This window comes from Gemella haemolysans ATCC 10379 (assembly GCF_000173915.1).
GTDB lineage: Bacteria > Bacillota > Bacilli > Staphylococcales > Gemellaceae > Gemella > Gemella haemolysans.
The window spans coordinates 1-57,671 of the sequence record NZ_ACDZ02000013.1 but is presented as its reverse complement, the minus strand read 5'-3'; the positions used below and the strand labels follow the sequence as shown (position 1 = coordinate 57,671).

The 57,671-nt window shown below is 30.6% G+C and carries 50 protein-coding genes, 6 tRNA genes and 1 pseudogene (1 of these 57 running past the window's edge); 47 read left to right on the top strand and 10 right to left on the bottom strand.

Translation table 11 applies throughout. The annotated features are described in order from the left end of the window. Together GEMHA0001_RS05525 and GEMHA0001_RS05520 are read left to right on the top strand one after the other, a co-directional pair. On the top strand, positions 1-9,000 hold the 3' portion of the coding sequence (locus GEMHA0001_RS05525; protein ID WP_003144797.1) for a MucBP domain-containing protein. Its footprint begins 615 nt before the window's first position; 9,000 of the gene's 9,615 nt are visible here — the last part of the coding sequence; its start codon lies beyond the left edge, outside the window; the stop codon is at positions 8,998-9,000. Positions 9,001-9,345: 345 nt separating this feature from the next. Then, on the top strand, positions 9,346-9,669 hold the full coding sequence (locus GEMHA0001_RS05520; RefSeq protein WP_003144756.1) for a hypothetical protein: 324 nt from the start codon (positions 9,346-9,348) through the stop codon (positions 9,667-9,669). A gap of 78 nt (positions 9,670-9,747) precedes the next feature. Here GEMHA0001_RS05520 and arsS read toward each other — a convergent pair whose 3' ends face one another. The 3 genes from arsS to GEMHA0001_RS05505 form a co-directional block, all read right to left on the bottom strand. Next, complete coding sequence (gene arsS / locus GEMHA0001_RS05515; protein ID WP_003144811.1) at positions 9,748-10,692, bottom strand: arsenosugar biosynthesis radical SAM (seleno)protein ArsS; 945 nt, start codon at positions 10,690-10,692, stop codon at positions 9,748-9,750. Between the two features lie 7 nt (positions 10,693-10,699). Further along, the gene (locus GEMHA0001_RS05510; protein WP_003144831.1) at positions 10,700-11,038 is read right to left on the bottom strand and encodes an arsenosugar biosynthesis-associated peroxidase-like protein; all 339 of its coding nucleotides are present in this window, start codon (positions 11,036-11,038) and stop codon (positions 10,700-10,702) included. 142 nt (positions 11,039-11,180) lie between these two features. Further along, entirely contained in the window at positions 11,181-11,864 is a 684-nt protein-coding gene (locus GEMHA0001_RS05505; protein WP_003144816.1) for a TIGR04283 family arsenosugar biosynthesis glycosyltransferase, read from the bottom strand. Positions 11,865-12,105: 241 nt separating this feature from the next. Between GEMHA0001_RS05505 and GEMHA0001_RS05500 the strand changes: the two genes are divergently transcribed. Genes GEMHA0001_RS05500 through GEMHA0001_RS05490 form a run of 3 tightly spaced genes read left to right on the top strand, consistent with a single transcriptional unit; the run spans position 12,106 to position 14,034 of the window. Then, positions 12,106-12,486 (top strand): GntR family transcriptional regulator, encoded by a 381-nt coding sequence (locus GEMHA0001_RS05500; RefSeq protein WP_003144774.1) that lies wholly within the window; start codon positions 12,106-12,108, stop codon positions 12,484-12,486. Beyond that, positions 12,483-13,196: an ATP-binding cassette domain-containing protein gene (locus GEMHA0001_RS05495; protein ID WP_003144842.1), complete on the top strand. Its 714-nt coding sequence runs from the start codon at positions 12,483-12,485 to the stop codon at positions 13,194-13,196. Before GEMHA0001_RS05500 ends, GEMHA0001_RS05495 begins: the two co-directional genes overlap by 4 nt. Continuing rightward, positions 13,189-14,034 (top strand): hypothetical protein, encoded by an 846-nt coding sequence (locus GEMHA0001_RS05490; RefSeq protein ID WP_003144829.1) that lies wholly within the window; start codon positions 13,189-13,191, stop codon positions 14,032-14,034. The genes GEMHA0001_RS05495 and GEMHA0001_RS05490 overlap by 8 nt, the downstream gene beginning before the upstream one ends. A gap of 163 nt (positions 14,035-14,197) precedes the next feature. On the opposite strand, the gene rplA is transcribed toward GEMHA0001_RS05490, so the two are convergent. Together rplA and rplK are read right to left on the bottom strand one after the other, a co-directional pair. Next, positions 14,198-14,890 carry a 50S ribosomal protein L1 gene (gene rplA / locus GEMHA0001_RS05485; protein WP_003144761.1) on the bottom strand — a complete coding sequence of 231 codons (693 nt, stop codon included), beginning with the start codon at positions 14,888-14,890 and terminating at the stop codon, positions 14,198-14,200. Between the two features lie 13 nt (positions 14,891-14,903). Next, positions 14,904-15,329 carry a 50S ribosomal protein L11 gene (rplK, locus tag GEMHA0001_RS05480; protein WP_003144801.1) on the bottom strand — a complete coding sequence of 142 codons (426 nt, stop codon included), beginning with the start codon at positions 15,327-15,329 and terminating at the stop codon, positions 14,904-14,906. Positions 15,330-15,798: 469 nt separating this feature from the next. Between rplK and rny the strand changes: the two genes are divergently transcribed. The 3 genes from rny to GEMHA0001_RS05465 all read left to right on the top strand — a co-directional run bounded on the left by rny (position 15,799) and on the right by GEMHA0001_RS05465 (position 19,497). Continuing rightward, positions 15,799-17,352, top strand: a complete 1,554-nt coding sequence (rny, locus tag GEMHA0001_RS05475; protein ID WP_003144815.1) for a ribonuclease Y — start codon at positions 15,799-15,801, stop codon at positions 17,350-17,352. 339 nt (positions 17,353-17,691) lie between these two features. Further along, on the top strand, positions 17,692-17,946 hold the full coding sequence (locus tag GEMHA0001_RS09220; protein ID WP_003144791.1) for a hypothetical protein: 255 nt from the start codon (positions 17,692-17,694) through the stop codon (positions 17,944-17,946). 765 nt (positions 17,947-18,711) lie between these two features. After that, complete coding sequence (locus tag GEMHA0001_RS05465; RefSeq protein WP_003144765.1) at positions 18,712-19,497, top strand: formate/nitrite transporter family protein; 786 nt, start codon at positions 18,712-18,714, stop codon at positions 19,495-19,497. Between the two features lie 191 nt (positions 19,498-19,688). Here GEMHA0001_RS05465 and GEMHA0001_RS05460 read toward each other — a convergent pair whose 3' ends face one another. Beyond that, complete coding sequence (locus GEMHA0001_RS05460; protein WP_003144795.1) at positions 19,689-20,774, bottom strand: branched-chain amino acid aminotransferase; 1,086 nt, start codon at positions 20,772-20,774, stop codon at positions 19,689-19,691. Between the two features lie 296 nt (positions 20,775-21,070). On the opposite strand from GEMHA0001_RS05460, the gene GEMHA0001_RS05455 reads away from it, so the two are divergent. The 7 genes from GEMHA0001_RS05455 to GEMHA0001_RS09215 all read left to right on the top strand — a co-directional run bounded on the left by GEMHA0001_RS05455 (position 21,071) and on the right by GEMHA0001_RS09215 (position 25,902). Next, positions 21,071-22,249: an aminotransferase class I/II-fold pyridoxal phosphate-dependent enzyme gene (locus tag GEMHA0001_RS05455; RefSeq protein ID WP_003144751.1), complete on the top strand. Its 1,179-nt coding sequence runs from the start codon at positions 21,071-21,073 to the stop codon at positions 22,247-22,249. 26 nt (positions 22,250-22,275) lie between these two features. Next, positions 22,276-22,902: a dTMP kinase gene (tmk, locus tag GEMHA0001_RS05450; protein ID WP_003144843.1), complete on the top strand. Its 627-nt coding sequence runs from the start codon at positions 22,276-22,278 to the stop codon at positions 22,900-22,902. Next, positions 22,892-23,728, top strand: coding sequence for a DNA polymerase III subunit delta' (locus GEMHA0001_RS05445; protein WP_003144854.1), 837 nt, complete (start codon positions 22,892-22,894; stop codon positions 23,726-23,728). The genes tmk and GEMHA0001_RS05445 overlap by 11 nt, the downstream gene beginning before the upstream one ends. Position 23,729: 1 nt before the next feature. Beyond that, complete coding sequence (locus tag GEMHA0001_RS05440; protein WP_003144780.1) at positions 23,730-24,464, top strand: tRNA1(Val) (adenine(37)-N6)-methyltransferase; 735 nt, start codon at positions 23,730-23,732, stop codon at positions 24,462-24,464. Further along, on the top strand, positions 24,448-24,759 hold the full coding sequence (locus tag GEMHA0001_RS05435) for a GIY-YIG nuclease family protein (protein WP_003144822.1): 312 nt from the start codon (positions 24,448-24,450) through the stop codon (positions 24,757-24,759). The genes GEMHA0001_RS05440 and GEMHA0001_RS05435 overlap by 17 nt, the downstream gene beginning before the upstream one ends. Further along, positions 24,756-25,592, top strand: a complete 837-nt coding sequence (gene rsmI, locus GEMHA0001_RS05430; RefSeq protein WP_224207487.1) for a 16S rRNA (cytidine(1402)-2'-O)-methyltransferase — start codon at positions 24,756-24,758, stop codon at positions 25,590-25,592. The genes GEMHA0001_RS05435 and rsmI overlap by 4 nt, the downstream gene beginning before the upstream one ends. A 103-nt stretch (positions 25,593-25,695) precedes the next feature. Further along, positions 25,696-25,902, top strand: a complete 207-nt coding sequence (locus GEMHA0001_RS09215; protein ID WP_003144802.1) for a hypothetical protein — start codon at positions 25,696-25,698, stop codon at positions 25,900-25,902. A gap of 95 nt (positions 25,903-25,997) precedes the next feature. Here the strand turns inward: GEMHA0001_RS09215 and GEMHA0001_RS05420 are convergent, their stop codons facing one another. Further along, the gene (locus tag GEMHA0001_RS05420) at positions 25,998-27,491 is read right to left on the bottom strand and encodes a TrkH family potassium uptake protein (RefSeq protein WP_003144760.1); all 1,494 of its coding nucleotides are present in this window, start codon (positions 27,489-27,491) and stop codon (positions 25,998-26,000) included. A 3-nt stretch (positions 27,492-27,494) separates the two neighbouring features. After that, positions 27,495-28,868 carry a Trk system potassium transporter TrkA gene (gene trkA / locus GEMHA0001_RS05415; RefSeq protein WP_003144776.1) on the bottom strand — a complete coding sequence of 458 codons (1,374 nt, stop codon included), beginning with the start codon at positions 28,866-28,868 and terminating at the stop codon, positions 27,495-27,497. A 426-nt stretch (positions 28,869-29,294) separates the two neighbouring features. Here trkA and dnaG point away from each other — a divergent pair, with 426 nt between their 5' ends. Continuing rightward, a complete protein-coding gene (gene dnaG / locus GEMHA0001_RS05410; RefSeq protein ID WP_003144757.1) occupies positions 29,295-31,085 on the top strand; it encodes a DNA primase in 1,791 nt (596 codons plus the stop codon). Between the two features lie 11 nt (positions 31,086-31,096). Next, positions 31,097-32,182 (top strand): RNA polymerase sigma factor RpoD, encoded by a 1,086-nt coding sequence (rpoD, locus tag GEMHA0001_RS05405; RefSeq protein WP_003144809.1) that lies wholly within the window; start codon positions 31,097-31,099, stop codon positions 32,180-32,182. Between the two features lie 67 nt (positions 32,183-32,249). Here rpoD and GEMHA0001_RS05400 read toward each other — a convergent pair whose 3' ends face one another. After that, positions 32,250-32,510: a TM2 domain-containing protein gene (locus GEMHA0001_RS05400; protein ID WP_050767689.1), complete on the bottom strand. Its 261-nt coding sequence runs from the start codon at positions 32,508-32,510 to the stop codon at positions 32,250-32,252. Between the two features lie 162 nt (positions 32,511-32,672). Continuing rightward, a complete protein-coding gene (locus GEMHA0001_RS05395) occupies positions 32,673-33,059 on the bottom strand; it encodes a rhodanese-like domain-containing protein (RefSeq protein WP_003144835.1) in 387 nt (128 codons plus the stop codon). 121 nt (positions 33,060-33,180) lie between these two features. Here GEMHA0001_RS05395 and GEMHA0001_RS05390 point away from each other — a divergent pair, with 121 nt between their 5' ends. The 30 genes and pseudogenes from GEMHA0001_RS05390 to rpsI form a co-directional block, all read left to right on the top strand. Next, a complete protein-coding gene (locus tag GEMHA0001_RS05390) occupies positions 33,181-33,936 on the top strand; it encodes a TrmH family RNA methyltransferase (RefSeq protein WP_003144799.1) in 756 nt (251 codons plus the stop codon). A 68-nt stretch (positions 33,937-34,004) separates the two neighbouring features. Then, on the top strand, positions 34,005-34,958 hold the full coding sequence (corA, locus tag GEMHA0001_RS05385; RefSeq protein ID WP_003144845.1) for a magnesium/cobalt transporter CorA: 954 nt from the start codon (positions 34,005-34,007) through the stop codon (positions 34,956-34,958). A gap of 22 nt (positions 34,959-34,980) precedes the next feature. Next, complete coding sequence (locus GEMHA0001_RS05380) at positions 34,981-35,187, top strand: DUF1146 family protein (protein WP_040464418.1); 207 nt, start codon at positions 34,981-34,983, stop codon at positions 35,185-35,187. A gap of 20 nt (positions 35,188-35,207) precedes the next feature. Next, positions 35,208-36,356: an AI-2E family transporter gene (locus tag GEMHA0001_RS05375; protein ID WP_003144772.1), complete on the top strand. Its 1,149-nt coding sequence runs from the start codon at positions 35,208-35,210 to the stop codon at positions 36,354-36,356. Positions 36,357-36,565: 209 nt separating this feature from the next. Next, positions 36,566-36,988 (top strand): cell division protein SepF, encoded by a 423-nt coding sequence (locus tag GEMHA0001_RS05370; RefSeq protein ID WP_003144784.1) that lies wholly within the window; start codon positions 36,566-36,568, stop codon positions 36,986-36,988. A 2-nt stretch (positions 36,989-36,990) separates the two neighbouring features. After that, positions 36,991-37,272: a YggT family protein gene (locus tag GEMHA0001_RS05365; protein ID WP_003144763.1), complete on the top strand. Its 282-nt coding sequence runs from the start codon at positions 36,991-36,993 to the stop codon at positions 37,270-37,272. Between the two features lie 4 nt (positions 37,273-37,276). Continuing rightward, positions 37,277-38,047 (top strand): YlmH family RNA-binding protein, encoded by a 771-nt coding sequence (locus GEMHA0001_RS05360; protein WP_003144752.1) that lies wholly within the window; start codon positions 37,277-37,279, stop codon positions 38,045-38,047. Positions 38,048-38,297: 250 nt separating this feature from the next. Then, positions 38,298-39,182, top strand: a complete 885-nt coding sequence (locus GEMHA0001_RS05355; protein WP_003144796.1) for a phosphate/phosphite/phosphonate ABC transporter substrate-binding protein — start codon at positions 38,298-38,300, stop codon at positions 39,180-39,182. Positions 39,183-39,569: 387 nt separating this feature from the next. Beyond that, positions 39,570-40,454 (top strand): phosphate/phosphite/phosphonate ABC transporter substrate-binding protein, encoded by an 885-nt coding sequence (locus GEMHA0001_RS05350; protein ID WP_003144840.1) that lies wholly within the window; start codon positions 39,570-39,572, stop codon positions 40,452-40,454. 180 nt (positions 40,455-40,634) lie between these two features. Beyond that, positions 40,635-40,708: transfer RNA gene (locus tag GEMHA0001_RS05345), tRNA-Asn, on the top strand. A gap of 2 nt (positions 40,709-40,710) precedes the next feature. Then, a tRNA-Ser gene (locus GEMHA0001_RS05340) sits at positions 40,711-40,798 on the top strand. A 9-nt stretch (positions 40,799-40,807) separates the two neighbouring features. Further along, positions 40,808-40,882 (top strand) — tRNA-Glu (locus GEMHA0001_RS05335). A 30-nt stretch (positions 40,883-40,912) separates the two neighbouring features. Further along, a tRNA-Asp gene (locus GEMHA0001_RS05330) sits at positions 40,913-40,988 on the top strand. A 5-nt stretch (positions 40,989-40,993) separates the two neighbouring features. Then, a tRNA-Phe gene (locus tag GEMHA0001_RS05325) sits at positions 40,994-41,066 on the top strand. Between the two features lie 27 nt (positions 41,067-41,093). Further along, positions 41,094-41,169: transfer RNA gene (locus GEMHA0001_RS05320), tRNA-His, on the top strand. 160 nt (positions 41,170-41,329) lie between these two features. Further along, positions 41,330-41,677: a DUF6568 family protein gene (locus GEMHA0001_RS05315; protein WP_003144753.1), complete on the top strand. Its 348-nt coding sequence runs from the start codon at positions 41,330-41,332 to the stop codon at positions 41,675-41,677. Between the two features lie 217 nt (positions 41,678-41,894). Continuing rightward, positions 41,895-42,632 carry a phosphonate ABC transporter ATP-binding protein gene (phnC, locus tag GEMHA0001_RS05310; RefSeq protein ID WP_003144782.1) on the top strand — a complete coding sequence of 246 codons (738 nt, stop codon included), beginning with the start codon at positions 41,895-41,897 and terminating at the stop codon, positions 42,630-42,632. After that, positions 42,607-44,166 carry a PhnE/PtxC family ABC transporter permease gene (locus GEMHA0001_RS05305; RefSeq protein WP_040464416.1) on the top strand — a complete coding sequence of 520 codons (1,560 nt, stop codon included), beginning with the start codon at positions 42,607-42,609 and terminating at the stop codon, positions 44,164-44,166. The genes phnC and GEMHA0001_RS05305 overlap by 26 nt, the downstream gene beginning before the upstream one ends. 31 nt (positions 44,167-44,197) lie before the next feature. Then, positions 44,198-44,707, top strand: coding sequence for a ribosome maturation factor RimM (gene rimM, locus GEMHA0001_RS05300; RefSeq protein WP_003144818.1), 510 nt, complete (start codon positions 44,198-44,200; stop codon positions 44,705-44,707). After that, a pseudogene (gene trmD / locus GEMHA0001_RS05295) lies at positions 44,707-45,437 on the top strand (tRNA (guanosine(37)-N1)-methyltransferase TrmD). Before rimM ends, trmD begins: the two are co-directional and overlap by 1 nt. A gap of 81 nt (positions 45,438-45,518) precedes the next feature. Continuing rightward, a complete protein-coding gene (rpsA, locus tag GEMHA0001_RS05290; RefSeq protein WP_003144771.1) occupies positions 45,519-46,727 on the top strand; it encodes a 30S ribosomal protein S1 in 1,209 nt (402 codons plus the stop codon). A 156-nt stretch (positions 46,728-46,883) separates the two neighbouring features. Beyond that, the gene (der, locus tag GEMHA0001_RS05285; RefSeq protein WP_003144767.1) at positions 46,884-48,191 is read left to right on the top strand and encodes a ribosome biogenesis GTPase Der; all 1,308 of its coding nucleotides are present in this window, start codon (positions 46,884-46,886) and stop codon (positions 48,189-48,191) included. A gap of 242 nt (positions 48,192-48,433) precedes the next feature. Continuing rightward, positions 48,434-49,159, top strand: a complete 726-nt coding sequence (locus GEMHA0001_RS05280) for a zinc metallopeptidase (protein WP_003144833.1) — start codon at positions 48,434-48,436, stop codon at positions 49,157-49,159. A 223-nt stretch (positions 49,160-49,382) separates the two neighbouring features. After that, positions 49,383-49,748 carry a holo-ACP synthase gene (acpS, locus tag GEMHA0001_RS05275; RefSeq protein WP_003144788.1) on the top strand — a complete coding sequence of 122 codons (366 nt, stop codon included), beginning with the start codon at positions 49,383-49,385 and terminating at the stop codon, positions 49,746-49,748. Further along, positions 49,741-50,856: an alanine racemase gene (gene alr / locus GEMHA0001_RS05270; protein ID WP_003144768.1), complete on the top strand. Its 1,116-nt coding sequence runs from the start codon at positions 49,741-49,743 to the stop codon at positions 50,854-50,856. The genes acpS and alr overlap by 8 nt, the downstream gene beginning before the upstream one ends. Before the next feature lie 14 nt (positions 50,857-50,870). Beyond that, positions 50,871-53,039 carry a Tex family protein gene (locus GEMHA0001_RS05265; protein WP_003144832.1) on the top strand — a complete coding sequence of 723 codons (2,169 nt, stop codon included), beginning with the start codon at positions 50,871-50,873 and terminating at the stop codon, positions 53,037-53,039. A gap of 11 nt (positions 53,040-53,050) precedes the next feature. Beyond that, positions 53,051-54,919, top strand: coding sequence for an acyltransferase family protein (locus GEMHA0001_RS05260; RefSeq protein ID WP_003144759.1), 1,869 nt, complete (start codon positions 53,051-53,053; stop codon positions 54,917-54,919). Between the two features lie 263 nt (positions 54,920-55,182). After that, the gene (gene gltX, locus GEMHA0001_RS05255) at positions 55,183-56,646 is read left to right on the top strand and encodes a glutamate--tRNA ligase (RefSeq protein WP_003144807.1); all 1,464 of its coding nucleotides are present in this window, start codon (positions 55,183-55,185) and stop codon (positions 56,644-56,646) included. A gap of 259 nt (positions 56,647-56,905) precedes the next feature. Next, complete coding sequence (gene rplM / locus GEMHA0001_RS05250; RefSeq protein ID WP_003144827.1) at positions 56,906-57,343, top strand: 50S ribosomal protein L13; 438 nt, start codon at positions 56,906-56,908, stop codon at positions 57,341-57,343. Between the two features lie 19 nt (positions 57,344-57,362). Then, on the top strand, positions 57,363-57,671 hold a 309-nt coding region (gene rpsI, locus GEMHA0001_RS05245; protein ID WP_003144786.1), incomplete at its 3' end, for a 30S ribosomal protein S9.

The window sequence follows — 57,671 nt, the reverse complement described above, 5'->3', positions numbered from 1 at the left end:
TCAAAAGAAAAATCAGTAGAAAAATCTATAAATTCAGAAGAATTAAAAAAGGTTACTGAGGAATTATCAAAGGCAGTTTTTAATGCAAGAGGATTAACTTCAGCAGATGATAGAAAAGTAGTTGAAGAGGCAAAAACAGTAATTAAAGATGCAAATGCTTCTTTAGATAATTCATCTCTAACAAAAGCTGAATTAGATGACTTATTTAAACGAGCTACAAAAAGTCGTAATTCTGTTATGAATGTAATTACTAGATTCATGAGTGGTAAAAGAGACGTTCGTAATGGAAAAGAAATTCCTAAGGAAGATTTACGTGCAGGTGCTAGTGTAAGTAATGATGCACTTTATGGACATTTAACATTCTTAGATTCTAATGGTGTAAGTAAAAATATAAGTGAAGATACGGTTCCGGTAGTAAGTAATGGAGATGGAAAACGTGTATTGAAATTACAATTAGGTTTTTCAAGTTCATCTGCAACACCAATTAAAAATGGTAAAATTCGTTATATTATTCCTAAAAATCATTTGAATTCAGATGTGAAACCATCACTTTCTAACTCAGCGTTAGCAAGTGGAAGTCCAAAAGATCTTTCAGATGAAAATAACTTTATTTATGAAATTAATCTGAACACGATTACTGGTGGTACTGTAGGTCAAATTAATATTGAACAACAAATCAGTTCTTCAATTGATAAGAGTCCGTCAGCTGGTGATACAACTATTGCTAGAGCAGAATTTTATAATGGAGACGAGCTAATTTCTACAACAACTGCTACAGCTAAATATGAATATCTATCTCAAATTCTTTATAAAGAATCTGATAAAAAAGAAAATAAAAATCTTTTTGATTATGTTCCAGGATACTATGATAGAGAATTAATTGTTGGAACTAAAAATTCCGATGGAACATTTAGTCCAATTAAGGGGAATACTTTTACTCTGCCATTTATTACATATGATAGAGGAAAAGAATTTTTACAAGGTACAGATGTAGGTGATAAAAATGGGAACGGTCGACTAACAGATGTAGATTATACAATTACAGGTATTCCAGAATTCCTAGAATTAGTTCCAACAGTTGAAACAAACCATTATTGGACGTTAGAAGGAAATGTTGCTAAGTTAAATTACGATAAAACTTCTGTAGATGCATATAAGAGACCTACTAGGGTTGGTTTAAACAAAGGTAATAATGGTCCAGTCTTCCGTGTAAAAGAAGGGTATTTTGATAATCCACAAAAAATGGAAGAGTATTTAAGTTCTAATGGTGGTAAAAAAGTTGATATTGAATACAAGGCAATTGGTCATCGTCCAGATGGTTCTACTTATACCCAAGTATTAGCGACATCAGAAGCTTTAAATAATCAATTAAAATTCTTGATTGGTGATGATCGTCCAGCACCTATCCCGGGTGAACGTATGGCTACTGGTGTTACTACACCAAATAAACAGCGTTTATTCTCTAATCAGAGTGATACTGATGAATTTAATGTTCATTATGCTTACAATCCAGGTCCATTAAGAGATAAAAACGGTGCATTGACACCAAGAGCGTTAAAAGGTAATGGAGATAAACTAGATAATAATTATTTTGTATATTCTGTTCCAACAGATAAACCAAATACTTACTTTACTCACTTCCAACTAACTGAAACACATGCAAATGTTATTCAAAAAGATGGAACAACTAAACTTGAATATTATAATAATTCAGAAACAAGTAAACAAAGCTTTAATTATACTTTTGCAAAACCATTTAAATTATATGGGGTAAAAGCAGATGGAACTCGTGAAGAGTTAAAAGAAATGTCAACAGCTAATCAATTATATGAAGAAGTTGAAATTGATAAATCAAAACAATTCACACGTTTAGTATTAGAACATCCAGATATTGCTGATAAATTTATCGAAGCTGGCGATAACTACGTTCCATTAGGATTCAGATCTACGGTTAGAACGACGATGGCTAATTGGCAAGAAATGGCAGCTGACGATAGTATCACACGTCATGAAAATAATATTGAAGTTAGCTTATCAACTCAAGGAAATTCATTAGAAGCTGCTACAACAATGACTTATCCTGCAACAGCTAAGAAAAATAATTATAATACAGCAGTTCATACAAAAGAACGCTTCACAGCAGGATTAGGTATTAGCCCAGTTTTACCATTTGGTGCTACATGGGGAGAAAGTTATGATGCGAACCGAGGAAGCAATAAAGATAATATTACTCGTAACCAAATCGTACCATTTATGGTTCGTTATACAGCACCTGAGTATTATAATAATGCTATTAAGACAGTAGATGGGAAAAAAGTACTAAATTCAGAAGATTTAGATGAGAAGATTCAAAACGCGACAGTTATGTTAGTTGCAGACTCTACACTTCCATTGACGAATTTCCGTATGCCGATGGATAATAAAATGTTTTCAAATAAATTCTCGACACAAGGTAGAGCAAACTACAGTGCGGGAGATTATGAAGAGGTAGTAAAAGATACGGAAGTCATTAACCCAGATAAAATTATAAAAGACTATAAAGGAACTGGAAAGACAGCTTATATCTTTAAAGCAAAAGATTTAGGATTGAAGTCTGTTGACTTAAACTTAAACCAATTGAACAATGATGGACCAGTTGCCTTAACATTTGAAGTAGTCAATAATGGTCAAGCAGAAAACGGTACGTATCATATTGATTCATACTTAGTATGGGACAAAGAATCACAACGTTTAGTAGGTAAAGATCCAAGTTTAAGTGCCGATATTCTAGAAGGTCATGAACCTGGAAGACAAGTTGTCAAAGCAACTACAGATGTAACATTAAAAGTGGCATCGGAATACTATACTCAATTAACCATTGCGAAGAAAAATGAAGTTGGAGTAATGGGAATTATCAACGTTAAAAATGGTGAAGATGTTGTTCTTAACCCATCTGTAGTAAATGCTGCTGATGCACCAGCAGTATTAAAAGAAGTGATGGTTGAAATTCCTAAAAATTATGCTGAACCTCATAAAGTAGCAGAAACAAGTCTAAAAGGCCCTATCCCATCTACAGCTGATTATCATGTGGTATATACAACTTCTAAAGGAACAAATGCTGAAAAAACTACAGCACAATACGTAACTGCAGATCAAATTACGGATTGGAGTACGGTTACTGCAGTTAAGTATGTATTCGATAGAGAGTATATTCTTCACAAAGGAGAAAAATTCCAAACGAGTTTCGATGTCCATGTACACGAAGACAACCCTAACTTAGTTGAAGGTCAATCACAAGTTTGGTTGAAAGATGGTAGAAATTCATGGTTAGAATCTAATAAAGTAGGATTAATAACAGAAGATCAACGTGGTAAATTAAAAGTAAGACACGTTAATTTATCAGGTAATGATATTATGTCTGAAACTGCCGATAAAGGATTCCAAAACGATCCATATACTACTTCATCATACGGTATCATTGATAGAGCAAATGATGGAAAAGCTTATATCTATAGTAATGTCCATGCAGAATCAGATGCAACAAGCGGAACGTATGAAAAACAACAAACGAAAAAAGTAATTTATGTTTATGTAGAAGCTGATCGTAAAGAAGAACGTAAAGATGTAACTCGTACAATTAATTATGTAGAAAAAGATAATGAAGGAAATGTCATTTTCCCTCAGAGAACATTTACACGTCCAGCTAAACGTGTTGTTTATACGATTAAAGAAGGACCAAGAACTGGAGAGAAAATCTATGGACCATGGCAAAGAGTTTATAATTCTCCTCTTGATTGGCCGACTGAAGTTTCTCCAACTGGTAATAATGAGTATACTTTAGTTGGTAGAAAAGATGATGAAACAATTAAAAATGTAGAAAAAGAACCAACTGTTACATGGAAATCTACAAATGAGGATATTCAAGTAGATCCAGTTACAGGAAAAGTAACGATTGCAGCTGATAAGGTAAAAGCTGGAACAGGAATTTCTGTAGTGACAAAAGATTCAAATAATACATTAACAAATGTTTCTTCAACAGATGATGCTGGTAATAAAGTGATTTCTCCATTAGCTTCAGAAACTACACGATTAGAAATTACGTATATTCCTAAAGGTCAAAAAGAACCAATTACTTCTATCGTTACTAAAGAAGGAAATAGATGGACTACAACAGACACTAACCTTACTTTAAATGCAAGTAGTGGTGAAGTAACGATTTCTAAAGATAAGAGAGAATTTGGTCAAAGTGTTACAACTGTTGCGAAAGATAGTAATGGTAACAGTACAACTTTACCTGCAATTAGTAATAAGAAAGATGCTGTTATTAGACCAGTAACTGAAGCATTTACAATGGATATTATTTATACTCCGGCTGGTCAAGACACACCTGTAACCGTAACTTTATCAAGAGAAATTATTGAAAATAAAGAATATACAGTTCTTTATGAAGCTAGAAAAGGTTCTATTAATATCAATTACGAAGATACAGAAGGTAATGTCATTAAAGCTAAACAGGCTTATGTATCAGAACAAAAATTAAAAAATGCTACGGATGTTGATGGTACAGAGCTTACAGGACCTAATAAATCAAGTTTTAGTATGGGTGCTCTTCAAGGTGAGAAAAGAGAAAAATTCAGACCTGATAAAATTACATTGGAAGATGGAAAAATCTATAACTTGAGAAGAGTGAAACCAAACACACCAAGAGATTACGGTAATTTAGTAGAGGGAACTACAGAGATTACTTATGTATATGAATTAGCCAAAGGTACTGTAAGAGTGAAGTATCAAGATACCAATGGAAGAGGATTCGGATTAGCAGATAAGGTTATTAAGGATAATGTTCCAACTGGTGAAGCGTACGATACTACAACTTCAGAAAATAAACCAACTCGTTATGAAACAAATGATGGTAAGATTTACGAATTAGTAACGGTAGCTAAGACAGAAGGAAATGTTCAATATGATGCTAATGGTGTAAGAACTAATGTGAACCAAGCTACAAAAGCAGAACCAACTGGTACGGTTGCTGAAGGAAATAAAGAAATTACGTATATTTATGAGTTGAAAAAAGGAAGCGTAGTTGTTCATTATATTGATACAGAAGGTAATAAGATTAAAGATGACCGTACTGATAAAGATAATGTAACTACAGGAACACAATATAATGTAACTGATGCAACCAATAAACCAGCTAAAATTACAACGTCTGAAGGTAAAATCTTTGAACTAGTAACTGAAGCAAAAACTGAAGGTGAAGTTCAATATGATGCAACAGGACTTAAGAATGATTCTGCAGCAGTAACTGGACGAGTAAAAGCTGAAACATTAGAAGTAACTTACGTTTATAAAGAGAAAAAATCTGGTGTAACTGTTAAATATGTAGATAGTCAAGGTCGTCCAATCGCAGGAACTGCAACAATGCCTGGCGATACAACTGAAATAGTAACGGCTGATGGATTAAAACCTGTAACAGATGCAAGTATTAAATCAGACTATGATGTTACAAGTAAAAAAGCTACGAAGATTACAACTGAAGATGGTAAAGTTTACCGACTAATTGCTGATAGAAATGGTTTACAAGCAGGTTCTAAACCAGCAACTGGTAAAGTAGAAGAAAACGAAATTATAGTTACTTATCAATATGAGTTACTAGGAAGTGTAGTGACTAAATATGAATTATCAGATGGTACTAAATTAACAGGTGCATTAACATTCGATGATGCAACAACTCCAACTACAGTAGAAGAAAAAGGATTAGCTGTTGCAAATGCTACAGATGTATCAAATGGTACAAATTATGATGCAGGCACTTCAGTTAATAAACCGAATAAGATTACAACAGCAACTGGAGAAGTATATTACTTAATAACTTCAAACAATGGAGTAAAAGCTGATTCAGCATCAGTTACTGGAACTGTAGAAGAAGGTAAAACAAAAGAAGTTACTTATGTTTACGAAAAAGCAGGTTCAGTAGTGATCAAATACATTAATACTGATGGAACTGAAATCAAAAAATCTGTACAAGATTCTACAAATGTTAAAGTAGGAACAGCATATAATGCAACTGAAAATGATGAAAAACCAGCAACAATTGAATTTAACAACAAAAAATATAAACTAGTTACAAAAGAAGGTACTACTACAACTAATGCAACTTACTCTGTTGAAGCAGTTGTAACAAACGGAGAAAATGTTGGAGCTGCAACTGGACAAGTAGTATCAGGAAAAACTCTTGAAGTAACCTATGTTTATGAAGAAGTTAAAGGAAATGTACTTGTTAAATATGTAGATGAAACAGGAGCTCCACTAGCAGGAATTGCAACAATGCCTGGTGATACAACTGAAACTGTAACAGCAGCTGGTGTTACAGCAGTTACTGAAGCAGAATTAGGTACAAGCTACGATAATAAAGTAGCTGAGAAAAAAGCGACTAAGATCACAACAGCAGTTGGAAAAGTATATGAACTTGTAGCTGAAAACAATGGATTATACAATACCTCAGAGCCAGAAACAGGAACAGTAACAGAAGCTGATAAAGTTGTAACATTCGTTTACAAAGAGAAAAAATCAGCAGTAAATGTGAAATATGTTGATAAAAATGGTCAACCACTAGCCGGAACTGCAACAATGCCTGGTGATACAACTGAAACTGTAACAACTGATGGATTAAAACCTGTAACAAATGTAAGTGTTAACAGTGATTACAATGTTGCAGACAAAAAAGCATCTAAGATTACTACAGCAGACGGTAAAGTATATCGATTAATTACTGAACGTGAAGGATTATTAGATGGATCTAAACCAGTGTCTGGAAAAGTAGAAGAAAACGAAATCACTGTAACTTACCAATATGAGTTAGTAAATGGTAACGTAACAGTAAGTTACAAAGATACTGAAGGTAATACAATTGAAGGATATGAAACACCAAAAGATGCAGAAAAAGATGCACCAACAGGAAAAGACTTCAATACAGCAACAGAAGCGTTGAAACCAACTAAGATTACAACGCCAAGTGGAAAAGTATATAACTTAGTACCAGCACGTACAGAAGGAAATGAAAGTGGAAAAGTAACAGAAGAACCACAAGACGTAACATATGTATATGAATTAGCAAAAGGTGACGTAACAGTAACTTACAAAGATACTGAAGGTAATACAATTGAAGGATATGAAACACCAAAAGATGCAGAAAAAGAATCACCAACAGGAAAAGACTTCAATACAGCAACAGAAGCATTGAAACCAACTAAGATTACAACACCAGATGGAAAAGTATATAACCTAGTACCAACACGTACAGAAGGAAACGAAAATGGTAAAGTAACAGAAGAACCACAAAACGTGACTTATGTATATGAATTAGTTAAAGGTGATGTAACAGTAACTTACAAAGATACAGAAGGTAATAAGATTGAAGGCTATGAAACACCAAAAGATGCAGAAAAAGATGCACCAACAGGAAAAGACTTCAATACAGCAATAGATACATTGAAACCAACTAAGATTACAACGCCAAGTGGAAAAGTATACAACTTAGTACCAGCACGTACAGAAGGAAACGAAAATGGCAAAGTAACAGAAACACCACAAAACGTGACCTATGTATATGAATTAGCAAAAGGTAACGTAACAGTAACTTATAAAGATACTGAAGGTAACAAGATTCCAGGATATGAAACACCTAAGAATGTTGAAACACAATCACCAACAGGAAAAGAGTACACTACTGTAACGGAAGCGTTGAAACCAACTAAGATTACAACGAAAGATGGAAAAGTATACAACCTAGTACCAACCCGTACAGAAGGAAACGAAAAAGGTAAAGTAACAGAAAATCCGCAAAACGTGACTTATGTATATGAATTAGCAAAAGGTAATGTAACAGTAACTTACAAAGATACTGAAGGTAACTCAATTGAAGGATATGAAACACCTAAAGATGCAGAAAAAGATGCACCAACAGGAAAAGAGTACACTACTGTAACAGAAGCGTTGAAACCAACTAAGATTACAACGCCAAGTGGAAAAGTGTACAACCTAGTACCAACACGTACAGAAGGAAATGAAAGTGGAAAAGTAACAGAAGAACCACAAAACGTAACTTATGTATATGAATTAGCAAAAGGTAACGTAACAGTAACTTACAAAGATACTGAAGGAAACTCAATTGAAGGGTACGAAATACCTAAAGACGCAGAAAAAGATGCACCGACAGGAAAAGACTTCAACACAGCAACAGAAGCGTTGAAACCAACTAAGATTACAACGCCAAGTGGAAAAGTGTACAACCTAGTACCAACACGTACAGAAGGAAACGAAAATGGCAAAGTAACAGAAGAACCACAAAACGTAACTTATGTATATGAAGTGGAACCAAACAAACCAGTGGAACCAAACAAACCAGTGGAACCAAACAAACCAGTGGAACCAAACAAACCAGTGGAACCAAACAAACCAGTGGAACCAAACAAACCAGTGGAACCAAACAAACCAGTGGAACCAAACAAACCAGTGGAACCAAACAAACCAGTGGAACCAAATAAACCAGTGGAACCAAACAAACCAGTGGAACCAAATAAACCAGTGGAACCAAATAAACCAGTGGAACCAAACAAACCAGTGGAACCAAACAAACCAGTGGAACCAAATAAACCAATGGAACCAACAAAACCAGTGGAACCAAACAAACCAGTGGAACCAAACAAACCGGTGGAACCAAACAAACCAGTGGAACCAAATAAACCGGTGGAACCAAACAAACCAGTGGAACCAAATAAACCGGTGGAACCAAACAAACCAGTGGAACCAAACAAACCGGTGGAACCAAACAAACCGGTGGAACCAAACAAACCAGTGGAACCAAATAAACCAGTGGAACCAAATAAACCGGTGGAACCAACAAAACGTTTAGCTAATACAGGTACAACTGAAACTAGTACTGGATTAGTAGGATTGGGATTAGGAATCCTAGGTGGATTACTTTCAGCAACAAGACGTCGTAAAAACGACAAAAACTAATTTAAAGTTTATAATAAATCTTTAAGTATAGTAAAAAGCCCTTGATATTTTTCAAGGGTTTTTTTGTATAGTTGTATACTAAATTGGCTCTTTGTCAAGTCCGGGCATGAGAATTAAACATTCTAGAAATCTAAATAACGGTTTGTTGTCTTAAATTATAAGGAAATTTTACATTCTTTTTTAGTTTCTTATAAATTTAAATACGGCTGATATTTATTATCAACCGTATTTATTATAGATACGAAATTTTATGTATTTAACTTTACAATTTAGGAAAAAGAATTATATATAGTACATTTATGTTTCATATGATAAACTAGAATAAATTAATTAGAGAGGTGTAATATGCTAAAAAATATACTAGAAAATGTTTTATCTTCAGGGAGTAGTGGATTAGAAGACAAAATAAAAGAATTAATTAATAATATTATTGGTGGTAATCAAGCACCATCATTTGTTAGTGATATTCTAAACAAAGCATTAGAACAACTAAATCAAGGTGCAGGATCAGCGCTTGTGGGACCGATGATTAATAAAGTATTAGAATCATATTCTAAGGAAAATTCATTAAGTAGTGATATGAGTGAGTTGTTTAATATTACCAGTAATAGTGGAAGTGGACTTAGTGATATTGCTGGAAATATTATTGGTACATTAATTAAAAAATAGTTTAAGAAAAAAGAAGCCGTATTAATGGCTTCTTTTCGTTTATTATTAGCATAACCTATGCTAGCAAGTCTCTCCACCTCAAGATGAACCAGCTCCTGCTGTGCAACCATAACAGTGCATACCAGTGACAATTCTACGCACTCCTGTATGATTATCTACAAGTTGACTAACATGGTTAACTTCACCAGAGATTTTAAGTTTTTCAATGTAGTTAAAGTCACAATCATATAAAGATCCATCAGGACCAACAGAAATCATGTTTCTACACATAAGTCCCGGTAATGTTGCAGGGTTATATGCTTTATAAAGTTTATTCATATATCCCTCATATAAATCTTCTCTATATAAAAATTCAGAGAATCTTCCTATAGGATTGTTTGTTATTGCGAATAGGTTATTAAAGACAATTTCAAAATTGTCATATAGTTTTTTCTTATACGTTTTTTCTAGTGCTTCTTGTTTAGGGGGTAAAAACGCTCCATTAGGATTATAGACTAGGTTTAAGATAAGGTCTTCTTCTTTTCCATAGCCTAGTTCATTTAGTCTTCTTAGTACTTCTATTGACTTAGGAAAAACACCTTTACCACGTTGCTTAGCTACAACTTTTTCGTTGTAGTAGGGTAGAGACGCCACTACTTGAACCTTTAAGTCACGATATAATTCTGGTATATCTCTATAAGCGGGAACATCTAAGATAATTAGATTAGTTCTTACAATTATAGTTTTAGCGTACTTAGAAATCTCTTTTAAAAACCATCTGAAGTTTGGATTCATCTCAGGTGCACCACCTGTAATATCCATCGTTTTATATTTACCAACTTTGAATGCTTCGATAATCTGTTCAAAAGTTTCTCGAACCATATTATTTTTTCTTGTAGGTCCACCATCAACGTGACAGTGACTGCATGTAATATTGCATAAACTACCTACATTGATTTGCATAACTTCAGGAAATTCTTCAGTTAATAAATATTGTTTTTCCTCAACTTGGTCAAAAAATTTAGGAATATTTAACTCTGTCATATCAATACTAATTTGTTAATTTATCCGATAATTCTTTACTTTGAAGACCGTGAACTAGAGTAATACCAGCTTTCATTGCTGCTGCAACGTGGATAGCTTCTGCAATTTGATCTTGATCGCAACCTTCTTCTAAACAAGTACTAGTATAAGCATCAATACAATAAGGACAAGCTTCAGCATGAGCTACAGCAAGTGCGATAAGTGCCTTCTCGCGAGTTGTTAGTTCACCTTCAGCCATGACATTACCGTAGTAATTCATAAAGTTTTTCCAATAATCAGGTGCGTCTTCACCAAATTTTCCTTCACCAAATTCTATTAAATGTTTCTTTTTAAAATAATCTGCCATATTTATTCTCTCCTTTAAAAATTTGTATATAATTTTATTATAAGTTAGTTTGCATAAATAATCAATGAAATTGTCTGATTTATCTAATACCAAAAATTAGTAAAAATGATTTGAAGATATTACTCAAAAAGTATAAAATAAGCTATCTTACATCTTTATACATTTTTGCAATTTCTTCTATAGGAATACCACGTCGATACATTTTTTGGTATTGTTGCATCTGCCACATTGTTTTTACAGTATGATTTTTGTATCTTCTTGTAGATGTAGTGATAGGGGAGTCGATTACTGTAATTTTATAACTAAGTGCACTTAAATCCTCAGAAAGTTTATAGTCTTCCATTAAAGGCATATCTTTATATCCTCCAACTTTTTCAAATACTTTCTTTGATAGAAATATCGCTTGATCCCCAAAGGCAAGGTTAGTAATACTTGCACGCATATTAGAAACGAGAGAATTTACCCACATAGGAAAGCTACTTGGGTAGAATCTAATCTTTAGACAACCAACTTCAGTAGGACAGGCAAGCACTTTTTCTATTACATCTTTTTGAAGGACACTATCGCAATGAACAAACCATAGAATATCACCTTTGGCAATTTTTGCACCATAATTCATCTGATTTGCACGACCTTTTTTATCCGATAAGTGATATGAGTAACCGAAATAAGAAAGTTCATCTAGGATTTCTTTTGTCTTATCTGTCGAACCCCCATCAACAAAAAGCACCTCATGTTCCTTTATGTTATACAAACAATACAGATTATAGACAAAATCACGTATTGTTTTTTCTTCGTTATAAATTGGCACTATAATAGTAATCATAAATACACTCCTAAAATAATAGTTAATATAATTATAACATGTAACAAAGTATTTCAAAATGATATTTACCTTTAAACTTAGGATTTAAAGTATTTTTAATAAAAAATATAAGAAATTACAAAATAGATATTGACAAAGAAACTGTATCTATCGTATAATCACAGTAGACACAAGAAAACGTTTTTAATATCTAATTGAATTATACAAATTAATTTTAAAAAAATTAGTAAGGAGGAGTATGATGGATATAAAAATTTCTAATATGTCATCTGTTCCGATTTATCAACAGGTGGCTACACAAATAAAGAGTAATATTCTTAATGGTAGCTTAAAATACAATGATCAATTACCTTCTATTAGAAGCTTATCTAAAGAGCTAGAAGTAGGTATAATAACAGTAAAAAAATCATATGAAGTGTTATTACAAGAAGAACTCATATATTCTAAAGGAGCTGTGGGATATTTTGTAAATGATATAGATTTAGCTACTGTATTATCTATAAAAAAAGAAGAGTATTTAGTTGAACTAAAGGTAATAATTGATAATGCTATTAATGATGGACTTAATATAGAAGATATTAAGGAGATAGTTGATAAAGTATTGGAGGGAAAAAATTTATGATAAAAGTGAATAATTTACAGATTAATAAAAAGTCATTTCAACTAGGTCCAATAGATTTGGAGTTAGAAGATGGATATGTCTATGCAATTACAGGTAATAGTGGGAGTGGTAAAACTCTATTTCTTCAAACACTATTAGGTGCAATGCCATCAGAAACCAATGCAATTATCTATAATAGTTTGAACTTTCAACAAAATGCAGTAGAAATTAAGAAACTATATTCATATGTTGCCGATAAACCATTGTTTTCAGACACTTTACAGGTAAATGAAGTTTTATATAAAATATCTAAATTAGATGAAAGATTTAATATAGATAAATGTTTTGAATTTCTAAATAAACAAAAAATTGTTCTTCATAGTAAAATATATGAATTATCCCAAGGGGAGAAAAAAATACTATTATTTGCAGTAGGTTATTTTACTAAGTCTAGTATATTAGTATTAGATAATCCATTTTCTGGAGTAGGACTAATAGCTAAAAAAGAAATATTAAATCTTTTAAGAGATTATATGGATGAAAATAAAATGATTATTCTTGTAACTGAAGATCCTTTAGTAATAAAGAGTCTGGCAGATTATGTAATTGTCCTTGAAAATGGAAGAATTGATACTAAAGAAGATATAGTAGAGCTACAAGAAAGATTTAACACTACAGATATAGAAAATATTTTGCTTTCTATTATGAAGGGAGAGAACTCAAATGATTAAACAAAAATATGATACAAACTTTGGAGCAATTTGGAATTTAATTTCAAATAGAAATTATACGAAACCTTTATTATATAAGAGTTTATATTTACTATATTATTTTATTACCATCACTGTAGTGCTTGAGTTATTATTTCATAAAACTTATATTATTTTAGCTGTTATTAGTTCAATAATTATTGTGATAAATGGAAGAAAATATGATGATCCTGAACATCAATTTATTGAATATCTACCGATTTCATTAAAAGATAAAGTAAGATATATTTACTATACAACTTATATAACTTTATTCTTTGGGGGAATAATATCTTTTGTATTAGATTATATTTATCGTAAAGGTAATCCTATTGAATACCTATATGCAATAATAGTAGTTATAGCACTATCAAATTTTGCTATAATTCAGATGATTAAGACAAAAATAACACTAATATACTTCTTTGTATATGATATTATTATTTATCAATTTATAGTAGGAATCTTTCGATTTTCTTTAGTGCCTTTTAGTGGATATATAGGTCCAAAATATGATAATACGCAATTTAGTTTAATAAAATTAGCACTATTAATAGTAATCACATTGTTATATTACTTTGTTAGCGTAAATATTTTATTAGCTCATAATAGAGAAAATAAACGAGTAGATAAAAAGTATAAAGGAAAACTTGTCTTAATTCTGTTCCTTTTAATAAGTACAAGTGTCTTAAAAATTTATACATTTGAAGCTAATATGTTCTTTGAAGGAATTAAAGAAGGAATTAAAGAAGGAATTAAAGAAGGAACTAAAGATGCAACTAGAGTTGAATTAATAAATACTTATAATGAAACCAAGTAAGGTTAAGCAAGAAAAAAACGAAAATAAAAGAATATAAGAAAGCTAGTGATTTAGTACAGAAAATAGTGTAAGTCATAGCTTTTTTATTTATGTTATAGTGAGGTAGGGAAAGAACAAAAAAAAGAAGACTTGGTTAACCAAATCTTCTTTGTATTAATAATTCTTATTTGAATTCTGCTGTGTTAACACGTACTCCAGGACCCATAGTTGTAGTTACAGCTACAGATTTGAAGTAAGTTCCTTTAGCAGCAGCTGGTTTAGCTTTAGCTAAAGCGTCTTGAACAGCGTTGAAGTTTTCAACTAGGTCTTCAGTTGAGAATGAAACTTTACCGATTGGAGTGTGAACAACACCAGCTTTTTCAGCACGGTATTCAACTTTACCAGCTTTGATTTCATTAACAGCTTTAGTAACGTCCATAGTTACAGTACCAGTTTTAGGGTTTGGCATTAATCCTTTAGGTCCTAATACACGACCGATTTTACCAACTTCTCCCATCATGTCTGGAGTAGCTACGATTACGTCAAAATCAAACCAACCTTGTTGGATTTTAGTGATGTATTCACCTTGTCCTACGTAGTCAGCTCCTGCTGCTTCAGCTTCTGCTGCTTTATCACCTTTAGCAAAAACTAAAACTTTAGCAGTTTTACCAGTTCCTTTAGGAAGAACTACTGCTCCACGAACTTGTTGGTCGTTTTTACGAGTGTCAACTCCTAAACGGAATGCAACTTCTACAGTTGCGTCAAAATTAACTGTGCTTGTTTTTTTAGCTAATTCGATTGCTTCTACTACAGAGTATAGACTAGAAGAATCTACTAATTTAGCTGCTTCAAGATATTTTTTACCTTTTTTTGCCATTATAATTATCCTCCTATTCTCCTATTAAGATACCCATACTTCTTGCAGTACCTTCGATCATACGCATTGCTGCTTCTACAGAAGCTGCGTTTAAGTCAGCCATTTTAAGTTCAGCGATTTCTTGAACTTGAGCTTTTGAAACTGTAGCAACTTTGTCACGGTTAGGTACAGAAGATGCTTTTTCAATTTTAGCTGCTTTTTTAAGTAATACTGGTGCAGGTGGTGTTTTAGTAATGAAAGTAAATGAACGGTCTTCATATACTGAGATTACTACTGGAATGATTAATCCTGCTTGGTCTTGTGTACGAGCATTGAATTCTTTACAGAATCCCATGATGTTTACACCAGCTTGACCTAACGCTGGACCAACTGGTGGAGCTGGGTTAGCTTTACCTGCTGGTACTTGTAATTTAACAACTTTTATAACTTTTTTAGCCACGATAAAACCTCCTATATATTTTTCGTGATGTGGTCATTTGAACGTCTTTGAATTTTTCGTTCTCCCACTCAATCAAGTTTTGTATTTTTACATACTTGAATATAATATCACACTGGATAAGTAATTGCAAGTATTTTAATAAGTTTTTTTAAAAAAAATTATTTTTAGTAAAAATAATTCTACTTTTATTGAGTAGATAATAAAATAATACAATTAAGACGGCTAAAATTCAAGTAGGAAATCAAAATAATAGATAATAAAAGCTATAATTTGAAAAGAAATTTATAAACTATATTATATAGAAGAAAAGTTTTTGAAAACTGGGATTTTCCCTGAGTGAACTATTGACTTTTTACTATAGGTAGTGTAGAATTGTATTTATGGTATGTGGCAATTCGTTCGTATTTTAATTATCGACTAGTTGTTATATCATAATAAAAAATTTTTCAAAATAGAAAGAGGTTGCAAAATGATTTATGGAATAATCAGTGTTGCAGCTTTACTTGTTGGACTTTCATTTGGATATATTATTTCAAAAAATTCTATTCAAAAGAAATTAGAATTATCTAAGCAAGATGCTGATCATATTATTGGAGAAGCGAGAAAAGAAGCTAGATACATAGTTGAAAAAGAAACTACTATAGCTAAGAAAGAAGCTGAAGAGATAATTAACATAGCTAATAAAGAAGCAGAATTTAAAAAACAAGATATTCAAAGACAAGAAGATAGAATCGTTCAAAAAGAATCTTCATTAGAACGTCAAACTGAACTTTTAAATAAGAAAGATGAGTTATTAAGTTCTAGAGAGATGAAATTGGAAGAAAAATCTCAACTTCTTGAAGAGAAAAGTAGTGAGGTTAATCAACTTAAAATTCAACAAGAAACAGAGTTGCAAAGAATTGCAAACTTAACAGAAGAACAAGCTCGTGAAGAGATTATGGCCGCAGTTGAGACTGATATGGCTAAAGACATGGCAATATATATAAGAAATAAAGAACTAGAGGCGAAAAACGTTGCTGATAAACGTGCAAAAGAACTTATTGTTCAATCATTGCAACGTTTTGCTACAGATGTAGTAAGTGAAACTACTGTATCTGTTGTAGATCTTCCAAGTGATGATATGAAAGGTCGTATCATCGGTCGTGAAGGAAGAAATATTCGTACTTTAGAAACATTAACAGGGGTAGATTTAATTATTGATGATACTCCAGAAGCAGTAATCCTTTCTGGATATGATCCAATACGTCGTGAGATTGCAAAAACTGCGATTAAATCACTTATTGATGATGGTCGTATTCACCCATCTAAAATTGAGGAAGCTGTTGATAAAGCACGTAAGAACATTGATCAAGTTATTCGTGATGCAGGTGAACAAGCTACATTCGACCTTGGAATCCACAATATGCATCCAGATTTAGTAAAAATCGTTGGTAAGTTAAAATATAGAACAAGTTATGGCCAAAATGGACTACAACACTCTATGGAAGTAGCATATATTTCTGGACTTATCGCAGCTGAGTTAGACTTAGATGTCGCAACAGCTCGTCGTGCAGGTTTACTACATGACATCGGTAAAGCACTTGATCATGAAGTTGAAGGTTCACACGTTGAAATTGGTGTAGCTTTAGCACTTAAGTATAAAGAGAATGCAATTGTTGTTAATGCGATTGCTTCGCACCATGGTGATACAGAACCAACAAATCCAATTTCTGTCATTGTTGCCACAGCGGATGCACTTTCTGCATCACGTCCAGGAGCTCGAAGAGAGTCATTAGAGAATTATATTAAACGTCTACAAAAACTTGAAGAAATTGCAAATGAGCACAAAGGTGTAGAAAAAACATTTGCTATTCAAGCGGGTCGTGAGATTCGTGTGATTGTAAATCCAGAAGAAGTAGATGATACAAAAACATACAAAATTGCCAAAGAAGTTAAAAATAAAATCGAAGAAACGATGCAATACCCTGGAAACATTAAAGTTAATGTTATCCGTGAGGTTAGAGCAGTTAAGGTTGCAAGATAGTAAACTAAGCGATTGGAATTATCCAATCGCTTTTTTATATGAATTCAGTTAGTAGTTTATATTCAAGATGGTATTTAAAATCAAATTTTAAGATATAGATAAAAAAACAATAAACTTGGTAGTAGATAAATATAAAAAACTCTATAAAAGTTTTTATTATCCTAAGATGTTTAAGAAATGAAATATTCAATGTTAGTATAGTTATAACAAGTAGTGATAAATATTTGCCGATTTAAACTTTAAAAATAAAAATAAGGGTATATAATTTAAATAATATTAAATAGATGTATTAGGAGAAAATATTTATTATATAATAATTGAAAAAATAATGAGAAAACTATGATTGATGTAAAGCATACAAAGACTTATTTAGAGCTATATGATCTATATGAATATTCTAGTAAGAAAGGATTAGTAAAGGTGTTAGGTAGCTTAAAATATATATTAAGTTTAGTTTTGTTTATAGCCGTTAGATACCTTGCTTACTTAAGAATAGCCGGTTTAATATCACTTGAATTTGATAGATTAGCTGTATTACTAGCTGCGGTAGTATTTTCGATTGGATTAGTATACATTTTGGTTGGAAGAGGATAGTTAATTATTAGTAACATGATTGAGTTACTTTAACATTTTTTTATAAAAAGATAGGTTATACATGCTTGTGAGGAATTTAATAATTATCACATTTACAAATTTAGTTGGAGTAGTTTTTGTAGCATACTTTTTAGTGTGTGTAATAGAACATACTGAAGGGAAAACTTTTTCTTAGACATTGGCAACTACAGAATGAAAAGTAAATGCTACATTTTGGTAAGAATTATTCTCTGGAATTGTATGTAATTGGCTAGTTGTAATGGGTGCATGTGCAAAAGATATAGGTGGAAAAAATTTAGTACCTGGTTCCCAATTATGACATTTGTTGCTGTAAGATTTCTATGTGTTGTAGCAAATATGTTTGTTATCAAGCTTCAATATTTTTGGGTGCAAATATTATACTAATAAAATTGATATATAATTTTTTTGTAATTTTTTTAGGAAACTTTTTAGGTAGAGAAATACTTGTTGCAGAGTTATATACATTGGCTTATAAAAAGAATAGTTAAAATATTAAATAATACTCACTATTAGGAAACGCTTTATTTCATGTAGTTGTTATTTTCCAATGGAACTCAAATAAAAATTTTTTTGAATTATTTAATAAACTACAGAATGATTTAGTTTGTTAAATTATAAATATTTTAATAATATCTGTATTAAAACAGGGTTGAAAAAATATCGATGTTATTGTATAATCTTTATTGTAGATGTAGAAAGATAATATCTATGTAATTATTATAAATTTTTAAGGAGAGTGTTATTATGACAAACACTGTAGAATCTAAAGCATTTTTAGAGCCTCAAGAAGTTTATGAACTTACAATTAAAAAAGGTACTGCTAAAGCAACTGCAAGCCTTAAATATATGTTAAGTTTAGGATTCTTAGGTGGGGCATTTATAGGGGTAGGTTTTTTAGCCTTACTTCGTGTATCAGGATCAATTCCTAAAGAATTTGGTGGAATTGGAGCATTACTTGGAGCATCTGTTTTCCCAATTGGACTTATTTGTATTTTAGTTGGTGGTGGAGAATTAGTTACAGGTAATATGATGGCTGTAACTGTTGCTTGGTTTAATAAGAAAATTAGTTTTAAACTATTGGCTAAAAACATGGTTGTTATTACATTTGCAAACCTTGTTGGTTCTCTAGTTATTGCTTATTTCTTAGGACATTTAACTGGTTTAACTGGTGGTTCTATTGCAGCTAAAACTATTTCAGCTGGTGAATCAAAAGTATACTTAACATTCTGGCAAGTATTCTTCTCAGCTGTAGGTTGTAACTGGCTAGTAGGTATGGCAGTATGGTTAAACTTCGCGGCTAAAGACGTAGGTAGTAAAATGTTTGGTGTATGGTTCCCAATTATGACTTTCGTTGCTATTGGATTCCAACACTTGGTTGCGAACATGTTCGCAATCCCAGCTGCAATGTTTGAAGGTGCAAATATCTCAGTTTTACAATTTGTTCAAAACATGGGAACAGTATTTTTAGGTAACTTTGTAGGAGCTGTTACTCTAGTTTCTGCCCTTTATACATTTGCTTATAAAAAATAAAATTATAGAGAAAACTTAAAATCCTTTAAATAATAAAAAAATGAAGTAGGAGATAATTCCATACTTCATTTTTTATTTACTTAAAAGTGATATCTGTTAGCATCAATTATATATAACAGATTTAAAACAAAAGTATATAAGATAATATAAAAAAGATTCCAAATTATTAAACTTGGAATCTTTTATTCATATTAGTCTTCTACTTTTACAACCCAACCGAATTTATCTTCAACTTTACCTAATTGGATACCAGTAAGTAGGTTATAGATTTTTTGAGTCCATTCTCCAGGTTTGTTATCTGTGATAAGTTCTAATTTTTTAGTACCATCGAATAATTCACCAACTGGAGCGATTACTGCTGCAGTACCACATAGGAATACTTCTTCAAGTTTTCCATTATCGTAAGCTTCATATACTTCTTCAAGTGATAGTTTTCTTTCTTCAACTTTTTCACCTAGTGATTTAAGTAATTCTAATACTGAAGCACGAGTGATACCTGGAAGGATAGAACCATTTAATTCAGGAGTAACGAATGTTCCATCAATTTTGAAGAAGATATTCATAGCTCCACCTTCTTCGATGTATTTTTGTTCAACTCCATCTAGCCATAGTGATTGAGAGTAACCAAGTTCTTGTGCTTTCTTTTGACCTTTTAGCGATCCAGCGTAGTTACCAGCTGTTTTAGCGAATCCGAATCCACCACGAACAGCACGTACATATTCGTGTTCTACGAAGATTTTGTTTGGTTGTAAACCTGCTTTGAAGTAGCTTCCTGATGGTGATAAGATAATTACGAATTTAACTTCGTTATTCGGGTGAACTCCTAGAGCTTCTTCTGCACCGTATAGGAATGGTCTAACGTATAAAGAAGTACCTTCTGATTTGGGGATCCATTCTTTATCGATAGAGATTAATTTTTTAAGAGCTGCTAATGCAAATTCTTCATCTAGCTCAGGTAAAGCGATACGATCTGAAGATTTATTTAAACGTTTGAAGTTTTGTTCTGGACGGAATAAAACTGCTTCTCCATTAGCATTATATGCTTTCATACCTTCGAAAACACTTTGTCCATAGTGTAATACGTTTAGAGCAGGTGAAACTGGAATAGGTCCGTAAGGTACGATACGTGGATCATACCAACCTTTATCAGAAGACCAATCCATAACGAACATATGGTCTGTAAAGACTGTACCAAATCCTAGTTTATCGTCGGGTGTTTTTTCTTTTGGAGTAGTTGTAAGTTCTACTCTGATATCATTTACTGTTAGTTTTGTCATAATTATATTTCTCCTTATCTTTTAAAACAATTAATTTTTAAATGTGTTAGAAATATTATAATACTAATCAAGTCATTTTTCAATACTTTTCTTTAAGTTTTCTGAATTTTTATAAAAAATATCCGATATTTCATCTTGAAAATTTAATGAAAATACTATAAAATATTATGTATTCATTGTTAATTTTTCACTTTGATATTTTAAGATACTAATTTAATTTTTGTTGAAAATATGTTACAATATTAGAAATGTTATATTAACAATGTACCTAATTTTAAAGGAAGGTAGATATTTATATGGAAATTAAAAAATCATTAGAAAACAAATTTAACACGTCTTTAGCAAATCTTACAGGATCTCCAATTAGAGAATTTGATGCATTTGCTTCAACGATTGAAGGAATTATCAAGTTAACATTAGGAGAGCCTGACTTTGATACTGCTGAAGAGGTTAAAGAAGCTGCGAAAGTTGCTTTAGATAATAATAGAACACACTATTCAGTGAACAATGGTATTGAGCCATTAAGAGCAGCGTGGGCTAAAAACTTAGAGAAGAGATATAATTTAAAATATAGTTCAGATGAAGTTATCGTAACTATTGGTGCTTCTGCGGCGATAGAACATACTATCTCTGCTGTTACAAACCAAGGGGATACTATTTTAGTAGTAACACCATACTTCTCAGCTTATGAGGGAGTAGGTATTCTAAATAAATGTAATATTAAATTCATTGACACAGCTGATAATGGCTTTAAAGTTCGTCCAAGTGATTTAGAAAAAGCTCTAGAAGAGAATAAAGATGCAAAAGCAATTTTAATCAACTATCCAAACAACCCAAGTGGTGTTTCTTATACTAGAGAAGAAGTTAAAGAGATTGCTGATGTATTAGGAAAATATGATATTTTTGTACTTAGTGATGAAATTTATGGAGATATTACATATAACTATAAACACACATCATTAGCTGAGTTTATTCCAGAACAAACAGTTCTAATCAGTGGATTATCAAAATCTCATGCTATGACTGGATGGCGTATTGGATTTGTCGCAGCTCCTCAAGCGATGATTAGAAAAATCGGTGTTTTCCATCTGTTTACAGTATCTGGAGCTCCAACATTTATTCAAGATGCTGCTGTAGTAGCTTTAACAGATGAAAATGTAGATAAATATAATAATCATATGATTGAAACTTATAGAGAAAGAAAAGATTATATGGTTCCAAGACTTCGCGAATTAGGTTTTGAAATCCCTGAAATTGATGGAGCATTTTATATCTTTGCCAAAATTCCAGCGGAATATAGAGAACTTGGAGCGATGGAGTTTTGTAAATTATTAGCGAAAGAGGCTCGTGTTGGGGTTATTCCTGGGACAGCATTTGGGAAAGCTTATAATGACTTCTTTAGAATTAGTTATGCAACAAGCATGGAAAATATAAAAGAAGCTGTTGAAAGAATTTCTCAATTTATGAATAAGTAATTACATATAGAAGAAAGGTTATTCAAATGAAAGGTAAATTCATAACAGTAGAAGGTTCAGATGGTTCAGGTAAAACGAGCTTTATCAACTTTGCTACAGAGTATTTGAAAGAAAAGGGATATAAAGTTATAACAACACGTGAGCCTGGTGGAACAGAGTTTAGCGAGAAAGTCCGAGAACTACTTTTTGATAGTTCAAATGATATTGATGCTAAAACTGAAAGTTTACTGTTTTGTGCTAGTCGACGTGATCATATTGTAAAAAAAATATTACCACATGTAAATGATGGATATATTGTAATTTGTGATCGTTTTGTAGATAGTTCAGTTGCTTACCAATCTTATGGTCGAGGACTTTCTAAACAAGATATTTTAAATATAAATTCATATGCAACAGATAATCTTGAACCGGATTTGACACTATATTTCTGTGTAGATGTTGAAGTTGGACTAGCGCGTACAAAAAACAGAGATGATAATAACCGAATGGATCAAGAAAGCCTAGATTTTTACAAAAATGTCAAACGTGGTTATGATGATCTTTCAAGAGAAAATACCGAACGTATTAAGGTGATTGATGCAAGTGATACATACGAGAATGTGCAGAAAAAAGCACTTGCTATATTGGAAGGATTTTTAAACAATGAACTTTAGTAAAGATACAATTGTAATAAAATCTTTAACAAATACATTAAAAACAGATAAACTATCCCATGCCTATTTAATAGTAGGTGAGGATAGTTTATATTCTGATGAGTTTATTTTGAGTTTTGTTAAAGCAATTTTTTGTTTAGAAAATAAAGATAAAGAATTTTATAGTTGTGAAAATTGTAAAAACTGCAATAGTATAAATCATGGGAATTATGTTGATTTTTATAAATTATCAAGTGAAACTTCGATAAAGAAAGATGAAATCCAAACATTAAAATCTGATTTGAGTGTTAAATCATTTTACGGTAAGAAGATATACTGGATAAAAGATATAGAAAAAATGACTGAGCAAGCAGCAAACAGCTTACTTAAATTTTTAGAAGAACCTGAAGATGATATTATAGCTATTCTTAGTTGTAAAAATATTAGTGCTATATTACCAACTATTATTTCGCGTTGTCAACAAGTTAAACTAATAGGGCATAGTGAACATATTGAAATTGAACAGAATGAAGAGTTAATTGCTATTACTAATGAATATGTAAAAAGATATATGAGAAAACCGCATCTTGCTAATATTTATCTATTAGAAAAATTAAAATCTAAAGATGAAGTGGTAGAGTTTTTCAATTATTTAAGTATGAAAGTTTCTAAAAGTTATAGTGATGAAATCGCAAGTGATGTTGTTAATATTAGTAAGGTACAGGAAAAAATACTTCAAGCACAAGCAGATTTAAATGGAAATGTTAATGCAACATTGGTGCTGGAAAAATTCGCTTTTACTATTTTATTAGATAACAATAAATTAGAATTTTTAACAAGAGGTTAGTATGGAAGATAATTTAAGAGTTGATACAGTTTCTAAAAATTTTAAAATATTACAAAAAGTTGATCATTATAGTATGTCAACGGACTCTTTTCTATTACCATATTTTGCCAATGTGCCGAGAAGTTTTAAGAAAAATATTATAGAACTTTGCAGTGGGAATGGTGGTATCTCAATAATTCTTAGAGAAAAGTCAGATGCCAAAATTGAAATGTTAGAAATTCAAGAAGACTTAGTTGAACTGAGTAAAAAAAGTTTAGAGTTAAATGAAATTACTAATGTAGCAGTACGAAGTGGTGATATAAAAAATGTCAAAGAATATTATAAACCATCAACATTCGACTATGTGATCTGTAATCCGCCGTATTTTCCCGTTGAGAATATGCCAAATCAACGAGAAAAGTTTAATCACAATATTTCACGTCATGAATTACTATGTAATCTTAGTGATATAATCCAGGCGATTAGATATTTAGTTAAACAAAACGGGAAATTTGCATTGGTTCATAGAACTTATAGAATAAGTGATATTATCTCTGAATGTGAGAAAAATGGACTAGCAATTAAGAGAATAAGGTTTGTATATAGTAAGCCTTCAAGTGAGAATAGTAAGATAGTATTAATAGAAGGAAGTATCTCGAAAGTTAGCGATATTAAAGTTGAACAACCATTCTATATTTATAATGAAGATGGTAGTTATACAGATGAGATGAAGAAAGTGTATGGTATTTATGAGTAGTTTTATGTATGTAGTTGAGTGTTGCGACAAAACTTGGTATACTGGATATACAACAGATATTGTTAGAAGGATAAAAACTCATAATGCAAAAAAAGGTGCAAAATATACGAGGGTAAGAGTACCTGTAAAACTTATATATTTTGAAGAATTTAAGACGAAAAGTGAAGCTACGAGTGCAGAAAGTCTATTTAAAAAACGAACTCGTAGTAGTAAAGAAGAGTATATTTTACTTAATTTAAATACAGAAAAAAGGCAAAAAATAAAAGAATTTAATATTAAAATAAAGGAAAAATAACTATGTTATATTTAGTGGGAACACCAATAGGTAATTTGGAAGATATTACATTAAGAGCACTAAGAGTGCTAAAAGAAGCGGATATAATAGCTTGTGAAGACACGAGAAATACTCAGAAGTTATTGAATCATTATGAAGTGAAGGGTAAAAAACTACTTAGTTATCACGAGCATAATGAAGATAAAATGAGTGATAAAATAATAGAATACTTAGAAGAAGGATTAGATATAGCATTGGTAACTGACGCAGGAATGCCATGTATTTCAGATCCAGGGTATGTACTTGTAGAGAAGGTAAAAACTGCAGGACTAGATGTTGTAGCTTTACCAGGTGCTAATGCGGGACTTACTGCACTGGTTGCTAGCGGTATAGAATCTTACAATTATACTTTCTATGGGTTCTTACCGAGAAAAAGTAAGGAACTTAAGCAAAAGTTAGAAATTATTTTAAACTTAAAGACAACTGGTATTTTATATGAAAGTCCACATAGGGTAAAAAACTTAGTTGAAGAGATTGTTAAAATTTCACCAACAAGAAAAATTGCAGTGGCGAGAGAACTTACGAAGATGTTTGAACAAATCGAAACATATGAAGCTAGCGTAATATTAGATATGTTAGGTGGAGAAATTAAGGAAAAAGGGGAATTTGTTGTTATTATTTCTCCATCAAAGGATGAAGAAATAACAGACCTTAATCTTGATGATATTATAGAAATAATCTATCAAAAAGTCCAAAGTGGTGAAAAAAAATCAGAAGCTATTAAAAATACTGCTAAAGAATATGGCATAAATAAAAAAGAGGTTTATAGTTTATATCATGAAAAATATGATTAGTTTCATAACTGTAAATGTATTAATAGTAGTATTTCTTATTGCCGCAATACATATTAAAATATTTTTCCTGCCTTTAACATTTTTTGTATTTTTAAATATATTTATGATTTATAAAAGAAGTTCAGAATTGGATAAAAATGAACAGAAGAAAAAAATTATGTTGCACAATGTTAAGAATTCTTTAGGTATAATATTAGGGTATACAGAAGCGCATAATGATGAATTAATTACTAAAGAAGAACTAGATGAAAGAATCAATGAAGAAATTCAAGAGATAGTTTCAATGATAAAAGACGAGATCTATAAGTAGAACTCGTCTTTTTGTATTGATTGATAAAAATGAGGGTGACTCGATAAAATAGATTACTCGAAAATTATGATTTTTGAGTAATTTCTACCAGTATATTATTCAATGAAGTTATTAGTAATTCTTTGATTTTCTCTTAATCTTTTTCTACGTTTTTTCCATGTATTTGCAGAGAAGAATACTATTAATGGCATTAATTCCAAACGCCCTAGTAACATTGAAACAGACAGGATTGTTTTTGTAAAATATGGAATCTGTGAAAAGTTACTCATAGGACCATAGTGATTAAACGCAGGCCCAGCATTACTAATTGATGTGACAGTTAAAGAAATTGCATCTTCAAAGTCGTTTATTTGGAATGTTATTAAGAACAAAATAATAACATACACAAAGCCAAATAATAGCAGGTAATTAGATAATGGTGCAGTGTCTTTTACTACTTTTCCATCTATCTTGAACATAGCAATTTTTCTTGGATTTAGAGCTTTACTTATACTTTGCTTCGCATTTTTTACAAAGAAAATTAATCGTGGAATCTTAATTCCTCCTGCAGTACCACCAGTACAACCTCCAACTATCATAAGAATAAGTATAATCATTTTAGAAAATACAGGCCAAATATTAAAATCGTTGTAGGTGAATCCTGTAGTCGAGACAACTGATGAAACTGTGAAGAATACATCTAGTAAACTGTGGTTAGGTGTATCATACGAACGATAAATATCTAAAAACATTATTATAGATAGAATAGATATCATTCCAAAAAACCAACGTAATTCTTCACTTTTTAGTACTTTAAAGTATCTTTTAAAGACTACAAAATATATTAAACTAAGATTCATAGAGAATATTAGCATAAAAATAGCAATAACAACTGTAATATAAGTACTATTATAATATGCGATACCCGCGTTTCTTACAGCAAACCCTCCAGTTCCCGCTGTAGAAAATGCTAGATTAATACTATCGAATATTCCGATTCCACCTAGCAATAGTAGGAAGAATAATATGATTGTTAATGCAATATAAATACCATAAAGGTATATTGCTGTTTGCTTCATAGATGATACCACTTTACCAAAATATGGGCCAGGAACTTCTGCCTTAGCTATATGAATGGTGTGTGGAGATCGTGGAAGAATTGCAAGCGCGAAGACAATAACCCCCATACCTCCTATAAAATGTGTAAAACTACGCCAGAATAATAGACTTTTGGATAAAGATTCAATATCCTGTAATATAGTTGAGCCTGTAGTCGTAAAGCCACTAACTGTCTCAAATAAACTGTCAATATAGTGTGGTATTTCTCCAGATAAATAGAATGGAAGTGCCCCTAACAGAGAAAAGATAACCCATGTTAAAGTTACTATTACATATCCTTCTCTCTTGTAGAAATCACGTTCAGTTACATCTTTTGTTAAATAATGAATTATTACTGATAATAGAAAGCATACAATAACTGTACTAAAAAAAGAAATTGTAACGCGAAGTTGTTCGTCATAAATTAATGATACGATTGTAGGAAGAATTAATAGTGCCGCTAAGAGCATTAGCATTTTCCCAACGACGTTAAAAACCATTTTAAAATTCATAGGTTACCTCCTTGCAAGAATATCATCGATATGTTCAAGTTTATTTCCATAACTTACAACAACAACATTATCATTTACTTTAATTTCATCTTCACCATTCGGGAAGATTTGTTTATTATTACGAATGATAAATGCGATAAGCATGTTATCATTTATAGCTAAATCCTTAAGTTTAGTTCCTATAACTTTAGCATTATCACTTGTTATTTTAAACTCTATAACTTCGGCTTTACTGTTAGCTATGCGATAGTAGCTTTCTATATCAGAAAATCGACTACATTGCAGGGATTTTGTATATTTTTTTATTATATTTCCAACTATTTCTTTTGGTGTGATGTATGAATATTGACCAATATCTTCAGCTATTTGTTTAAGAGATGCACGATTCACTTTAGCAACAGTTTTCTTAATACCAAGCTTATGTGCATATAGATTAATTATAATATTCTCTTCATCAAGACCTGTAAGAGAAATACAACTATCAAATGTTTGGATACCTTCCTCAATTAATGTGTCTCTATCACTACCGTCAGCCCAGATAACATCAATTTCTGGGAAGGTTTCACTTAGGGATATGGCTTTTTCTTTATCAATTTCGATAACTTTAGTATAGAATGATACTTTTTGTAAAAATTCAACTAAGTAGTGAGCGATTTTTCCTGCACCTATAATTAAAGAAGATGTTACCTTTTTCTCAAGATTTTCTTTATTTCCTAATAACTTATAGAAGTTTTTAAGATTTTTATTAGAAGCGGTGATATGAACTTTATCTCCAACTTTAAAAATATAGTTACCGCGAGGTACAAAGACATCTCCTTTTCTCTCAACTAAACAAACTAGTGATGGAAAATCGATGTATTTTTTACTTTCTATTAGAGATACCCCATTAAGTATGCTGTTCTCATTAATTATTACTTCTAAGATATTGAATTTATTGTTAGAAAAACTTTCTACTTTTATTGCTGTTGGATATTTCAGCATATAGAAAATTTGTTTTGCTGCTTCGTATTCAGGATTAACCATTAGGTCTATTCCTAGAGATTGTTTTATGAATTCTTTTGTTTTAGAATATTCTGGGTTCCGTATTCTCGCAATTGTATATTTTGCTCCAATCTGTTTAGCTGCTATGCACGAAATCATATTTATTTCATCACTAGTAGTAACAGATATAAACATATCGGCGTTAGCTGCATCAGCTTCTAATAATATGTCAGAATTCGCACCATTACCTACTAATCCCTTAATATCATATGTTTCAACGAGCTTTTCAACACGTCGTTCATTTGTGTCGATAATTGTTACTTCATCAAATGTGTTAGAAAAATCAGCGCAAAGAAGTTCACCGACCTTACCACCACCGACTATAATTACTTTCACTTTAATACTCCTTTTTTAAATGATAATCATATTATAACCTAAAACCTAATAAAATGCTATAAGCTTATAGTTTTGTATTAAATTAGTAATAATTTAGAATATTTTCTAATGGTTTTCTTATATAATTAAGTTGTTAGAATTGAATAAAATTAATAAACGAAAGGAATGAAGATTTAATAAAATGATTTTTAAAAATAATTGAAACTCTTGATAAAACTGTATAGTAAAAATTATTTAATTTAGAAGATTAATAATTTATAAAACATTCATAATCAAAAATAATAGATTAGTAGTTTTCATTGTTAGTGTACTTCTACAAATATTTAAACAAACTATATTAAAATAATTTAGTTTATGTTATAATTAGTGTTGGGAAATAATCTTTTCATTAAATTTTGATGGTTAGCAAAAAAGGAGGAGCACAAGGTGGCAAAAATATCTAAACAGGATATTGACTATATTTTTGATAATATTGATATAGTTAGTCTCGTTAGTGAATACGTAAAATTAGAAAAACGCGGGCAAAATTACTTAGGATTATGTCCATTTCACAATGAGAAGACACCATCTTTTACTGTCTCATCTGAGAAAAAAATAGCCCATTGTTTCGGATGCGGTAAAGGTGGAAATATATTTCAATTTGTATCGTTAATAGAAAATATTACATATAATCAAGCAATCGTAAAGCTAGGAACAAGGTTAGGACTGGATATAGAGTCAAATAATAATAAAGAAGAGAGTTACGATTTAAATAATGAACTTGATATAATGTATTATGGACACAGACTTTTAGCGGATTATTATAATTATATTCTACTAAATACGAAAGAAGCAGAAGACGCACTTAAATATTTATTAGATAGGGGATTAAGTGAAGATGTTATTAAACATTTTAATCTTGGATATGCTCCTCGAGATAATAATATTGCTTTAAATTTCTTTAATTCGAATAAAATTAATTTGGATTTAATGGTTGAAGCGGGATTGCTAGGAAAAAATGATAATGGAGATTATTATGATGTCTTTAAAGATAGAGTAATGTTCCCTATAAAAAATAACCAAAATCAAGTTGTAGCATTTTCGGGAAGAACAATGTCTTCGGATAAGAATGTTCCAAAATACTACAATACGCATGAGACGAAAATTTTTGAAAAAAGAACAGTTTTATATAATTTTTCAGATGCACGTTTATTTATAGCTAAAGAAAATGAAGTGATTTTATGTGAAGGTTATATGGATGTTATTAAAGCTCATCAAAATGGTATGAAGAATGCTGTCGCATTGATGGGTACAAATATAGATAACAATAAATTAAAAGAAGTTTTATCACTTGTAAAAAAAATTACACTAAGTTTAGATAATGATGAAGCGGGTTCAAAAGCTCAGATAGAGATTGGAAACAGAATTATTCAAACAACAGACAATGTCTATAAGCTGAAATTTTCAGGTGCGAAGGATTTAGATGAATTTTTAACTGAAAAAAATACTAAAAATCCTGATTTTGATGTTGAAAATTATTTAAGAAATAATAAAGAACACTTTATTAACTATAAAATTGAATTTTGTAAAAATGATTCTAAATCAAATATAGAACAACGTATCAAATATAAAAACGAAATACTTGTTAATATTGCCTATGTAGAAGATGAATCACTAAAATATATATTGCTTACTAATTTGGCAGAGGAGTTCGGAATTGAACGACAAGTTCTTCTTAAAGAATTAGGTAAGGTGAATGTGAAAAGGAAGAAAGCAGCAGTAGAGTGGGTGGTGCCGACAAACCCAGAACTGTTGTTTAGAACAACAAATTACGACAAGAAAATGTGTAAATTATTTAAATACTTTTTTGTCGATAGATCATTATTTGTAGAAAAATATAATGACTTAGAAAAATGTCAATTTCCTCAAGAAGCTTTTGTAAACTTAATGGATTATTTGGTAATATATTATAATAACAATTTAGAATTCCATATCCATAAATTTATTCACAGTATTGATGATGATGAAGTAGTACGGCTTGCAACATATATAGATGAAACAGATTTTCTAATTGAAGAAAATCCAACAGCTGATGTTGTAGGTGATTATATAATCTATTTTTCAAATAAAGAAATGACATTAAAAGAAATAAAAGATAGACTTAGAGTGGCTATTCAAGAAATGGATACTGAAACTCAAAAAGAATTACTATTAAAGTTAAAAAAATATAAGAAATAAAGGAGAAGAACATGGCTAAGAAAGTAAAAGATTTTGAAACAATTAAAAAAGAATTGTTAGAAAAAGGAAAAAAACAAGGTGAGTTAACTCAAGAAGAAATCGTAGATGCTTTATCAAAATTGGATATTTCTTCAGAAGCAATGGATGATTTCTATGAGGAATTAAATAATGAAGATATTATTTTAATTAATGCTAACCATGAAGAAGAAGAGGAAGAAGAGTTAGACTTAGAAGATTTATCTGTTCCAGCAGGAATTAGAACTAATGACCCTGTAAGAATGTACTTAAAAGAAATCGGGAAAGTACCTCTATTATCAAAAGAAAAAGAATTAGAACTTTCTAAAATTATTGAAACAGGAACTGAAGAAGAAAAAGAACAAGCTAAAAAAGATTTAGCTGAAGCTAACTTGCGTCTTGTTGTAAGTATTGCTAAACGTTATGTTGGACGTGGAATGTTATTCTTAGATTTAATCCAAGAAGGTAATATGGGATTAATCAAAGCGGTAGAAAAATTCGACTACTCAAAAGGATTCAAATTTTCTACATATGCAACTTGGTGGATTCGTCAAGCAATCACCCGCGCTATCGCAGACCAAGCTAGAACTATCCGTATCCCGGTTCATATGGTTGAGACTATTAACCGTCTAATTCGTATTCAAAGACAATTACTTCAAGATTTAGGACGTGAACCAAAACCTGAAGAAATCGCTAAGAAAATGAATATGACTCCAGAAAAAGTTCGTGAGATTTTAAAAATAGCTCAGGAGCCAGTTTCTTTAGAAACACCAATCGGGGAAGAGGATGATTCACATTTAGGAGATTTTATCGAAGATAAAGAAGCTCAATCTCCAGTAGAGCACGCTGCAAATGAACTTTTAAAAGAACAACTAGAAGAGATACTAGAAACACTTACTGACCGTGAAGAAAACGTACTGAAATTACGCTTTGGTCTAAAAGATGGTAAGACTCATACTTTAGAAGAAGTAGGTAGTGCGTTTGGGGTGACTCGTGAACGTATTCGTCAAATCGAAGCAAAAGCAATTAGAAAATTAAAACACCCTTCTAAACTTAATAAACTAAAAGGCTTCATGGAATAATTCCAAATTGTTAAGTTAAATATAAATAGAAAAAAATCAAGGTTAAAAATTTTTTAACCTTGATTTTTTAATAGTGTATAAATATATCACCATGTTCATTTGTTGGCTTGAATAACGTCACTACAAAAGTAAAAACTGCTATGACTGATGGAATGAAAGTCCAACAAAATAGTAAGCACAGTAGTCCTTTAAAGTTTTTTCCGATGTAGAAATATTGAATTCCGAAATGTCCAAAAAAGAAAGTGATTAATAAGAATACCACTTTGTTAACATATCTACCAGGGATATAGCCACGATTATTTCTAGGATCATAATAATATTTAGTCATTAGTAGACCTCCATATGGATTATTTAAGGATAATAATACCATAAAATATTCTAGTATTCAATAGGGAATAGCCTGTGTAAAGTGTAAATAAATCGTGTATAGACTTTATTTCTATATAAATTAAAAGTACCTAGCTTTATAAATAAACTAGGTACATAAAAATTAACGTTTTGTTTTAAGGTTTTCTTTCCAATCTTGAAGACCATTTTTTAGCATATAAACGTTTGTATAACCATTCTTTTTAAGAGTTAAAGCAGCACGCGGAGCTAAAGTTCCGTTTTTATCACATAGATAAATAGGTTGGTCTTTTCTTAAAGATGTATATAAGAAATTGAATTGAGAAGAAGGCATATTACGAGCACCGTTGATGTGAGCGTATTTGAAATCTTCTTTCTCTCTAACGTCGATTAATTGAACTTTTCTAAGATCTTTTCTAAATTCTTCATAAGGAAGTTTCGTCACAGCGCCTTTTAATCTGAAGTAATTAAATAGTCCTACTGCTCCTAAAACAACCACTAAAACTATTGTTGATAGTAAAAATGATGACATAATGAACTCCTTTTTATTATAATATCTGTAAGTGAATTATATCATAATTTGAAAATTTGTTCAACATTGATTATAATTAGTATGAATGCTAAAAATACAAAATAAATTAATTGGAGAAAAAATGATAACATCAGCAAGTAATAAAAGAATTAAAGATATTCAAAAATTAAAAGAGAATAAAAATATAAAAAAATACGGCAGATATTTAATAGAAGGTAAACACCTTGTAGAAGAAGCTTTAGATGCAAAAGTAGTAGAAGAAATAATTGTTTCAGAAAGCTTTGAAGAATATAATATAGTAGATTCTTTTGAAGGTGATTTAATAAAAGTCACTGATAGTGTCTTGAAGAGTATATCTGACACAATAACTTCACAGGGAATTATAGCGGTATGTCGCATCGTAAAAAAAGAGTTAGATATTAATAACTATAGTAAAGTTCTTATTTTGGATAAAATTCAAGATCCAGGTAATTTAGGAACGATTATTAGAACTGCAGATGCATTCAACTTCGACTGTATTATTCTTGGAAAAGGTACTACAAGTTTATATGGACAAAAAGTTATCCGTAGTACACAAGGGAGCAACTTTCATATAGATTGCTTTGATAATATAGATTTAGTTGAATTAATAGATGAAATGCACGAATTTAATATTTTTGCTACTAGTTTAAAAGCGGATAAGTATATAGAACAGCTAGACAATATTACAGGAAAAGTTGCGGTTGTTTTTGGTAATGAAGGTGCAGGAGTAAGTGAGGAAATATTATCGAAAGTAAATAATTTACTTAAAATCTCAATGCCTGGACGAGCAGAGAGTTTAAATGTCTCTATAGCAGCGGGTATTGTAATGCACTATATTTCTACTAATTTAAAATAATAAATTTACTATTTTTTATAAGTGTGGTATTATGGTAAATGTGAAAATAAAGAGAGAGGTGAAATCTAATGTTAAAAACTATAGCAGTAGACAAAAAAGGAGATATCCTTACTGATGTTAGTTTAGAAAGACTTAAAGAGCAAGACATAGCGTGGTATTGGGTTGATTTTGATACTCCTACGCGTAGTGAAATTAACTTGCTGACAACTTTCTTCAAGTTCCACGAACTTTTAATTGAAGACTGTTTAACGCTTTTACAAAGGCCGAAAATTGAAATTACAAGACAACAAATTTTCTTAGTATCTCATGTATTAAAAAATATAGATGATGACTATGAAACTCTAAATATGTTTGTTGGAAAAAATTATATTGTAACGTTCCACCTCTCACACATACGTTACGTAAATAAAATCGTTCCAAAAATATTACAACGTGGAGCAGAATATTCACCTTTACATGTTATGCACATGCTTGTATCAGAAATAGTAGAGGGATATATTCCTATTATTTCAAAAATCGAAAATCGTCTTGATGAAATTGAGGAAACTGATTCGTATACTTCTGGAAGTAAGATTATGGATGAGGTATTTGATCTTCGAAGTGATCTATTGAAACTTCGTCGTGGATTACTACCAATGCGTGAGCTTATTCATAGATTCTTAGTTTCACGTCGCGTAGAAATGACAGATAATGATAGAAAATATTTCCACGATATTTATGATGACCTTGTTCAACAAACTGAGATAATTGAAGCAAACCGCGAGTTAGCCAGTGATATCCGTGAAAACTTTATGACATATAACTCACTTAAATCTAACAATATCATGATGACACTTACTGTTATTTCTACTATTTTCTTACCATTAACCTTCATAGTAGGATGGTATGGTATGAACTTTAAATATATGCCAGAATTAGAATGGCAATATGGTTACTTCTTAGTTGTAGCTATAATGTTAGGTATTGCGTTCGGTATGTTATGGTTCTTCAAGAAAAAAGGATGGCTTGATATGTTTAAATAACATTATCAATTAGGTTGAAATAATGAATGTTTTTAAATTAATGATCTTATTTTTTATGATATTACTTGCGAATTTTTCAATGATAAGAATAGATTTCGGAAAATTTTTCAAGAGAAATAGTACGAGAGAAATAAAAGTTTTTGTGATGTTAGTTTCTTTTGCACTAGGATATATTGCATATATGACCATTATTACAATTTATGAATTATCTCAAACTATTGTGAGATAATTTATCAGAAAGGAAATTGTATGGATAAAGAATTAGAAAAAAATAAAAAAGAAACAAGAATTGAAAAGTCACGTGAAGATAAATTATTAGCTTTTATCGGAGGGAGATTTATAATCTACATCCTTTTAATAGTTATTTTATTAGGTATAGCTATTTATCTTTATACAGAAATATCGTATATTTTTACACCGATAAATACGATAGTTTCAAGTATAATTACACCGATAATAGTCGCCTATGTATTTTATTATATGTTAAATCCATTGGTGAACTTCTTCGAGAAAAAAATGTCTAGGTTTATTGCTAGTTTACTTGCTATTTTCGTTGGTATAATTTTGATACTAATTGTAATTATAGGGGTAGTTCCTATTATTGTGGAGCAAACACAGAATTTAATAACTGCATTACCAAGATATATTGAGGTGGTTAAAGGATATTTGGAGACATATTCTGATAATGCATACGTACAAGTAGTTGTGGAATATGTCAATAATAACCTTAATGTTTCTAAAATTAGTGAAAAACTAGTTAGCGTAGCTACATCTATTGCACAAGGGGTAGTATCATCTATTTCTTCAACTGCTTCAGTTTTAGTTACTATGCCATTTGTGTTATTCTTCTTATTAAAAGATGCATCGCACTTTAACAAGTTTGTAATCAGTCTACTACCGAAAAAATTGAAACAACCTGTTGCTGAAACAATTGATGAAATTGATGGTAAAGTAGGATCTTATATCCAAGGACAGATGTTAGTTTCTTTATGTATAGGAGTAATGTTATTTATAGGTTATAACATTATAGGATTACATTATGCATTTTCATTAGCTACTATAGCTGCATTTTTAAGTATCGTACCTTACCTTGGGCCAGTTATTGCAATAACACCAGCTATGTTAGTTGCAGCTTCAACAAGTTGGATAATGGTACTTAAAATGTTAGTAGTATGGGGAATTGTGCAGTTTTTAGAAGGAAATATCATTTCTCCTAATATAATGGGAAGAAGCATGAATATGCATCCTCTTACAGTAATCTTTGTTATTCTTATCGGAGTGAATATAGCAGGAGTTGTTGGTGCAATTATAGGAATACCTGTTTATTCTATTTTAAAAGTATTAGTGGGAAAATTATTACTTTCAATAAGAGATAGATATAATAAATTCTATGGATAAAATTAAAGCTTTAGAGTATTTTACTCTAGGGCTTTTTTTGTGATTATTATATGTTGAAATTTATTGATTTTTGTCGGGAAACCAAACAAGCTTTAACGAAAATTAGAATTTTAAACTTTTGTAAGTGTTTTTTGTCATATTACTTTATAAATTACTGCTTACATGCTATAATGATATAGTTAAATATAAGTAAGTTGAGGTTTGAGAATATGAGTATGATGAAAAAATTCAATAATCTTTTTGTTGGAGAAGAGGATTTTGAAGAAGAAGTAGTAGAAAAAAGTGAAGTAAGGCAAGAACAACCTAAGCCAAGACCGGTGAAAAAGGAGAATCCAGTGGTAAGTAAACAAAACGTACAAAGTCAACCCGCAGGAAGAACTAATAATGTAATACTAACTGAACCATTAGTATTTGCGGATAGTAAAGATATCGTGGATGATATTAAACGTAATAAAGTAGTAATTATCAACTTAAGTAAGTTGGATATTGAGACTTCTGATAGACTTTTAGATTTTATTTCTGGAGGGATTTATGCACTAGGTGCTAGACTAAAAACTATTGGTGAAGATATTTATTTATGTGTTCCTAATGGTGTTGAAGTTTCAGGAGACTTTTACGAAGGAGAGTATTAATATTGTTAAATATAACGGAGTATTTTTGGGTATATAAATTCGTAAAATATTTATTTAATTTTTATGAATACAGTATGTTAGCGTATATTTTAACTTCATGGTTTCCTCAAATTAAAAATAATTTTATTGTAGAGTTTTTAGAGGCGATTTGTGAACCATATCTAAAAATCTTCAGAAAGATTATTCCACCATTTGGAATGTTAGATATATCACCAATTGCAGCTCTTGTAGTGCTTAGTGTTATAGAAAACCTAATAATAGCACTATTATTTAAGTTATCTTAATGCTATGAAGAACATAAATTTTTTACAACAAGCGCCTGCTGAGCAAAGAGAAGTAGCTGAAAAATTACTACAAAGTATTAGTTTTGTGGAAAATCGTAATACCGTTACAAAATTCCTAACGAATTTTGAACAAATTGTTCTTAGTCAAATAGTTGCGTATAACTATAGTGATTTTAAAGTTGAATTTTTTGGTGGTTTTGATGATGCTGAAAGAAAAAAAGCTAAGATTATTTCTAATGAATATTATGATGTAGATTATGATATTGTTTGTTTAAAAGCAAAGTTTAATAACAAATTTAATAGAGTAGAACATAGAAATATTCTAGGAGCGGTTCATAATCTTGGAATTAATTTTAATAGATTTGGGGATATAATTGTTATAGAAAATGAGGTTTATATTTTTGTTGATGAAGAAATTGCAGATTACATAGCAATGGAATTCACAAAAGCCGGAAGAGTAAATCTTGATTTTCAAAGAGTTGATCTCGCAGAAGTAGGAATAGAAAAAAAATATGAAGACTTTGAAATAGTTAGTTCATCATTTCGAATTGATTCCATAGTTGCTAAGATTACAAATAAATCTCGAAGTAAGGTAAAAGAGTTTTTAGAACAAGACTTTATTAAACTAAATCATGTCGTTCTAAGAAATGGAGAGAAGACGTGTACATCAGAAGATACAATATCTATACGAAAGTATGGAAGATTTGTAGTTAAGGGATACACTCAAAATAAAAAAAGTTTAAAATATAGAATAACAATTTCAAAATTAGTTTAACTAAAAATTTTAAAATAATATCCACTGTGGAACAGGTAATTATATTTGTTTCATAGTGGACTTTTCTATATTAAAATACGCTTTTTGAAATAATATATATGAAAAAAGTGTGAAATTCAGTGATAAAAGGATTTAAAAGGATATTATATGTCTCTATTTTTTTATTTTTTTGTTGAAATACGAATATTATATTTTACTATATGAAAATATATGATATACTCATAGTATAAAAAAATAAGAGGTGAGTAAAATGAAAAAAATATTTTTAGCTATTTTTTCTGTTGTCTTATTATTTTCTTTAATAGGTTGTTCACAAAAAAGTTCAACTAAAGAAGAAAAGATTTTAAAACTTGGAGTAGTACCTAGTAGTAATAGTGAAAAATTGGTTGACGATTTAGAACCATTTGCAAAAGCTTTAGGAGAAAAACTAGGAATGAAGGTAGAAGTTTTTACAGCAAGTAGTTATATTGGTGTTATAGAAGGAATAGGAAGCGGTAGTGTTGATTTTGGTTTAGTTCCACCATTTTCTGCTGTTCTTTCAAATAAACAAAGTAATACTAAAAATATACTAGTAGGAACGAGTAGAACTGGTAAACCTGGATACTATGCTGAAATCTTTGTGAGAAAAGATTCAAATATAAAAAGTTTAGCTGATTTAAAAGGTAAAAAAGTAGCTTTTGTTGATCCATCTTCAGCATCGGGTTATATTTATGCTGGAGCGATGTTAAAAGATGCAGGTATTGATTTAGAAAAAGATATTAAGTACCAATTTAGCGGTGGCCATGACAAGAGTATGCAATTATTATTAAATAAAGATGTAGATGCTATTGCTAGTTATGAAAATCTTATAAAAAAATATATAAAAGAATTTCCTACGTTAAATGAAGATATACATCCTATTTCCAAAAGTGAGTTAATCCCAGGTGTAACTGTAGTTGCTTCTAATAATCTAGATGAAGGTATGAGAAATAAAATAAAACAAGCTTTATTAGAAGTTCAAAAGGATAAAGAAGCACTAAAAATAATAACTGATCTTTATAATATAATTGGTTTTGAGGAACCAGATGAAAACTCATATAAAGCAATTGAGAAAATATCAGAAAAGATGAATATAGATTTAAATAAAGTTAAATAAAAAACTAAATTGAAAAGAGTTTAATTAATTCTAGTAGGAATTAATTAACGAAATCGTAATGAAAGTTTGATATTTCAAAATTATTTAATTTTTATATAAAATAAAATTTAAAAACAAGATAAATTCCCAAAGTAACTTCCACTCAAAAAATTGGAAGCTATACTTTGGGGATTTTTTGAAAGGAATGAAAAAAAGTAATGACAAATAAATCTGAAAATCACTATTCTCGGACTAAATTCTATTTTTTTATTTGAACAGAAATTTACTATTGGTATTAATACCTATTTTTTATTTCTAATTTATGAGCGTTTTCATTTTTATTATATACTTTTTGTGTTATACTCTATGGTATAAAAACAAAATATATACAAATATGAGGTAGGTAAAATGAAAAAAATATTAATAACTATTTTTTCTTTTCTATTGGTATTTTCTTTAATTGGTTGTTCTCAAAAAAGTACAACAAAAGAAGAAAAAGTGTTGAAATTAGGTGTAGTGCCTAGTAGTAATAGCGAAAAGCTAGTAGATGACTTGACGCCGTTTGCTAAAGCACTGGGTGATAAATTAGGCATGAAGGTAGAAGTATTTACTGCAAGTAGCTATATAGGGGTTATAGAAGGAATAGGTAGTGGAAGCGTAGACTTCGGACTAGTTCCACCATTTTCAGCTGTCCTTTCTAATAAACAAAGTAATACAAAAAATCTCCTTGTAGGTAGAAGTACAAGTGGCAAACCAGGATACTTTGCAGAAGTCTTTGTAAGAAAAGATTCTGATATAAAAAGTATTGCTGATCTAAAAGGTAAGAAAATTGCTTTTGTTGATCCATCTTCAGCTTCAGGTTATATTTACGCAGGGGCAATGCTAAAAGATGCTGGTATTGATTTAGAAAAAGATATTAAATACCAATTTAGTGGTGGACATGATAAAAGTTTACAATTATTACTAAATAAAGATGTAGATGCTGTAGCAAGCTATGAAAATGTAATAAGAAAATATACTAAAGAATTTCCTACATTAAAAGAAGATGTTAAAGTTATAGCTAAGAGTGAATTGATTCCAGGTGTAACAGTAGTAGCATCTAATAATCTTGATGAAGAAACTCAGAAAAAAGTAAAACAAGCTTTACTAGAGATTCAAAATGATAAAGAAACAATTCAAATTTTAACAAATTTATTTAGCATTACAGGATTTGAAGAACCAAATAATGATGCATATAAAGCTATTGAGAAAATCTCTGAAAAAATGAACATTGACTTAAATAAAGTTAAATAAAAGGGATATTTCATATAGAGATTAGATATAAAAAAGTAGCTATAAAATGTGAAAAATCAACGTTTGTTAGGTAAATAACATTATAAAATTGAAAATAATAAAAAAAGTTATACAAAAGTATTGACATTATGTTAATACTTTTGTATAATAAATATTGTTCGTTAGGAACACAAATATTTATCCACAGTAGCTCAGTTGGTAGTAGCATCTGACTGTTAATCAGAGGGTCGCAGGTTCGAGTCCTGCCTGTGGAGTTGGAGTAGTACTCAAGAGGCTGAAGAGGCGCCCCTGCTAAGGGTGTAGGTCGGGAAACCGGCGCGAGGGTTCAAATCCCTCCTGCTCCGTTTTTTATTGGCCCGTTGGTCAAGTGGTTAAGACACCGCCCTTTCACGGCGGTAACACGGGTTCGAATCCCGTACGGGTCACCATTTGAAATAATACATTGAGAATAAGAGTTAGGTCCCGTGGTGTAGCGGTTATCACGCCTGCCTGTCACGCAGGAGATCGCGGGTTCGATTCCCGTCGGGACCGCCATTTTTGCCTTGATAGCTCAGTTGGTAGAGCAATGGATTGAAGCTCCATGTGTCGGCAGTTCGACTCTGTCTCAAGGCATTTTTTTTATTTAAACTTAATATTTTGGCGGTTGTGGCGAAGTGGTTAACGCATCGGATTGTGGTTCCGACATTCGGGGGTTCGATTCCCCTCAGCCGCCCCATTTTTTTGAATTAAAGTAGAGAAGTAGTGTAAGTTTACATTACTTCTTTTTTTATTTGTAAAGCTACAATTCATATTTGTTTACTTTTGTAAGCAAAATATTAGCATATTTATAAAAAGAGGAGTAAAATAGTAACTATAAAATATTAGGAGATTAAAAAATGGAAAAAACATTCGAACAACACTTAGAAAACTTTAAAGTTATTGATTCAAAAACTGCATTAGAAAAAATTGAATCAAAAGAAAAATTTGTATTATTTATTGGGAGATCTTCATGCCCATTTTGTAGAAGATTTATGCCAAAATTAAGTGAAGTAGTTGTTTCTAATAAAGTAGAAGCATTCTTCCTTAACTCTGAAGATTTCTCAGATGCATCAGGTATTGAATCATTACGTGCAAAATACTCTGTAAGAACTGTACCAGGTTTATTAGTAGCTGAAGCAGGAGAAGTTAAAGTTGTATGTGATTCTAGTTTATCTGTTGAAGAAATTACTACTTTTATTAAATAATGATCAAACTCGTCTACTTTACGTAGGCGAGTTTATTATTTTGGCTTTATATTTTAAGATTTTTCTTATAAAAGTTAAAAGCTTAAGTAAAAGGAAAAAAGTAAAATCAAAATACTGAAAAATTCTATTTTAAATGATATAATAGTAATTATAAAATTTTACTAATCATATAGATTATTTAATTTTATAGTTCATTACAAAATAATGAGGTGATAGTATGGAGAGTAAAAAGTTAGAAGTAAAAAATCTAATTTTTAATTATGGTGGAAAAAACATTTTAAACGATATATCATTTGAAGTTCCTAAGGGTGATTTTATCGCTATTGTAGGAAAAAGTGGAGCCGGGAAATCGACTTTATTGCGTTGTTTGAACTTGTTAAATAAACCTCAGTCTGGAGAGATAAATATAGCAAGCGAAAATATAGTGCAGTTTAATAGATCAAGGTTAAAACACATTAGAAGAGATATTGCTTTTATATTTCAAGATTATAATGTACTTGATAATTTATATACTGTTGAAAATGTTTTAACACCTTATTTAGTAAAAAAATCTATCTTGGATCTTTTAATGGGATATACAAAAAAAGAATATAATGAAGGTGTTAAATTCTTAAAGCAAGTTGGATTAGAGGATGAGGCTTTTAAAAAATCTAAGTATTTATCAGGTGGTCAAAAACAAAGGGTTGCTATTGCTAAAGCATTGGCTCAAAACCCAAAGATTTTACTAGCTGATGAACCTGTAAGTAGCTTGGATGAGAAAAATACGACACTCATAATGGATACATTTAAAAAATTAAATGAAGAAAATGGAATAACAGTGCTTATAAATCTTCACGATGTTAATCTAGCGAAAAAATATAGTACAAAGATTTTAGGATTAAAGGACGGAAAAGTTTTATTTTATAAAGATTCTGAGAAGGTGACTAAAGATGAATTTGAAGAACTTTATAATTAAAAAATCTATAACGAAGTTAGCTTCGTTGTCTTTTATTGTTTTGATTATTTTTATTGCATATAGCCAATATGATACAAAAACTTTTTCATTAGGATTTAAAAGGATACAGAATCTGCTTGGACGCATGTATCCTGTAGATTTTTCTATTTTACCTGAATTGAAACAACCGATAATAGAAACAATTAACATTGCTCTATTTTCATCTATATTAGCTTTATGCACAACATTAATATTATTACCAATACTAACTAATGTGTTATTTAAACTTAAGATTATTCCTAAGATATTTAGTGCGGTATTCTCTATTTTCAGAACAATGCCATTTCTAATAATTGCCGCTATCTTAGTAAGTTTATTCAGTACAGGAGTATTTAGTGGTTTTGTGAGTATATATTTAATAAATATTCTAACATCAGCTAAGTTATTGAAAGAATATGCTGAAGAGGTCGAGATAAAACAGTTAGAAGCTATGGAATCATTGGGAGCTTCGAAATTTATTATTTATAAGAATGCTATTTTATCTAATCTTAAGCCCCAAGTTATCTCTGTATACTTTTTAACTTTAGAATCAAGTATCCGTGGAGCAAGTGTCTTAGGATTAGTTGGAGCAGGTGGAATAGGTCAAAGATTATGGCAAGAGCTAAATCACTTAAGATATGATAGAGTTTCTATAATAATTATTACTCTTGTTATATTAATCTTCGTAATTGATTTAGTGAGTTATTATTTTAGAAATTTACAGAATACCTCTCAGTTAACTTTTGAAAAGTTTTTACTAAGAAGAAATGTAGTAAAATTTGGTATTCCTCTTATTATTGTAGGGAGTATTTTATACGTTACTAATTTCATTAATATTTCACATGAGAGATTTATCATAGGATTAAAACAGTTAAATGTACTGGCTAGAGGAATAATAAATCCTGATTTAGCGTATGTTCCAAAAATGCTTAGTGAGCTTTTTGTAAGTATAGAAATTGCACTTAGTGCCACGATTTTTGCTGCGGTGACAGCTATATTTACATCGTATTTATCATCGGTGAATCTTTTTGGTAAGAATAAAGCATTAGGTGTAAAAGTCGTTATCAATATCTTAAGAACATTTCCACCAATCATAGTGGCATTAATATTTTTTAGAGGATTTGGTCCTGGTGCAATTAGTAGTTTCTTTGCATTATATATTTATACAGTTGGTGTTATGACGAAAATGTATAATGAGGTCTTAGAAGGAATAAATAACAATGTATTACTGATGACAAAAAGTCTAGGACTTGGAAGTTTTATTAGTTATGTTAAAATTATATTTAATGGATACTTCCCTGAATTCGTTACTATAGTTTTATATAGATTTGAATCAAATATCAAAAATTCAACTATTTTAGGTATGGTTGGTGCAGGTGGTATTGGACATTTACTTGTAAATAATATAGAATATAGAAATTGGAATAGAATTTCAACATTATTAATTGGTTTATCGTTATCGATAATTATTATAGAAAATATCTCATATTTTATCAGAATGAGAGTAAAAAAATAATTAAAGAAAATATTAAAACAAGGAGAAATAGATGCGTCTAAAAGTAGGAAAAATTGTTAATACTCATTCTTTGAAAGGAGAGGTGAAAGTAATTTCATCAACTGATTTTGAAGAACAACGTTTTAAAAAGGGTAGTGAATTATTAATAACTAGAGGAAATCAAGTTGTTAAAGAAGTAGTTGTAGAGAGCTACAGAACACATAAAAATAATCTTCTAGTAAAATTTGTAGGGATTGATACAATAGAAGAAGCAGAAAAATTTAAAAATCTACAAATCAAAATCGATTCTGATAATATAGGAGAACTTGAGGAAAATGAGTTTTATTTCCATGAGATTATCGGTTGCAAGGTGTTTGATGAAAACAACAAAATACTAGGTGAGATAGCTGAGATCCTTACTCCTGGTGCAAATGATGTGTGGGTAATAAAAGCAGAAACTGGTAAAGAAATTTTAATACCTTACATTGAAGATGTGGTTAAAAAAATAGATGTTACTAATAAAAGAATTGATATCGAAGTTATGGAAGGATTAATTGACTAATGAAGATTGATATTTTAACGCTCTTCCCAAATATGTTTGATTCATTAAATCATTCAATCTTAGGAAAAGCAAAAGATAATAAGTTATTAGATATAAATATAGTCGATTACCGTAAATTTTCTGGTAATAAACATAACCAAGTAGACGATTACCCATTCGGTGGAGGTCAGGGGATGGTATTAAAACCAGAACCGATATTTAATGCTGTTGAGAGTTTAGATAAAACAGATAAAACACGAATAATTTTACTTTGTCCACAAGGTGAGAGATTTAGTCAGAAAAAAGCAGAGGAACTTTCTGAAGAAGAGCACTTGATTTTTATCTGTGGTCACTATGAAGGTTATGATGAAAGAATTAGAGAGTTCTTAGTAACTGATGAACTATCGATTGGTGATTTCATCTTAACAGGTGGAGAATTTGCAGCGATGACGATGGTTGATAGTATAGCACGTCTTGTTCCTGATGTACTAGGTAAAGAAGAATCTCACAAAGATGATTCATTCTCTACTGGATTATTAGAATATCCTCAATATACGAGACCAAAGGACTATAAAGGAATGATAGTTCCTGATGTGTTGACAAGTGGTCACCATAAAAACATAGAAACTTACAGAAAAAAGAAAGTTTACGAAGAACGCTAACTAGACGACCAGATCTACTGGAAAACTATGAATTAAGTAAAGAAGAAGCCAAATTACTTGATGAAATAAAAAAAGAATTAAAAAATTAACATAAAATAAATGACATAACTGTATTTTTGATGTATAATATTAATATAGTATGTATTGTAAGCACAGGAGGATTAGAAGTAATGACAACTTCATTTGAGGAATTATTAAATAGCTCAGAAATGCTGAAAAAAGGAGACAAAGTAACTGGTACAGTATCTAAAATCGATAACGATAAAGTATACGTTGATGTAGCAGGAGCTCAATATGATTGTGTAATTTTACGTAACCAAATTACTAGAAAACCATTTGAAAACATTGAAGACGTATTATCAGTTGGTGATGAAGTAGAAGCTCAAGTAACTGGTATTAGAGCAGATCGTGAAAAAAGATCAGAAGATGTACCTGGTGTAATCTACTTATCACACAAAATTTTAGAAAATGCTGAATATAAAAAATTAATGGAATTATCATGGGCTGGAATTATTGAAAAATTCGAAAACGGAGAATTAATTCAAGCAACAGTTTCTGGACAAACTAAAGGTGGATTATTAGCTGACGTAGAAGGATTACGTGCATTTATCCCAGGTTCATATATTGACACTAAATTCAGAAAAGACTTATCTAAATTTGTAGGAAATGAATACACATTCAAAATCGAAGAAGTAGATAAATCTAAAAACAAAATTATCTTAAACAGACGTGTAATTTTAGAAGAAGAAAAAGCTAAAAAACTAGCTGAAGTATACGGAAACATTAATGAAGGTGATGTAATTGAAGGTAAAGTTAGTCGTATTACTGACTTTGGTGCATTCGTTAACATCGGTGAAGTTGATGGATTATTACACATCTCAGAAATCTCTCATGCTCGTGTAGAGAAAGTTGCTGATGTATTATCAGTTGGAGACACTATTAAAGTTGCAGTTATCGCTGTAGATAAAGAAAATGAAAAAGTTTCACTTTCAGCTAAAACTTTATTACCAACACAATGGGAAGTAGCTCGTGCTACAATTAAAGCTGGAGATGCATTAGAAGGTGTTGTTCGTAACACAACTGCATTTGGAGCATTTGTTGAAGTATTACCAGATGTTGAAGGATTAGTTCACATTTCTCAAATTTCTCACGAAAGAGTTACAAACGTAGAAGACGTTCTTAAAAAAGGTGATAAAGTAAATGTAAAAGTTTTAGAATTTGATTTCGAAAACGAAAGATTATCTTTATCAATCAAAGAACTTTTAGAAAAACCAGTTAAAGAAGAAGTTAAGGAAGAAGTTGAATATGATACTTCTTACTTAAAAGATGGAGATACTTCATTCAATCTAGGGGACAAATTTAAAGATATCGAACTTTAATTTGAAAAAATAAAGAAATAAAGGCAGTAGATAAGCTTGTCTATTGCTTTTATTTTTTAGGTAGAAATAGATAGTGGAGTGTAGTTAAAATATAGTTTTTAACTATCAAACTTTGCTATTTTAACTAAAAATATTTAAAGATATGGAGGTAAAAACATGGCAAAACCAACAGTTGCGATAATAGGTAGACCAAACGTCGGTAAATCTACAATTTTCAATAAAATTATTGGTGATAGACTATCTATTGTAGAAGACGTAGCAGGTGTTACTCGTGATAGAATATACTCAAAAGCAGAATGGTTAAATTACTCATTCTTTATGATAGATACTGGAGGAATTGAATTAGAAGATACTCCTTTCCAAAAACAAATCAGAGCACAAGCTGAGCTAGCAATCGACGAAGCAGATGTTATTATTTTCTTAACAAATGGTCGTGATGGAGTAACTAGTGATGATGAAGAAGTTGCTAGATTACTTTATAAAACAGATAAACCAGTTGTATTAGCAGTAAATAAAATTGATAACTTTGATATGAATCATATGATTTATGATTTCTATTCATTAGGATTTGGAGATCCATTCCCAATTTCTGGATCTCACGGACTAGGTATCGGTGATTTACTTGATGAAGTTTGTAAAAACTTTAAAGTTTTAGAAGAAGAGGAAGAAGATGACAAAATTAGATTCTCTCTTATCGGTCGTCCTAATGTAGGTAAATCTAGTTTAATTAATACGATTTTAGGTGAAGAACGTGTTATTGCATCTGATATCGCTGGTACTACACGTGATGCAATCGATACTGATTTCAAGCACAATGGAGATGAATATGTAGTAATCGATACAGCTGGTATTAGAAAACGTGGTAAAGTATATGAAAGCTGTGAGAAGTATTCTGTACTTCGTTCTCTTAAAGCTATTGAACGATCAGATGTCGTCTTAGTAGTTCTTAATGCTGAGGAAGGTATTATTGAACAAGATAAGAAAGTTGCAGGATATGCACACGAATCTGGAAAAGGTGTAATTATCGTTGTTAATAAATGGGATGCAATTGCAAAAGATGATAAGACTATGAAAGAATTTGATGAAAAAATTCGTGATAGTTTTGCTTACTTAGATTATGCTAAAATTATCTATGTTTCAGCAAAAACAAAACAACGTGTATTTAACATCTTCCCATTAATTAAAGAATCATATGAAAATAGACAACGTCGTGTTCAAAGTTCAACACTTAATGAAATTGTTGTTGATGCTGTTTCTATGAATCCAACACCTCAAGATAAAGGTAAGAGACTTAATATTTTCTATGCATCGCAAGTTGCTATTAATCCACCGACATTCGTGTTCTTCGTGAATTATCCAGAACTTATGCACTTCTCTTATGAGAGGTTTTTAGAAAATAGAATCCGTGATTCATTCAATTTTGAAGGAACACCGATAAAACTAATAGCAAGACAAAGAAACTAATAGTAAGAATTTAAATTTATGGTACGATCTAGAAGTAAGTTAACTTTTAGATCGTATTTTTATGTTGAAAATTAAAGTATAAATTAGGTAATATATTGAAAAAATAGTGAAAATCCAATGAAAATTAATAAAAAATAATAATATGAATTAACAATGGTAAAATTTAGTCAAAATACTAGCAAATAATTTTAGAACGTGGTATAATTCTTCTTATATACTTTACTAATTAGGAGGTAATCTATATGCCATTAGGATATTATGGAATGTCAGGAAGTTATATACTTTACTTTTTACTAATTATGCTAATCCCTTTGTGGGCTCAATTCAAAGTAAAAAGAACATACGAAAGATATAAAAAAGTAAGAACAAAATCAGGATTAACTGGAAAAGAAGTTGCAGAAATTATAATGCAAGCGAATGGAATAACAGGTGTTAGAGTAGTAAGAGGTGAAGTTGAATTATCAGATCACTATGATCCAACTAATAACATTGTAGTACTTTCACCTATAGTTCATGATCAACCAACAGTTGCTTCTGTAGCGATTGCAGCTCACGAAATTGGTCACGTAATTCAAGATAAAGTAGCAGACTACAAACCAATGAGATGGAGACACTCATTAGTACCGTTAGCTAATCTTGGAGGAAACCTATCAACAATTCTTATTATGGTAGGATTCTTATTAACAGGATTAATTGGTCAATTCGGTTATACTGTTGCTTGGGTTGGAGTAGGATTCATGCTATTTGCAGTATTATTCCAAGTAGTAACATTACCAGTTGAGTTCGATGCTTCAAAACGAGCATTAGAACAAGTGGTTGATTTAAACATTGTAGACGATCAAGAACACAGACACTGTCGTAAAGTTTTAACAGCAGCAGCTTTAACTTATGTTGCAGCAGCAGTTGTAGCTTTAATGGAGATGTTAAGATTCGTCTTCATATTACTAAATAGTAATAATAGAAATTAATAAATATAAGATTGTCAATGAAAATTGGCAATCTTTTTTTGTTAAATTGGTGTAATATTTTACAAAATATGCATTAAACGATAAATTTAATTATAGTGAAGAGTGTTTTGACAGAGTGCAAAACTTATGTAAATAATAAAGCTGAGTAACAAGCTAATATTTCTTTCATAATATCTATATTAGTGATATAATATTGTAAGACTATATAATGAAGAGGTAAAAAATGATTTACGGAATCGGTTGTGATATCGTCGATATTCATCGCTTTGAAAAATATGTTGATGATAAAAAACGACTTGAAAAATTATATACAGAAAGTGAATTAAATGAATTTTACAAAATAACTAATCATAGAAGAAAAATGGAGTTTCTGGCTGGACGCTTCGCTGTAAAGGAGGCTACTTCAAAAGCTTTAGGAGTTGGGATTTCCAAAGATTTTTCTTTTCATGATGTAGAAGTAAAAAAAGATGATAGAGGGAAACCTTATATTGAATATAAAGACTTTATAACACATTTAACGATGAGCCATACTGATTCAACGGTTGTGGCATTTGTTATTTTAGAGAAGAGGGATATGAATAATGATTAATGATAGGCCAACAGAATTAAGAGTAGACTTAAATGCGATACTTAATAATTATAATAAGTTAACTGCACTTAATAATAAAAAAACCGGTATAGCAATAGTAAAAGCTGATTCTTACGGATTAGGCGCAAGAGCAATAGCAAATCATCTATACAAAAATGGTGTTAGACATTTTGCAACAGCTACATTAGAAGAAGCATTAGAATTAAAAGATGTAATTTTTGATAGTATGGTTCTTGTATTAGGAGTAACAAATCCTCAAAATGTAAAATACGCTGTAGAAAACAATGTATCATTAACATGTCCATCTAAAGTATGGTTAGAAAAATGTCTAGAAGAGATGGAGACTATCAAAGGGAAATTAAAAATTCATGTTAAGATTGAAACGGGAATGGGACGTATCGGTACTTCTGATAAAGAAGAATTAGTTAAAATTGATAAGCTACTTTCATCTGAGAAAATTGATTTTGAGGGGATCTTCTCGCATTATTCTAATGCTGATGGTAGTGATAATAATTATGATGATTATCAAACTAAAAACTTCGATGAAAGATTAAAACTATTTACCCATAAACCAAAATACATTCATATTGGAAATTCAGCTAGCACAGTAAAATATAGTGACAGACAAGATCAGTATAATATGACTAGACTAGGGATTTCACTTTATGGATGTTATCCAAGTGAAAATATTGAAAAATTAGACAAGATTAAACTAGAGCCTGTAGTTTCATTAGTAAGTAAGATAACGCATGTTAAGAAATTTTTAAAAGGTGAAAAACTAGGATATGGCGTTAGTTATGAAGCAAAACAGGATGAATATATTGCAACAGTGCCTATCGGTTATGCTGACGGTATTTTAAGGCGAGCTCAAGGATTTAAGATTAAAGTTGGGACAGAAGACTGTGAGATAGTAGGACGTGTTTGCATGGATCAACTTATGGTACGTTGTAGTGAAAATATAAAAGTAGGAGACGATGTTCTAATTTTTGGAGAGAATAATGGCCAAAAAATATCAGTCGATGATTTCGCTACATTTCAAGATACAATAAGTTATGAAATATTCTGTTGTATAAATAAACGTGTTCCAAGAGTTTATTATAAAAAATAAAATGGAGTTATAATATGTACGAGAAAATTATGAAAAACTTAGCAACTAAGTTAAAAATACAAGATAAGTATATAGTAAATGTATTAAACTTATTAGAAGAAGGAAATACAATTGCTTTTATCGCAAGGTATAGAAAAGAATTAACAAATTCTCTAGATGAAGTTGCTATTAAACAAATTCAAGATGAATTTAATTATTTAAAATCACTTGAAGAAAGAAAAGAAGAAGTAATTAGATTAATTTCAGAAAAAGGTCTACTTACTGATGAGCTAAAAAAAGATATTTTAGCTCAAGAAAAATTACAAAGGGTAGAAGATTTATATCGTCCTTTTAAAGAGAAAAAACGTACTAAGGCAACGATAGCTAAAGAAAAAGGATTAGAGAAACTGGCTAACTATATTATGAAACTTCCAAAATCTTTAGAAGATTTGAATAAAGAAGCTGCTAAGTATATAAATGCTGAAAAAGAGGTTAATACGGCTGAAGAAGCAATTAACTATGCATTAGATATTATCGCAGAAAATATTTCTGATAGTGCAAAATATCGTGAGTATGTACTTGAAAACACTAGAAAATTCGGTCAAATTACTTCAGCACTTAAAAAAGGTGGAGAAGAAAAAGACGAAAATTCTACTTATAAAAACTACTATGAGTTTGGAGAACAAATTTCAAAAATTGCTTCGCATAGAATTCTTGCTCTAAATAGAGCGGAAAAAGAAGGAATAATTCGTGTAAGTATCGAAAATGATAAAGATAGATTACACAATTATATACTACGTGGTTTAACAAAAAATCGTCAAACAGCGATTAGCAACTTACTACTAGAATGTATTGCTGATAGTATGAAGAGATTAATCTATCCATCAATTGAAAGAGAGATTCGTAGTGATTTAACGAAAAAAGCTGAGGAAGATTCTGTTGTCATTTTCTCAGAAAATTTAAAACAACTATTAATGCAAAGTCCGCTTAAAAACAAAAAAGTTTTAGGAATAGACCCTGCATTTAGAACAGGTTGTAAGATGGCAATTGTTGATGAATATGGTAATTTTATAGATAAAATGGTTATCTATCCGCATAAACCAGCTTCAGCAGATAAGCAAGAAAAATCTAAAAAAGATTTAATTAAATTTATTAATAAACACAATATTAATTTAATAGCTATAGGTAATGGTACTGCTTCTCGTGAAACTGAGAAATTTGTAGTAGATAACTTAAAAGAAGCGGGATTAAAAATTGACTATGTTATTGTAAATGAAGCGGGAGCTAGTGTGTACTCAGCTAGTGAAGTAGCACGTGAAGAATTCCCAGACTTTAATGTAGAAGAAAGAAGTGCTGTATCTATAGCGAGACGTATTCAAGATCCATTAAGTGAACTTGTAAAAATTGACCCTAAATCAATCGGTGTAGGTCAATACCAACACGATATTACTCCTAAGTTTTTAGAAAAAGAGCTTACTTTTGTAGTTGAAACTGCGGTTAACAAAGTAGGGGTAAATGTTAATACGGCATCTGTTTCACTACTATCATATGTTTCTGGTGTTAATAAGCAAATAGCTAAGAATATTGTAGCTTATCGTCAAGAAAATGGAAAAATAGAAACAATTAAAGAAATTGCTAAAGTACCAAGATTAGGTAAAAAAACATATGAGCAATGTGTAGGATTCTTTAGAATACCTGATAGTAAAAATATTTTTGATGCTACAGGTATTCACCCAGAAAGTTATAAAGCAGCAGAGAATTTATTAAAAGAGTTAAAACTATCAACTAAAGAAGTAGGAACAGATGAGTTTACTACTACAATAGATGGTGTAGATAAAAAAGCCCTAGCAGAAAAAATTGGTGTAGGTCTTGAAACGTTAGAAGATATAATTAAAGATTTAAAACAACCTCTGCGAGACGAACGTGAATCATTTGCTAAGCCGTTGTTAAAATCTGATATTCTAACTATAGATGACCTTCAGATTGGTGTTAAATTAGCGGGAACTGTTCGAAATATAACACAGTTCGGAGCATTTATCGACATCGGTTTAAAACAAGATGCGATGGTACATATTTCAAAAATTAGTAAAAATTATATAAAAAACCCACTTGATGTTCTTAGTGTAGGGCAAATTGTTGATGTTTATGTTATAGATGTAGACAAACAAAGAGGCCGTGTTGCACTAGCGATGTTTAAAGATTAAAGGAGGTAAAAATGAGTAATAACAAATCAAAATACCTTCCAAGTATAGATAGCTTGAGGGCATTGGCTGTATTAGCCGTTATTATTTATCACGTTGACGTAAATTACCTACCGGGTGGATTTTTAGGGGTAGATTTATTTTTTGTTTTATCGGGATATTTAATTAGTTCATTAATTATTAAAGAATATAGAAAGACTGGTAGCTTAAATTTATATAATTTCTATATTAGAAGGGCTAGACGTTTGTTACCGGCTGTTTACTTTATGATAACAGTAGGGTTAGTGGTAATGGTACTTTTCAATGAAGTACTGCTTCGTAAGAGTCACCTTGATGCAATATTTGGTTATATATATTCAAGTAACTGGTGGTATATTTTCCATAAACTAGATTATTTTGATAGCTTCGGTGCGCAAAGCCCGTTCAAACATCTTTGGTCTTTAGCAATAGAAGAGCAATTTTATATGATTTTCCCATTGCTATTCTTATTAGTTAATAGAAAGAAAAAATCAAAAGACGGAACCTATAAATTAAATAAGAACTTTTTATATGTTGTTCTAGGATTAATATTAGTATCATTAATAGCTCATATTCTTTTATTTGATATAAACAATATCAGTAGAATATATTTCGGTACTGATACTCGAGCATTTTCTCTACTTGTAGGAGTTGTAGGAGCAATATTATATCCTATGGAGAGATTACATGCTAAGGTAACTCCGCAACAGAACATGATATACAGCGTGGTTTCACTAGTTTCTATCGCTACTTTAATAACAGTAATGATTTATACATCTGAGTATAACACATTGCTATATAGAGGTGGATTCCTATTAGTAGCTATATTAGGATTGATAGTTATAATAAGTAGTGGGAAACAACATACACTAATGTCAAGATTATTATCATTCAAACCTGTAGTGTTTATTGGTAAGATATCATACAGTTTATACTTATGGCATTTCCCAGTATTAGTATTAACGACACCGGTATCAGAAATAGGAAATCCAAATATTATCTTTGTAATATTACGAGTAATTCTAACATTTATTTTAGCTACAGCTAGTTATGTGTTTGTAGAAACTCCTATTAGAAAATTAGGATTCAAAAACTATATAAATATTATATTCAAAAAACTGAAAAAACGTCCTAGAAAATCTAAAAAAGTCTATGCAGGTGTTGTTGGACTAGTTTCAATATTATTCTTAATGGGTATTTTCGGAAAAAGTGTTCCATTTATTTCTACAGCTTTTGTAAAAGAGATGGAAGCAAATAAAGAAACTCAGTTTGTAAATAACGGGAACAATAAAGATAATAACCAAGAAAAATCTAGTGATTCTAATAAAGATAACAAAGATAACAAAGATAACAAAGAAGATAAAAAAAATTCTGATAAAAAATATAGTTCAGTACTAGTTATGGGTGATTCATTAACTGTAGACATTGGAGAAAAATTCCAAGAACTCTATTCAGGAGCTGTCATCGATGGGAAAATTGGTCGTCAATTATATGTAGCAGTAGAAGAGGCGAAAAGCTATTCTAAATACAATAATGAAAATTCAGCGGTAATCTTCCAGTTAGGAACTAATGGTCCATTTACAGAAAGTCAAATTGAAGAATTAGTAAAAGAGTTTGATAAAGCAGATATTTACTTCGTCAATATTAAAGTACCAAGAGCTTGGGAAAAAACGGTAAATACAGCATTAAAAGAAATACAAGAAAAACACTCAAATGTTAAACTTATTGACTGGTATTCAGTAGCAAATAGTACTAAAGATTTATTTGAGCCAGATAGAGTTCACCTAAATCAAGCAGGTATAGCTGAAATGGTAACATTAATAGAGAAAAACTTAAAACGCCCAGTGGAAATTAAAGCAAATTAAAGAATGATACAGAGAACTAAGTAGTAGGGAAATGCTATTTAGTTCTTTATTTTGGTTGTATAATAAATCCGGTGCATGGAAAAATTCCAGTAATACAACCATTTTTCTAAGATAAAGTGTTAATCTATACATTTGTCATAGAAATAATAAAATTATAGTATCAATTCTTCTTGAAATGTTTAACTTTCGTTGAAATATCAATATAGTTTGTGATATAATATCTTAGTATTATAATTTATAGAATAATAAAAAAGGAGATAACTATGACAAAAGTAAGAGTAAGATATGCACCATCTCCAACAGGAAATTTACATATCGGTAATGCAAGAACTGCATTATTTAATTACCTTTTTGCTAAACACAACGATGGAGATTTCGTATTAAGAATTGAAGATACGGACTTCAAACGTAACAAAGAAGAAGGTGAACGTAGCCAACTTAAATATATGAACTGGTTAGGTTTAGATTATGATGAAGGTATTGGAAAAGAAAAAGAATTCGGTCCATACCGTCAATCTGAGAGAATCGATATTTATCAAAAATATGCTGATCAACTTATCGCAGAAGATAAAGCTTATAAATGTTACATGACTGCGGAAGAATTAGAAGCTGAAAGAGAAGAGCAAATCGCTAACGGATTACCACCACGTTATAGTGGAAAACACGCTAACTTAACAAAAGAAGAGCAAGAAGCTTTTGAAAAAGAAGGTAGAAAACCAGCTATCCGTATCCGTGTTCCTCAAGACAGAACATATAAATTTGATGATATGGTTAAAGGTGAATTATCATTCGAAGGGCATGACTTCGGAGATTTCGTAATCATTAAAAATGATGGAGTAGCAACGTACAACTTCGCTGTTGTTATCGATGACTACTTAATGAAAATTTCTCACGTATTACGTGGGGACGACCACGTTTCTAATACACCAAAACAACTTGTTGTATATGAAGCATTAGGATTTGAACCACCAAGATTTGGTCACATGACTCTAATCGTAAATGAAAACAAGAAAAAATTATCTAAACGTGATGAAAGTATCATCCAATTCATCGAACAATATGATGAATTAGGATACCTTCCAGAAGCATTATTTAACTTCATCGCTTTATTAGGATGGTCTCCAGAAGGTGAACAAGAAATCTTCTCTAAAGAAGAATTTGTAAAAATCTTCGATGAAAAACGTCTAAGTAAATCACCTGCGTTCTTCGATAATAATAAACTTACTTGGATTAACAACCAGTACATCAAAGCTCAACCTTTAGAAAGAATCGTAGACTTATCATTACCGTTCTTCATTAAAGAAGGTGTAGCAACAGCTGAAGAAGTAGAAGCTAATAAAGTATGGTTTGAAAAATTAATTTCATTATACCAACCACAAATGAGTTATGGAGCTGAAATAGTTGAGTTAACAAAACAATTCTTCGTTGAAGATGTTAAATTTGATGAAGAAGAGTTAGAAATTCTAAAACAAGAAACAACAGCAACAGTATTCGAAGATTTCTTAACAAAAGTTGAAGAAGTGGAAGAATTCACAGCTGATAACATTAAAGATTTAATCAAATCAATTCAAAAAGATACAGGAGTAAAAGGTAAAAACTTATTTATGCCAATCCGTATCGCATCAACTGGATCAATGCATGGTCCAGAATTAAACACAAGCTTAGAGCTACTTGGTAAAGAACGTGTAGCTGCTAGAGTAAAAGCTGCATTAGAAACAATTAAATAGTATAAATTAAGAAAAAAAATAACGAAAGATTAAGGGTGAAATGAATCAGAACTACTAAATTTTAGAGTAACCCTTAATTTTATTTTTTCGAGGTAAAAAAAGATATAGAAATATATATAAAAGTAAAGAAAATATCTTGACATTTATCTTCAAATAAGGTATTATTACTTATGATATTGTTTATATATCTTCACGAGTAAGCCCCGGAAAACTTAGTCGTTATGACAGATTAAAAACAACATCTAGGAGGAAAAAAGACATGCGTCAAACATATATGGCAAAGCCATCAACTGTAGAAAAAAAATGGTATGTAATCGATGCTGAAGGACAAACTTTAGGTCGCTTATCATCAGAGGTAGCTTCAATTTTAAGAGGGAAACACAAACCTACTTATACACCACACATCGATACTGGGGATAATGTTATCATTATCAACGCTGAGAAAATTGTGTTAACTGGTAAAAAATTAACTGATAAAATTTACCGTCGTCACACAATGCACCCAGGTGGGTTAAAAGAAAGAACTGCTGGATTAATGGTAGAAAAATATCCAGAAGAACTTTTAGAACTATCTATCAAAGGTATGTTACCAAAAAATACTTTAGGTAGAGCTCAAGGAATGAAACTTCACGTTTACCGTGGAGCTGAACACCCACACGCAGCACAAAAACCAGAAAAATACGAATTACGTGGATAATATAGGAGGAAATAATTAAATGGCACAAGTAGAATATCGCGGTACAGGACGCCGTAAAAGCTCAGTAGCACGTGTAAGATTAGTACCTGGAACAGGGAAAGTTGTTATCAACAATAGAGAAATGCGTGAATACTTACCATTAGAATCATTAGTATTAGATTTAATGCAACCTTTAGAAGTTACATCTACTACAGGTAACTATGACGTTTTAGTTAACGTTAACGGTGGAGGATACACAGGACAAGCTCAAGCAATCCGTCACGGAATTGCACGTGCTTTACTAGAAGTAAACCCAGAATACCGTAAAGACTTAAAACCAGTAGGATTA

Bases quoted from the DNA above. Each gene is read 5' to 3' on its own strand.
- GEMHA0001_RS05520 (WP_003144756.1), top strand. From the start codon at position 9,346: ATGCTAAAAAATATACTAGAAAATGTTTTATCTTCAGGGAGTAGTGGA.
- arsS (WP_003144811.1), bottom strand. From the start codon at position 10,692: ATGACAGAGTTAAATATTCCTAAATTTTTTGACCAAGTTGAGGAAAAA.
- GEMHA0001_RS05510 (WP_003144831.1), bottom strand. From the start codon at position 11,038: ATGGCAGATTATTTTAAAAAGAAACATTTAATAGAATTTGGTGAAGGA.
- GEMHA0001_RS05505 (WP_003144816.1), bottom strand. From the start codon at position 11,864: ATGATTACTATTATAGTGCCAATTTATAACGAAGAAAAAACAATACGT.
- GEMHA0001_RS05500 (WP_003144774.1), top strand. From the start codon at position 12,106: ATGGATATAAAAATTTCTAATATGTCATCTGTTCCGATTTATCAACAG.
- GEMHA0001_RS05495 (WP_003144842.1), top strand. From the start codon at position 12,483: ATGATAAAAGTGAATAATTTACAGATTAATAAAAAGTCATTTCAACTA.
- GEMHA0001_RS05490 (WP_003144829.1), top strand. From the start codon at position 13,189: ATGATTAAACAAAAATATGATACAAACTTTGGAGCAATTTGGAATTTA.
- rplA (WP_003144761.1), bottom strand. From the start codon at position 14,890: ATGGCAAAAAAAGGTAAAAAATATCTTGAAGCAGCTAAATTAGTAGAT.
- rny (WP_003144815.1), top strand. From the start codon at position 15,799: ATGATTTATGGAATAATCAGTGTTGCAGCTTTACTTGTTGGACTTTCA.
- GEMHA0001_RS09220 (WP_003144791.1), top strand. From the start codon at position 17,692: ATGATTGATGTAAAGCATACAAAGACTTATTTAGAGCTATATGATCTA.
- GEMHA0001_RS05465 (WP_003144765.1), top strand. From the start codon at position 18,712: ATGACAAACACTGTAGAATCTAAAGCATTTTTAGAGCCTCAAGAAGTT.
- GEMHA0001_RS05460 (WP_003144795.1), bottom strand. From the start codon at position 20,774: ATGACAAAACTAACAGTAAATGATATCAGAGTAGAACTTACAACTACT.
- GEMHA0001_RS05455 (WP_003144751.1), top strand. From the start codon at position 21,071: ATGGAAATTAAAAAATCATTAGAAAACAAATTTAACACGTCTTTAGCA.
- tmk (WP_003144843.1), top strand. From the start codon at position 22,276: ATGAAAGGTAAATTCATAACAGTAGAAGGTTCAGATGGTTCAGGTAAA.
- GEMHA0001_RS05445 (WP_003144854.1), top strand. From the start codon at position 22,892: ATGAACTTTAGTAAAGATACAATTGTAATAAAATCTTTAACAAATACA.
- GEMHA0001_RS05440 (WP_003144780.1), top strand. From the start codon at position 23,730: ATGGAAGATAATTTAAGAGTTGATACAGTTTCTAAAAATTTTAAAATA.
- GEMHA0001_RS05435 (WP_003144822.1), top strand. From the start codon at position 24,448: ATGGTATTTATGAGTAGTTTTATGTATGTAGTTGAGTGTTGCGACAAA.
- GEMHA0001_RS09215 (WP_003144802.1), top strand. From the start codon at position 25,696: ATGATTTATAAAAGAAGTTCAGAATTGGATAAAAATGAACAGAAGAAA.
- GEMHA0001_RS05420 (WP_003144760.1), bottom strand. From the start codon at position 27,491: ATGAATTTTAAAATGGTTTTTAACGTCGTTGGGAAAATGCTAATGCTC.
- rpoD (WP_003144809.1), top strand. From the start codon at position 31,097: ATGGCTAAGAAAGTAAAAGATTTTGAAACAATTAAAAAAGAATTGTTA.
- GEMHA0001_RS05400 (WP_050767689.1), bottom strand. From the start codon at position 32,510: ATGACTAAATATTATTATGATCCTAGAAATAATCGTGGCTATATCCCT.
- GEMHA0001_RS05395 (WP_003144835.1), bottom strand. From the start codon at position 33,059: ATGTCATCATTTTTACTATCAACAATAGTTTTAGTGGTTGTTTTAGGA.
- GEMHA0001_RS05390 (WP_003144799.1), top strand. From the start codon at position 33,181: ATGATAACATCAGCAAGTAATAAAAGAATTAAAGATATTCAAAAATTA.
- corA (WP_003144845.1), top strand. From the start codon at position 34,005: ATGTTAAAAACTATAGCAGTAGACAAAAAAGGAGATATCCTTACTGAT.
- GEMHA0001_RS05380 (WP_040464418.1), top strand. From the start codon at position 34,981: ATGAATGTTTTTAAATTAATGATCTTATTTTTTATGATATTACTTGCG.
- GEMHA0001_RS05375 (WP_003144772.1), top strand. From the start codon at position 35,208: ATGGATAAAGAATTAGAAAAAAATAAAAAAGAAACAAGAATTGAAAAG.
- GEMHA0001_RS05370 (WP_003144784.1), top strand. From the start codon at position 36,566: ATGAGTATGATGAAAAAATTCAATAATCTTTTTGTTGGAGAAGAGGAT.
- GEMHA0001_RS05360 (WP_003144752.1), top strand. From the start codon at position 37,277: ATGAAGAACATAAATTTTTTACAACAAGCGCCTGCTGAGCAAAGAGAA.
- GEMHA0001_RS05355 (WP_003144796.1), top strand. From the start codon at position 38,298: ATGAAAAAAATATTTTTAGCTATTTTTTCTGTTGTCTTATTATTTTCT.
- GEMHA0001_RS05350 (WP_003144840.1), top strand. From the start codon at position 39,570: ATGAAAAAAATATTAATAACTATTTTTTCTTTTCTATTGGTATTTTCT.
- GEMHA0001_RS05315 (WP_003144753.1), top strand. From the start codon at position 41,330: ATGGAAAAAACATTCGAACAACACTTAGAAAACTTTAAAGTTATTGAT.
- phnC (WP_003144782.1), top strand. From the start codon at position 41,895: ATGGAGAGTAAAAAGTTAGAAGTAAAAAATCTAATTTTTAATTATGGT.
- GEMHA0001_RS05305 (WP_040464416.1), top strand. From the start codon at position 42,607: ATGAATTTGAAGAACTTTATAATTAAAAAATCTATAACGAAGTTAGCT.
- rimM (WP_003144818.1), top strand. From the start codon at position 44,198: ATGCGTCTAAAAGTAGGAAAAATTGTTAATACTCATTCTTTGAAAGGA.
- rpsA (WP_003144771.1), top strand. From the start codon at position 45,519: ATGACAACTTCATTTGAGGAATTATTAAATAGCTCAGAAATGCTGAAA.
- der (WP_003144767.1), top strand. From the start codon at position 46,884: ATGGCAAAACCAACAGTTGCGATAATAGGTAGACCAAACGTCGGTAAA.
- GEMHA0001_RS05280 (WP_003144833.1), top strand. From the start codon at position 48,434: ATGCCATTAGGATATTATGGAATGTCAGGAAGTTATATACTTTACTTT.
- acpS (WP_003144788.1), top strand. From the start codon at position 49,383: ATGATTTACGGAATCGGTTGTGATATCGTCGATATTCATCGCTTTGAA.
- alr (WP_003144768.1), top strand. From the start codon at position 49,741: ATGATTAATGATAGGCCAACAGAATTAAGAGTAGACTTAAATGCGATA.
- GEMHA0001_RS05265 (WP_003144832.1), top strand. From the start codon at position 50,871: ATGTACGAGAAAATTATGAAAAACTTAGCAACTAAGTTAAAAATACAA.
- GEMHA0001_RS05260 (WP_003144759.1), top strand. From the start codon at position 53,051: ATGAGTAATAACAAATCAAAATACCTTCCAAGTATAGATAGCTTGAGG.
- gltX (WP_003144807.1), top strand. From the start codon at position 55,183: ATGACAAAAGTAAGAGTAAGATATGCACCATCTCCAACAGGAAATTTA.
- rplM (WP_003144827.1), top strand. From the start codon at position 56,906: ATGCGTCAAACATATATGGCAAAGCCATCAACTGTAGAAAAAAAATGG.